53 protein-coding genes and 1 pseudogene (1 of these 54 running past the window's edge) are annotated in these 54,218 nt (G+C 74.1%); 30 read left to right on the plus strand and 24 right to left on the minus strand.

Annotated elements, in window-relative coordinates; translation table 11 throughout:
- Positions 1-342: 342 nt before the first annotated feature.
- Positions 343-759: a hypothetical protein gene (locus tag AB0O19_RS35160; RefSeq protein WP_363625445.1), complete on the plus strand. Its 417-nt coding sequence runs from the start codon at positions 343-345 to the stop codon at positions 757-759.
- 90 nt (positions 760-849) lie between these two features.
- On the opposite strand, the gene AB0O19_RS35165 is transcribed toward AB0O19_RS35160, so the two are convergent.
- From AB0O19_RS35165 to AB0O19_RS35175, 3 genes are all read right to left on the minus strand, one after another.
- The gene (locus tag AB0O19_RS35165) at positions 850-1,263 is read right to left on the minus strand and encodes an NTP pyrophosphohydrolase (protein ID WP_363584751.1); all 414 of its coding nucleotides are present in this window, start codon (positions 1,261-1,263) and stop codon (positions 850-852) included.
- An 89-nt stretch (positions 1,264-1,352) separates the two neighbouring features.
- Positions 1,353-1,763 (minus strand): PPOX class F420-dependent oxidoreductase, encoded by a 411-nt coding sequence (locus AB0O19_RS35170; protein ID WP_363625447.1) that lies wholly within the window; start codon positions 1,761-1,763, stop codon positions 1,353-1,355.
- On the minus strand, positions 1,760-2,998 hold the full coding sequence (locus tag AB0O19_RS35175) for a serine hydrolase (protein ID WP_363625525.1): 1,239 nt from the start codon (positions 2,996-2,998) through the stop codon (positions 1,760-1,762). Before AB0O19_RS35175 ends, AB0O19_RS35170 begins: the two co-directional genes overlap by 4 nt.
- Before the next feature lie 296 nt (positions 2,999-3,294).
- Between AB0O19_RS35175 and AB0O19_RS35180 the strand changes: the two genes are divergently transcribed.
- Positions 3,295-3,492, plus strand: coding sequence for a hypothetical protein (locus tag AB0O19_RS35180; protein ID WP_363373336.1), 198 nt, complete (start codon positions 3,295-3,297; stop codon positions 3,490-3,492).
- An 8-nt stretch (positions 3,493-3,500) separates the two neighbouring features.
- Here AB0O19_RS35180 and AB0O19_RS35185 read toward each other — a convergent pair whose 3' ends face one another.
- Positions 3,501-4,316 carry a TetR/AcrR family transcriptional regulator C-terminal domain-containing protein gene (locus tag AB0O19_RS35185; protein ID WP_363625449.1) on the minus strand — a complete coding sequence of 272 codons (816 nt, stop codon included), beginning with the start codon at positions 4,314-4,316 and terminating at the stop codon, positions 3,501-3,503.
- A gap of 82 nt (positions 4,317-4,398) precedes the next feature.
- On the opposite strand from AB0O19_RS35185, the gene AB0O19_RS35190 reads away from it, so the two are divergent.
- The 3 genes from AB0O19_RS35190 (at position 4,399) to AB0O19_RS35200 (ending at position 10,315) form a co-directional block, all read left to right on the plus strand.
- On the plus strand, positions 4,399-5,250 hold the full coding sequence (locus tag AB0O19_RS35190) for a siderophore-interacting protein (RefSeq protein WP_363625451.1): 852 nt from the start codon (positions 4,399-4,401) through the stop codon (positions 5,248-5,250).
- A gap of 495 nt (positions 5,251-5,745) precedes the next feature.
- Positions 5,746-9,189 carry a S8 family serine peptidase gene (locus AB0O19_RS35195; protein WP_363625453.1) on the plus strand — a complete coding sequence of 1,148 codons (3,444 nt, stop codon included), beginning with the start codon at positions 5,746-5,748 and terminating at the stop codon, positions 9,187-9,189.
- Positions 9,190-9,346: 157 nt separating this feature from the next.
- Positions 9,347-10,315, plus strand: coding sequence for an alpha/beta hydrolase (locus AB0O19_RS35200; protein ID WP_363584761.1), 969 nt, complete (start codon positions 9,347-9,349; stop codon positions 10,313-10,315).
- A 63-nt stretch (positions 10,316-10,378) separates the two neighbouring features.
- On the opposite strand, the gene AB0O19_RS35205 is transcribed toward AB0O19_RS35200, so the two are convergent.
- From AB0O19_RS35205 to AB0O19_RS35220, 4 genes and pseudogenes are all read right to left on the minus strand, one after another.
- Positions 10,379-10,579: a hypothetical protein gene (locus tag AB0O19_RS35205; RefSeq protein WP_063346158.1), complete on the minus strand. Its 201-nt coding sequence runs from the start codon at positions 10,577-10,579 to the stop codon at positions 10,379-10,381.
- 118 nt (positions 10,580-10,697) lie between these two features.
- Positions 10,698-11,279, minus strand: a complete 582-nt coding sequence (locus tag AB0O19_RS35210) for a TetR/AcrR family transcriptional regulator (RefSeq protein ID WP_363625455.1) — start codon at positions 11,277-11,279, stop codon at positions 10,698-10,700.
- A gap of 111 nt (positions 11,280-11,390) precedes the next feature.
- Positions 11,391-12,782: an amidase gene (locus AB0O19_RS35215; RefSeq protein WP_363625456.1), complete on the minus strand. Its 1,392-nt coding sequence runs from the start codon at positions 12,780-12,782 to the stop codon at positions 11,391-11,393.
- A pseudogene (locus tag AB0O19_RS35220) lies at positions 12,769-12,990 on the minus strand (hypothetical protein); the annotation flags it as partial. The gene AB0O19_RS35215 and the pseudogene AB0O19_RS35220, both read right to left, overlap by 14 nt.
- Before the next feature lie 206 nt (positions 12,991-13,196).
- On the opposite strand from AB0O19_RS35220, the gene AB0O19_RS35225 reads away from it, so the two are divergent.
- Together AB0O19_RS35225 and AB0O19_RS35230 are read left to right on the plus strand one after the other, a co-directional pair.
- Positions 13,197-14,105 (plus strand): MBL fold metallo-hydrolase, encoded by a 909-nt coding sequence (locus tag AB0O19_RS35225; protein ID WP_363625458.1) that lies wholly within the window; start codon positions 13,197-13,199, stop codon positions 14,103-14,105.
- A gap of 458 nt (positions 14,106-14,563) precedes the next feature.
- Positions 14,564-15,232 (plus strand): DUF4328 domain-containing protein, encoded by a 669-nt coding sequence (locus AB0O19_RS35230; RefSeq protein WP_363625527.1) that lies wholly within the window; start codon positions 14,564-14,566, stop codon positions 15,230-15,232.
- A 29-nt stretch (positions 15,233-15,261) separates the two neighbouring features.
- Here the strand turns inward: AB0O19_RS35230 and AB0O19_RS35235 are convergent, their stop codons facing one another.
- From AB0O19_RS35235 to AB0O19_RS35245, 3 genes are all read right to left on the minus strand, one after another.
- On the minus strand, positions 15,262-16,692 hold the full coding sequence (locus tag AB0O19_RS35235; RefSeq protein ID WP_363625460.1) for a VWA domain-containing protein: 1,431 nt from the start codon (positions 16,690-16,692) through the stop codon (positions 15,262-15,264).
- A complete protein-coding gene (locus AB0O19_RS35240) occupies positions 16,689-17,567 on the minus strand; it encodes a MoxR family ATPase (protein ID WP_363625462.1) in 879 nt (292 codons plus the stop codon). Before AB0O19_RS35240 ends, AB0O19_RS35235 begins: the two co-directional genes overlap by 4 nt.
- Positions 17,568-17,839: 272 nt before the next feature.
- Entirely contained in the window at positions 17,840-18,511 is a 672-nt protein-coding gene (locus AB0O19_RS35245) for a Tat pathway signal sequence domain protein (RefSeq protein WP_363584783.1), read from the minus strand.
- Positions 18,512-18,898: 387 nt separating this feature from the next.
- On the opposite strand from AB0O19_RS35245, the gene AB0O19_RS35250 reads away from it, so the two are divergent.
- The 3 genes from AB0O19_RS35250 to AB0O19_RS35260 all read left to right on the plus strand — a co-directional run bounded on the left by AB0O19_RS35250 (position 18,899) and on the right by AB0O19_RS35260 (position 20,962).
- Positions 18,899-19,651: a TetR/AcrR family transcriptional regulator gene (locus AB0O19_RS35250; protein ID WP_363625464.1), complete on the plus strand. Its 753-nt coding sequence runs from the start codon at positions 18,899-18,901 to the stop codon at positions 19,649-19,651.
- Between the two features lie 142 nt (positions 19,652-19,793).
- Positions 19,794-20,450 carry a DUF6230 family protein gene (locus AB0O19_RS35255; protein ID WP_363584787.1) on the plus strand — a complete coding sequence of 219 codons (657 nt, stop codon included), beginning with the start codon at positions 19,794-19,796 and terminating at the stop codon, positions 20,448-20,450.
- 2 nt (positions 20,451-20,452) lie between these two features.
- The gene (locus AB0O19_RS35260) at positions 20,453-20,962 is read left to right on the plus strand and encodes a DUF6114 domain-containing protein (protein WP_363625466.1); all 510 of its coding nucleotides are present in this window, start codon (positions 20,453-20,455) and stop codon (positions 20,960-20,962) included.
- Positions 20,963-21,059: 97 nt separating this feature from the next.
- Here the strand turns inward: AB0O19_RS35260 and AB0O19_RS35265 are convergent, their stop codons facing one another.
- Positions 21,060-22,154, minus strand: a complete 1,095-nt coding sequence (locus tag AB0O19_RS35265) for an NAD(P)-dependent alcohol dehydrogenase (RefSeq protein ID WP_363584789.1) — start codon at positions 22,152-22,154, stop codon at positions 21,060-21,062.
- Between the two features lie 158 nt (positions 22,155-22,312).
- On the opposite strand from AB0O19_RS35265, the gene AB0O19_RS35270 reads away from it, so the two are divergent.
- Together AB0O19_RS35270 and AB0O19_RS35275 are read left to right on the plus strand one after the other, a co-directional pair.
- Positions 22,313-23,200, plus strand: coding sequence for a helix-turn-helix transcriptional regulator (locus AB0O19_RS35270; RefSeq protein WP_363625468.1), 888 nt, complete (start codon positions 22,313-22,315; stop codon positions 23,198-23,200).
- Between the two features lie 139 nt (positions 23,201-23,339).
- Positions 23,340-24,614: a globin domain-containing protein gene (locus tag AB0O19_RS35275; RefSeq protein WP_363625470.1), complete on the plus strand. Its 1,275-nt coding sequence runs from the start codon at positions 23,340-23,342 to the stop codon at positions 24,612-24,614.
- 60 nt (positions 24,615-24,674) lie between these two features.
- On the opposite strand, the gene AB0O19_RS35280 is transcribed toward AB0O19_RS35275, so the two are convergent.
- Entirely contained in the window at positions 24,675-26,081 is a 1,407-nt protein-coding gene (locus tag AB0O19_RS35280) for a selenium-binding protein SBP56-related protein (protein ID WP_363584795.1), read from the minus strand.
- A 247-nt stretch (positions 26,082-26,328) separates the two neighbouring features.
- Between AB0O19_RS35280 and AB0O19_RS35285 the strand changes: the two genes are divergently transcribed.
- The 6 genes from AB0O19_RS35285 (at position 26,329) to AB0O19_RS35310 (ending at position 31,742) form a co-directional block, all read left to right on the plus strand.
- Positions 26,329-27,330 carry an alpha/beta hydrolase gene (locus AB0O19_RS35285; protein ID WP_363625472.1) on the plus strand — a complete coding sequence of 334 codons (1,002 nt, stop codon included), beginning with the start codon at positions 26,329-26,331 and terminating at the stop codon, positions 27,328-27,330.
- A gap of 53 nt (positions 27,331-27,383) precedes the next feature.
- Positions 27,384-28,178 carry a fused MFS/spermidine synthase gene (locus tag AB0O19_RS35290; RefSeq protein WP_363625528.1) on the plus strand — a complete coding sequence of 265 codons (795 nt, stop codon included), beginning with the start codon at positions 27,384-27,386 and terminating at the stop codon, positions 28,176-28,178.
- Between the two features lie 154 nt (positions 28,179-28,332).
- Positions 28,333-29,145, plus strand: a complete 813-nt coding sequence (locus tag AB0O19_RS35295) for a class I SAM-dependent methyltransferase (RefSeq protein ID WP_363625474.1) — start codon at positions 28,333-28,335, stop codon at positions 29,143-29,145.
- Between the two features lie 202 nt (positions 29,146-29,347).
- Positions 29,348-30,013: a DedA family protein gene (locus AB0O19_RS35300; protein ID WP_363584801.1), complete on the plus strand. Its 666-nt coding sequence runs from the start codon at positions 29,348-29,350 to the stop codon at positions 30,011-30,013.
- A gap of 126 nt (positions 30,014-30,139) precedes the next feature.
- Entirely contained in the window at positions 30,140-30,808 is a 669-nt protein-coding gene (locus AB0O19_RS35305; RefSeq protein ID WP_363625476.1) for an O-methyltransferase, read from the plus strand.
- Between the two features lie 34 nt (positions 30,809-30,842).
- Complete coding sequence (locus AB0O19_RS35310; protein ID WP_363625478.1) at positions 30,843-31,742, plus strand: Gfo/Idh/MocA family oxidoreductase; 900 nt, start codon at positions 30,843-30,845, stop codon at positions 31,740-31,742.
- 16 nt (positions 31,743-31,758) lie between these two features.
- Here the strand turns inward: AB0O19_RS35310 and AB0O19_RS35315 are convergent, their stop codons facing one another.
- Positions 31,759-32,868 (minus strand): hypothetical protein, encoded by a 1,110-nt coding sequence (locus tag AB0O19_RS35315; protein ID WP_363625480.1) that lies wholly within the window; start codon positions 32,866-32,868, stop codon positions 31,759-31,761.
- A gap of 347 nt (positions 32,869-33,215) precedes the next feature.
- Positions 33,216-34,055, minus strand: coding sequence for a methyltransferase domain-containing protein (locus AB0O19_RS35320; protein ID WP_363625482.1), 840 nt, complete (start codon positions 34,053-34,055; stop codon positions 33,216-33,218).
- Between the two features lie 232 nt (positions 34,056-34,287).
- Between AB0O19_RS35320 and AB0O19_RS35325 the strand changes: the two genes are divergently transcribed.
- The 3 genes from AB0O19_RS35325 (at position 34,288) to AB0O19_RS35335 (ending at position 37,958) form a co-directional block, all read left to right on the plus strand.
- A complete protein-coding gene (locus AB0O19_RS35325) occupies positions 34,288-35,316 on the plus strand; it encodes a phosphotransferase family protein (protein WP_363625484.1) in 1,029 nt (342 codons plus the stop codon).
- Between the two features lie 3 nt (positions 35,317-35,319).
- The gene (locus AB0O19_RS35330; RefSeq protein ID WP_363625485.1) at positions 35,320-36,531 is read left to right on the plus strand and encodes an acyl-CoA dehydrogenase family protein; all 1,212 of its coding nucleotides are present in this window, start codon (positions 35,320-35,322) and stop codon (positions 36,529-36,531) included.
- 137 nt (positions 36,532-36,668) lie between these two features.
- On the plus strand, positions 36,669-37,958 hold the full coding sequence (locus tag AB0O19_RS35335) for an esterase (protein WP_363625487.1): 1,290 nt from the start codon (positions 36,669-36,671) through the stop codon (positions 37,956-37,958).
- 46 nt (positions 37,959-38,004) lie between these two features.
- On the opposite strand, the gene AB0O19_RS35340 is transcribed toward AB0O19_RS35335, so the two are convergent.
- From AB0O19_RS35340 to AB0O19_RS35350, 3 genes are all read right to left on the minus strand, one after another.
- A complete protein-coding gene (locus AB0O19_RS35340; RefSeq protein WP_363625489.1) occupies positions 38,005-38,976 on the minus strand; it encodes an NADPH:quinone oxidoreductase family protein in 972 nt (323 codons plus the stop codon).
- Positions 38,973-39,731, minus strand: a complete 759-nt coding sequence (locus AB0O19_RS35345) for an SDR family oxidoreductase (RefSeq protein ID WP_363625530.1) — start codon at positions 39,729-39,731, stop codon at positions 38,973-38,975. Before AB0O19_RS35345 ends, AB0O19_RS35340 begins: the two co-directional genes overlap by 4 nt.
- A gap of 95 nt (positions 39,732-39,826) precedes the next feature.
- The gene (locus AB0O19_RS35350) at positions 39,827-40,585 is read right to left on the minus strand and encodes an SDR family oxidoreductase (protein WP_363625491.1); all 759 of its coding nucleotides are present in this window, start codon (positions 40,583-40,585) and stop codon (positions 39,827-39,829) included.
- Between the two features lie 207 nt (positions 40,586-40,792).
- Here AB0O19_RS35350 and AB0O19_RS35355 point away from each other — a divergent pair, with 207 nt between their 5' ends.
- The 5 genes from AB0O19_RS35355 (at position 40,793) to AB0O19_RS35375 (ending at position 47,255) form a co-directional block, all read left to right on the plus strand.
- A complete protein-coding gene (locus AB0O19_RS35355) occupies positions 40,793-41,422 on the plus strand; it encodes a TetR/AcrR family transcriptional regulator (RefSeq protein ID WP_363584819.1) in 630 nt (209 codons plus the stop codon).
- A gap of 98 nt (positions 41,423-41,520) precedes the next feature.
- Positions 41,521-42,150 (plus strand): maleylpyruvate isomerase N-terminal domain-containing protein, encoded by a 630-nt coding sequence (locus AB0O19_RS35360; protein WP_363625493.1) that lies wholly within the window; start codon positions 41,521-41,523, stop codon positions 42,148-42,150.
- A gap of 242 nt (positions 42,151-42,392) precedes the next feature.
- Complete coding sequence (locus AB0O19_RS35365; RefSeq protein ID WP_363625495.1) at positions 42,393-42,983, plus strand: GNAT family N-acetyltransferase; 591 nt, start codon at positions 42,393-42,395, stop codon at positions 42,981-42,983.
- 199 nt (positions 42,984-43,182) lie between these two features.
- Complete coding sequence (locus AB0O19_RS35370; protein WP_363625497.1) at positions 43,183-44,910, plus strand: cellulose synthase catalytic subunit; 1,728 nt, start codon at positions 43,183-43,185, stop codon at positions 44,908-44,910.
- 197 nt (positions 44,911-45,107) lie between these two features.
- Positions 45,108-47,255, plus strand: coding sequence for an acyltransferase family protein (locus AB0O19_RS35375; protein ID WP_363625499.1), 2,148 nt, complete (start codon positions 45,108-45,110; stop codon positions 47,253-47,255).
- A gap of 91 nt (positions 47,256-47,346) precedes the next feature.
- Here the strand turns inward: AB0O19_RS35375 and AB0O19_RS35380 are convergent, their stop codons facing one another.
- Positions 47,347-47,985 carry a hypothetical protein gene (locus AB0O19_RS35380; protein WP_363625501.1) on the minus strand — a complete coding sequence of 213 codons (639 nt, stop codon included), beginning with the start codon at positions 47,983-47,985 and terminating at the stop codon, positions 47,347-47,349.
- A 143-nt stretch (positions 47,986-48,128) separates the two neighbouring features.
- Between AB0O19_RS35380 and AB0O19_RS35385 the strand changes: the two genes are divergently transcribed.
- From AB0O19_RS35385 to AB0O19_RS35395, 3 genes are read left to right on the plus strand one after another with little or no spacing between them, the layout of a single operon-like run.
- A complete protein-coding gene (locus AB0O19_RS35385; RefSeq protein WP_363625503.1) occupies positions 48,129-48,359 on the plus strand; it encodes a hypothetical protein in 231 nt (76 codons plus the stop codon).
- A 25-nt stretch (positions 48,360-48,384) separates the two neighbouring features.
- Positions 48,385-48,891: a hypothetical protein gene (locus AB0O19_RS35390; RefSeq protein WP_363625505.1), complete on the plus strand. Its 507-nt coding sequence runs from the start codon at positions 48,385-48,387 to the stop codon at positions 48,889-48,891.
- Positions 48,888-49,574: a class I SAM-dependent methyltransferase gene (locus tag AB0O19_RS35395; protein WP_363625507.1), complete on the plus strand. Its 687-nt coding sequence runs from the start codon at positions 48,888-48,890 to the stop codon at positions 49,572-49,574. Before AB0O19_RS35390 ends, AB0O19_RS35395 begins: the two co-directional genes overlap by 4 nt.
- 43 nt (positions 49,575-49,617) lie before the next feature.
- On the opposite strand, the gene AB0O19_RS35400 is transcribed toward AB0O19_RS35395, so the two are convergent.
- Positions 49,618-50,091 carry a MarR family winged helix-turn-helix transcriptional regulator gene (locus AB0O19_RS35400; RefSeq protein WP_363625509.1) on the minus strand — a complete coding sequence of 158 codons (474 nt, stop codon included), beginning with the start codon at positions 50,089-50,091 and terminating at the stop codon, positions 49,618-49,620.
- A gap of 57 nt (positions 50,092-50,148) precedes the next feature.
- On the opposite strand from AB0O19_RS35400, the gene AB0O19_RS35405 reads away from it, so the two are divergent.
- Positions 50,149-50,979: an alpha/beta hydrolase gene (locus AB0O19_RS35405; protein ID WP_363625511.1), complete on the plus strand. Its 831-nt coding sequence runs from the start codon at positions 50,149-50,151 to the stop codon at positions 50,977-50,979.
- Positions 50,980-51,114: 135 nt separating this feature from the next.
- Here the strand turns inward: AB0O19_RS35405 and AB0O19_RS35410 are convergent, their stop codons facing one another.
- The 4 genes from AB0O19_RS35410 to AB0O19_RS35425 form a co-directional block, all read right to left on the minus strand.
- The gene (locus AB0O19_RS35410; protein ID WP_363625513.1) at positions 51,115-52,203 is read right to left on the minus strand and encodes an SDR family oxidoreductase; all 1,089 of its coding nucleotides are present in this window, start codon (positions 52,201-52,203) and stop codon (positions 51,115-51,117) included.
- 153 nt (positions 52,204-52,356) lie between these two features.
- Positions 52,357-52,950 carry a TetR/AcrR family transcriptional regulator gene (locus AB0O19_RS35415; RefSeq protein WP_363625515.1) on the minus strand — a complete coding sequence of 198 codons (594 nt, stop codon included), beginning with the start codon at positions 52,948-52,950 and terminating at the stop codon, positions 52,357-52,359.
- A 95-nt stretch (positions 52,951-53,045) separates the two neighbouring features.
- Entirely contained in the window at positions 53,046-53,729 is a 684-nt protein-coding gene (locus AB0O19_RS35420; protein WP_363625517.1) for a histidine phosphatase family protein, read from the minus strand.
- A 104-nt stretch (positions 53,730-53,833) separates the two neighbouring features.
- Positions 53,834-54,218 carry the 3' end of an aldo/keto reductase gene (locus tag AB0O19_RS35425; RefSeq protein ID WP_363625519.1) on the minus strand. The gene runs 545 nt beyond the window's last position, so the window shows 385 of its 930 coding nt (coding positions 546-930); its start codon lies off the right edge, out of view — the gene reads right to left on this strand; it ends in the stop codon at positions 53,834-53,836.

Here is a 54,218-nt window from a genome sequence, read left to right on the forward strand (position 1 = left end):
TCGACACATCCGGATCAACGCCACACGACCGGTCCGGGACACTCCCGGACCGGTCACACCATACGAATCAACGACCCGCGAAGTACGGGACTAGATGCCGGTGCCCGTGGTCGGGTTCCGGGAGGCGCCCATACGCGTTCAGCCCCGGGGTCGCTTCAGCCCGCCGCGCGGGGGCGTGGTTCGAGGGCCGGGGTTCGGGCGAATCCGCCCTCGGCGAAATCTGATCGTCATAAGATCCCTTCGTGTGCCGAGGGTCGGCACCCGGCCCGGCCGCGCGCGCTCGTGCGGCCGGACGGATGGTCAACGCAGCGGGGAGTAGCGATGACACGTACGGGGAAGCGAATGCTGGCCGCCAGCGCGGCCGCCCTGGCGGCGGTACTGGCGGTCGCCGGGACGGCCGCGGCGCAGCCGGGCCCGGCTGCGGTCCAGAGCGGTATGGGCACGGGGGAGATCCTGCCGCACCCGGGGGAGACGGGCCTGATCTGGATCCCGGACTGGATCGGCGACGGCGGCGCGGTGACGGCCTCCGTCAACCCCTCGCAGCCCTTCACCGTGACGGTGGGCTGCCAGGGCGGCGGCTCGGTCCAGGTCCACGTCGCCGGCCTGGCGCCGGCCGACTTCACGGTCCAGTGCCCGGTCGGCGCGACCGGCATCGGCTCGGTGGAGATCCCCGCCCGGCCCGGCCGGGACCTCCTGTTCACGGTGACCGCCTCCGACCAGGCGATCCACTGGGGCATGTACGCCACCCAGGCGGACTGACCCCGCCGCGGGTCCCGGAACGGGTCCCGTTCGGTCCTGCCGCGCGCGACAGGACTGAACGGGACTGAACGGGACTGAACGGGACCGGCCCTAACGCCGCACGCTGCGCGGCCCGGTGACCGCCGCGCCCAGCGCGCCGACCCGGGCCCGCAGTTCGCGGTCGGCGGTGACGACCAGGCAGTCCCGGTCCGGCTGTTCGGCTCTGGCCGCCCGGACCAGCTCGACGATCCGGTCGTCACCGCTGCCGGCCGCCGCGACCACCCGCACCTCGGGCAGCCCGTCCACACCCCGGGCCGCGCCCTCCACGACCAGCACCACCTCCAGCGGCCCGGGCCGCTCCGGCAGGCCCTGCCCGGCGACGGCGACCAGCGCGTCCCGCAGCCGCTCGGCGGCGCCCCGTCGATCCCGCCACCACCCGTCGGGCACCGACCCGACCACGTTGGCCGCGTCCACCACCAGCAGCGGCAGCCCGCCCCGGGCCCCGTCCGCGTCCCTGTCCTCCATGGCCTCTCCCACGCCCTTGCTCGTCACGCCTTTCCCCGGGCCGGCCCGGCCCGGCGAGTGACCGGGGGCCCCGCCAGCCGGGTGGCGCGTCAGGTGAGGGTGATCCGGATGCCGACGGTGCCGCGCTCGCCGCGGCGCAGGCGGCTGCCGAGCAGGGTGAGCACACCGAGCAGGCCGTACTTCTGGCGCAGCAGGGTGCGGTAGGCGGCGGTGCGTTCGGGGCTGAGGATCTCGGCGGTGGCGGGGTACTGCTCGCCGGTCGGCCGGCCCTTGACGTCGCAGGGGCCCACCAGGACGTCCGCGCGGTTGCGGATCCGCTTGACCTTCCAGGAGTCGGCGACGGTCCAGACGCCGAGCGCCTCGCCGTCGCGCACCACCCACACCGGGGTCGGCACGGTGGTGCCGTCCTTCTTGTAGGTGGTGACGAGCAGGTAGCTCCCGGAGGAGAGGCTGACGATCCGGGCGAGCCGGTCGGAGGAAACGGGGTCGGGCGTGGTCATGGCCGGAAGTCTAGGGCGTGCCTGACCAGGGCCCGGGCCCGGCGGGCCAGCCCGCGGTGGCCGTGCCCGCCGAGGGCGGTGGCGCCCGGGTCGGGGAGCGCGGCCGGGTCGGCGGCGAGTGCGGCGCGGCGGCGGGCGGCGGTGCGCCCGGCGGCCCACAGGGCGAGGACGGCGCCGAGTGCGATGGCCGTCCAGGCGGCCGGGGCGAGGCCGGGGTCGTTGCCCCGGACGGCCTGCGGGTGGGCCTGGCCGGCGATGGCGGCGGGGGCGGCGGAGGAGGCAGCGCCGGCCCGGCCGGTGATGGTGGCCGGGTGGGCGGCGGCGGTGTCCTCCACCAGTTGCCCGACCGGCTGGACCTTGCCGGCCGCCGCGAAGCCCCAGTCGAGCAGTTCGGCCGCCTCGTCGTAGACCCGGGTCTGGGTGTCCGGGTGCATCACCGTCACCAGCAGCGTGCGGCCGCCGCGCTGGGCGGCGCCGGTGAAGGTGGCGCCCGCGTTGGTGGTGTAGCCGTTCTTGACGCCGATCAGGCCCTGGTACTTGCCGAGCAGCCGGTCGGTGTTGGCGATGTCGAAGCTGGTGCGCTGCCCGGTGAGCTTGTCGAGTCCGCCGGGGAAGTGCGCGGTGCGGGTGGAGCAGTAGGAGCGGAAGTCGGCGTTGCGCAGCCCGGCGCGGGCGAACAGGGTGAGGTCGTAGGCGGAGGAGACCTGGCCGTCCATGTCGTAGCCGTCGGGGGAGACCACCTTGGTGTCGCGGGCTTGCAGGGCCTGGGCGCGGGCCTGCATCTCGGCGACGGTCTGCTGGAGGCCGCCGTTCATGTGCGCGAGGACGTGGACGGCGTCGTTGCCGGAGCTGAGGAAGACGCCCCGCCAGAGGTCCTCGACGCGGTACGGCAGGTCCTCCTTGACGCCGACGAGGCTGCTGCCGGCGCCGACGTTGGCCAGTTCGGCCGTGGTGACCTTGTGCTCCGTCGTGCGGTCGAACTTGGGCAGCACGGTGTCCGCGAAGAGCATCTTCAGGGTGCTGGCCGGGGGGAGCTGGAGGTGGGCGTTGTGGGCCGCGAGGACCTCGCCGGTGCCGGCGTCGGCGACCAGCCAGGACCGCCCGGTCAACGTGGGCGGCAGCGCGGGCGCCCCGGCCAGCGGAGCGACCTGGACGGCGGACCGGCCGAGCCGTTCGCCGCCGATCGCACCGGCGGCGTCCTGCCCGGGGGCGGTCGGGGCGCCGGCGGCGAGCATCAGGGCGGACACCGCGGCGGCCGCCGCCACTCTGCTGACATGCTGTGGCATCTGCTGCACACGGCGAACGTACCCGGGGCGCGGCCGGGCCGCCGCGCCTGCTGCTCCGTCCGGACCCCGGGCGGGTACGGCGGTCCGGACCCCGGGCGGTACGGCCCCGGGACGGCCGGGCGGCGGGCGGGCGGCGACCGGCGGCTCCGGGACGGCCGGCGGAAGCCGCCGGGACGACTTTGGTCATCCCCGGGTCGCGCCGAAAGTCGGATTCCCGGGCGCCGGGAGCTGCCTAGGCTCGGGGCATGAAGACGCTGCTCGGCTATCTCGGTTTCGTGCTGATCCTCGGCGGCGGGTCCGGCCTGGCGGCGGACTGGCTGGGGGGCTTCCGGCTGTTCGGCTTCGTCCGTTTCCTGGTCCCGGACGGCCATGAGACCGCCGGGTACGCCACCCTGCTGGTGCTCGGCATCCTGCTGGCGATCCCGGCGGCCCGCCGAGGCTGATCAGCGGCTCAACCCGAGCCCTGATCCGCGCCCCGACCGGCACCCCGACCGGCACTCTGATCAGCCCCCGCCCCCGAGGCCGCCACGCCGTCGAGCAGGACGGCGAGCCCGGTGCGGAAGGCCGCCCGGTCGCGGTCCTGCGGCGTGCCGTCGGCGGCGCCCTGGAGGGCGGTCAGCAGGGGGAAACGCTCGGTGAAGTCCGGTGCCAGTTCGGCGAGTCGGGCGGACCGGGCGGTCCACCAGTCCTCGTCGGCGATGCCGGTCGCGGCGGCGGCGCCGCGTGATTCGGCGGCCACGGCGGCCGTGCCGCGGACGAACTGCCAGAGCGCCGCGACGACGCCGTGCAGCCGCGGGGGTGCGAGGGCGGCCGGTTGCAGGGCACGCAACAGGCTTTCCATGGCGGCGAGTTCGGCCGGTCCGAGCACCGGGCGGGCCTGCGATACCTGGAGGATCCAGGGGTGGCGCAGGTAGCAGGCGTACAGTTCCTCGGCCCAGGCGGTGACGGCGGGGCGCCAGCCCTCCAAGTCCGCGACGGAAGGCCGCAGTTCGCCGAGTGCCCGGTCGTGCATCAGGTCGAGGAGTTCGGCCTTGCCCGGGACGTAGGTGTAGAGGGCCATGGCGGTGCGGCCGAGCCGTTCGCCGACGGCGCGCATCGAGAGCGCGGCCATGCCGTCCGCGTCGGCGACCGCGATGCCGGCGGAGACGATCGCGTCGACGCTGAGGCCCGGTTTGGGGCCGCTGCGCCCGGTGCGCGGTTGCGGTGGTGCGCCCCAGAGCAGGGACAGGGACCGGTGGGCGTCGCCCTGTCCGGCGTAGACGACCATGCAGCAACTCCTTATGGCGTAAAGTATCCTCGGCCACGACAACTCTTTATGTCGTAAGGTTATCAACCGAAGGGGTTTTGCGATGACACTGCCCGTCACCTTCGTCGAGGTCGTCGAGGTCCGCCGGATCACGCCGCGCACCGCCCGGGTCACCTTCGAGGCCGAGGCCCTGGCGGACTCCGTGGGCACGGCGCCCGACCAGCAGGTGAAGCTGTGCTTCCCCCGTCCCGGCCAGGCGGTGCCCGAGCTGCCCGCGCAGAGCGAGGACCCGATGAGCTGGTACCAGGCGTACCTGGCGATCCCCGAGGCGGGGCGCCCGCTGCTGCGCAGCTTCACCCTCCGGCGCCGGCGGCCCGGCACCCGCCTGGTCGAGATCGACTTCGTGCTGCACGGCGACACCGGTCCGGCCGCCGCCTGGGCGGAGCGCGCGGAGCCGGGGCAGCGGCTCGGGATGGTCGGCCCCTCGGCGCTGTACGCCCCGCCGGTCCCGCTCGCCGAGGCCGCCGCCGCTGCCGACTGGGTGCTGCTGGCGGGGGACGAGACGGCGCTGCCGGCGATCGCGACGCTGGTCGAGGCGCTGCCCGCCGGGGTGCGGGCCCTCGCGTTCGTCGAGGTCGCGGACGAGGCCGAGCGGCAGCCGCTGGAGAGCCGTGCCGAGCTGGCCGTGCACTGGTCGGTCCGGGGCGGGGCGGCCCCCGGGGTCGTGCTGGCCGGGGCCGTGCGGGCCGCCGCGCTGCCGGCCGGCGCGCCGTTCGCCTGGCTCGCGGGGGAGGCGGGCGCGGTGCGGGCGCTGCGCCGCCACCTGGTGGCGGAGCGCGGCGTGCCGAAGCGGTCGATCGACTTCGCCGGGTACTGGCGCCACCGGCTGACCCAGGACGACGCGCCCACCGCCGAGGATCTGGCGGACGCCCAGGAGCGATTGGCCGCCGGCTGATCGGGTGCTGATCGCTCGGCGGCCGGGGGATTCCGGCCACCGGGCGTCGGTGTGACCGCGCGCCCGTTCTGTCATGTCCGGTTTCAGAGTGGGTCCGGGGGGAAGGGTGTGTGGCGGTGCTGACGGTGTGTCCCAGGTGGCGGTGGTCCGCCACTGTCCAGAGTTCGCCACCGATTTTTTCCGACCGGGATCGGACAGTTCCGACCGGGTCTGGTCAGCGAAAAGGGGCGGACATGGCCCGATTTCTGCCGTGAATTTTACTTTCTGATGGTCTTTTTTACTTTCTAATGGGGATTTCCCCCCTTGTCGTGGTCGTGTCGGATGCGCTGGAATGCGACCGCTGTCGGGACGCGCGGTCCGGAGCAACCACGCGTCCGACCTGGATTCGCGTACGCTGGGCCGCGCAACCTGACGTCTCATCAGACGAAAGGATGTCCATTGATCGGCTGGCGGAAATCCCAGCTAGCAGCTGCCGTCACGGTCACCGCCGCGTCCATGGTCCTGACCTTCGGGTCCAGCGCCAACGCAGCTCCGCTCCCGGACCCGCAGAACGCCCCCGTGGCGTCCGCGGACGGGACCCCGGTGCCGGTGATCGTGATTCTCAAGGACCAGATAGCGGACGCCCCGGCCGACAACGGCCACCTCGGCGCCCGTAAGCAGAAGGCCGCGAACGCCCAGGCGCCGCTGCTGGACAAGGTCAAGGCCAACGGCGGCACCAACATCAAGAGCTTCGTGGTCGGGAACGCGTTCTCGGCCACGGTGAGCCCCGCGCTGCGTGCCGCGCTGCTGGCCGACCCGGCCGTCGCCTCGGTCGTCGCGGACGAGCAGGTCACTGTCACGCCGCCGGCCGCCGGCAAGGCCGCGGCCGCGAAGGACGCCGCGGACACCAAGTCCGGTGCCAAGTCGGCCAAGGCCGCCGCCCCGCAGGCCGTTTCGGGCAGCAACGGCCAGGGCGCCGAGCAGAACGCGACCAACACGATCTGCCCGTCCGACCCGTCCCAGCCGCTGCTGGAGCCGGAGGGCCTCTACTCGACGCACGCCGTCGGCGCCGACGGCAAGCCCGGCGCGGCCGACCTGGCCACCGGCAAGGGCGTCAAGGTCGCCTACATCGCGGACGGCCTCGACCCGAACAACCCGGACTTCATCCGGGCCGACGGCTCGCACGCGGTCGTCGACTACCAGGACTTCGCGGGCGACGGCGTGGACGCGCCGACCGGTGGCGCGGAGGCCTTCGGCGACGCCTCGGCGGTCATCGCCCAGGGCCGCCAGGTCTACGACGTCTCGAAGTTCGTGAACGCCTCCCGCGGTCTGCCGGCCGGCTGCAACATCCGCATCCGCGGCCTCGCCCCGGACGCCTCGCTGGTCGCCCTGCGGGCCGGCGGCGAGATCATGTCGAACTCGTCGATCCTGCAGTCCATCGACTACGCGGTCTCGGTCGCCAAGGTCGACGTGCTGAACGAGTCCTTCGGCGGCAACGTCACCCCGGACAGCGGCGCGCACGACACCATCTCGCTCTTCAACGACCAGGCCGTCAAGGCCGGTGTCACCGTCTCCGTCTCCACCGGCGACGCGGGCATCAGCGGCACCATCGGCACCCCGGCCACCGACCCGAACGTGATCGCGGTCGGCGCCTCGACGGACAACCAGAACTACCAGCAGACCGGCTACGCGGCCGCCCAGTTCTCCAACAAGGCCTGGAGCAACAACCGCATCTCCGCGCTCTCCTCGGGCGGCTTCACCCAGGCCGGCCGCACGGTCGACCTGGTCGCGCCGGGCGAGTCGGACTGGGCGCTCTGCTCGCCCGACACCAGCAAGTACACCGACTGCACCGGCTACAGCGGCCAGGGTTCGCCGATCCAGTCGTTCGGCGGCACCAGCCAGGCCGCGCCGTTCGTCACCGGCGCCGCGGCCCTGGTCATCCAGGCCTACCGCGACACCCACAACGGCCAGTCGCCCGCCCCGGCGCTGGTGAAGAAGTTCATCACCGGCACCGCCCAGGACCTCGGCGTCCCGGCCGAGGAGCAGGGCGCCGGCCTGCTGAACGTCCGCGCCGCCGTCGAGGCCGCCCGCGGCTACCACGCCGGCTCCGGCGCGTCGGACAGCAAGACCGTCGTCGTCACCACCGGTCAGGTCGACATCGCCGGCAACCCCGGCTCGACCCACACCGCCGACGTGACCGTCACCAACACCAGCTCCGCCCCGCAGACGGTCAGCGGCGCGACCCGTACCTTCGTGCCGCAGTCGAGCAACCAGCAGACCGTCCAGCTGGACACGGCCTCCACCGACACCTTCAAGTACGCCACCAACGGCGCCACCTGGGTGCAGAAGCAGGTCAAGTTCACCGTCCCGGCCGGCGCCGACCGCCTCGCGGCGTCGATCGCCTGGCAGGGTGCGGCCAGCCCGGTCACCAACGGCTCCGTGGTCCGCATGACGCTGCTCGACCCGTCGGGCCGCTTCGAGACCAACACCCGTCCGCAGGGCGGCGCCACCCCGGCCGACTTCGGCCTGGTGGACGTCCCGCACCCGGTGGCCGGCGAGTGGACCGCCGTCCTGTACACCCCGGCGGGCAAGGCCGGCTACAACGGCCCGGTCCAGCTGGGCACCGCCACCCAGCGCGCGGTGCCGGCCGGCGCCGTCAGCCCGAGCGTCGCGGACCTGAAGCCGGGTGAGACCAAGACCCTCAAGGTCCAGCTCACCACCCCGGGCACCAGCGGCGACTCCAGCCAGGCGATCACCGTCGCCAGCTCCAACGGCACCGCCACCAGCGTTCCGGTCGTGCTGCGCAGCCTCGTTCCGGTCAACCAGGGCAAGGGCGCCTTCACCGGCACCATCACCGGTGGCAACGGCCGCAACGCCTCGCCGACGCAGAGCTTCGCGTACGCCTTCGACGTCCCGAAGGGCCAGAAGGACCTGCGGGTCGGCGTCACCGTCGCCAAGGACCCGAAGCTGCTCATGCAGGGCGCGCTGATCAGCCCGAACGGCACCCCGATCGACATCGAGGGCAACGGCCTGCTCGACGCGCAGGGCAACCTGACCGGCACCACCGCCGGCGTCTCGGCCACCACCGTCAACCCGGCCGCCGGCCGCTGGCGGTTCGTCCTGAACGTGCTCGGCCCGGTCAGCGGCCAGGAGCTCGCCCAGGACTTCGCCGGCACCGTCGCGTTCAACCAGAACGTCGCCACCGCCGCCGGCCTGCCGAACGACCCGCACGCCAAGCTGGCGGCCGGCAAGCCGGTCACCGTCCAGGTGAACTACACCAACAACACCGTCGCCACCCAGAAGATCTCGGCCGACGGCCGCCTGGACCGCCGCACCGACATCCCGCTGGTGCCGCAGGGCGCCTCCGCGACGGTCACCCTGCCGCTGAGCCTCACCTCCGCGGTGCCGTCCTTCCTCGTCCCGCCGGGCACCGACCAGCTGAAGGCGGTGGCGGCCTCCTCGACGCCGGCCCACCTGGAGCTGTCCGGCACCACCGGCTCGCCGGACCTCTTCGGCGACCTGAAGAAGGCCCAGGACGGTTCGACCATCTCGGTCGTGACCGACAACGGCAGCGCGTCGCAGCCGGTCCTCCCCGGCGTGTGGGGCACCTTCCTGCAGCAGGTCGGCCCGTTCGGCACCGCCGGCGCCCCGGCCGGCACCGCCACCATCACCGCGACCGCGCACACCCAGGCGTTCGACCCGGCGCTGACCTCCAGCACCGGTGACCCGTACGCCCTGGCGGTCAACGCCTCGGCCCCGGCCGCCAACCCGGTGACCGTCCAGCCGGGCGCCAGCGGCTCGCTCCAGGTCACCGTGACCCCGACCGGTGCGAAGGGCAGCACCGTCCACGGTGTGCTGTACCTGGTGTCCGCCCCCAGCTCGGTGGCGACCGCCAACAACACCCTGGGCACCACCGGTTCGGTGCTCGCGGCGATCCCCTACAGCTACACGGTGAACTGACCTTCCATCACCACGCCGAGGCCGTCCCGGAGTTCCGGGGCGGCCTCGGCCGTTCTCCCCGGGGCGGCGGGAATGCCCCGCGCCCCGGCGGTGTTGCGCCGGGAAGGGCCGGGGCGAAACGGATGCCCCGGCCCTTCCACCGGACCGGGAGCGGGACTTGAACGACGCGATCAAGCACAGCCACGTCGAGGTGAACGGTGTCCGTCTGCACGTCGCGGAACAGGGCGAGGGCCCGCTGGTCCTGCTGCTGCACGGCTTCCCGGAGAGCTGGTACTCCTGGCGCCACCAGTTCGCCCCGCTCGCCGCGGCCGGCTACCGGGTCGTCGCCCCCGACCAGCGCGGCTACGCCCGCAGCGAGCAGCCCGAGCGGGTGGACGCGTACTCCCTGCTGCACCTGGTCGGCGACGTCACGGCGCTGATCCGCGCGCTCGGCGAGGAGCGGGCCGTCGTGGTCGGGCACGACTGGGGCGCGCCGGTCGCCTGGGCCACCGCCGCGCTGCGGCCGGACCTGGTGCGCGGGGTCGCCGGGCTGAGCGTGCCGCCGCTGCCCAGCGGGCCGCGGCCGCTGCGGGAGTCCCGGGAGAACTTCGGCGAGGGCTTCTACCAGAACTACTTCCAGGAGCCGGGCCGCGCCGACGCCGAACTGGCGGCCGACGTGAAGTCCAGCTTCCGCCGCATCCTGGGCGGTGGCCCGCGCGGTGGGGGGAAGCCGCAGCCGTGGGTCGTCCCCGAGGGCAAGGTCCTGCTGGACACCATCCCGGAGCCGGCGCAGCTGCCGGCCTGGCTCACCGAGGCGGACATCGACGCCCTCGCGGCCGACTACGCCCTGCACGGCGAGCACGCCTTCACGGGCGGGCTCAACTGGTACCGGAACATCGACCGCAACGCCGAACTGATGGCCGCCTTCGACGGCGTGACGATCGACGTGCCGGCGTTGTACGTGGCCGGCGAACAGGACATGGTGAACGCGCTCGTCCCACCGGAGGTGCTGGCCCACCTGCTGAGCCGGGTGCCCAAGCTGCACCGCCACGTCCGGCTGCCGGACACCGGGCACTGGACGCAGCAGGAGCGCCCGGCGGAGGTCAACGAGGCGCTGCTCGACTTCCTCAAGCACCTGGACGCCTGACGCCCGCCCGGCTCCGGCCCGGATGCCGGGTCGGAGCCGGGTTGCGGAGGTCCGGCGGCGCGATCAGTGGTGGTGGTGGCTGCCCATGGGGTGGTCGCAGGCGCGGCACCTCCGGATGAAGAGGAGGCTCAGGCCGACGGTGACCACCGCGCCGAGCGCCACCCCGGTGCCCCGCACCGTCTTGCGGGCCGCGTTGCCGCCGATCGAGCCGGTGCACCGCGAGCAGTTCTGGCATCCGGTCCGCACCGGGATCTTCTTCCCCACGACGCTTCCTCCCAGGCGAGGTCCCGACCAGCGGCCGGGCTCGTGAACGTCCCGCAGAAGCTTATAACTTGAGCTGCCCGTCGATAACGTGAGCTGCCCGTCCTCGCCCGGTGAACGATCATCCGCCCGAAGGACCGGCCCCGTACGGGTCGAGGAGTTCGGCCACGAGCCGGCGCGCGTACGCGGGGTCGAGGCCGGCCGGGCGGAAGAGGATGCGGTACATCAGGGGGGCGACGACGCCGTCCATGACCGCCTCGACGCCGGGCGTGTCCTCCCCGCGGCCGCCCGCCCGGCTCAGCACGGCGCCGACCTGTTCGGCCGCGTAGTCCGAGCACTGGCCGGCGTTGCCGCCGTCCGGGTCGCCGAGCAGGGCGTCGCGGATGTAGGCGCGGCCCGAGGGGGAGGCCATCTCGTCGAGGAACTGTTCGGCCCAGGCCGTCAGGTCGGACCGCAGGTCGCCCAGGTCCTCCGGCGCCGTGTCGGGCCGCAGGCGCTCCACCGCGACGTCGGACAGCAGCTCCTGGAGATCACCCCAGCGGCGGTAGACCGTCGACGGGGTGACGCCCGCGCGCTGCGCGACCAGCGGCACCGTCAGCGCGTCGCGGCCCACCTCGGCGAGGAGTTCACGCACAGCGGTGTGCACCGATGCCTGGACCCGGGCGCTGCGCCCGCCGGGGCGCACCATCTGTTTGCGACTCATGATAAACACCTTAAAGCACAATCCTTGCGTTTACGGGGTGCCGGGGTGCCGGGGCCCGCCTCGGAGCCGGACGGCGGGCCGGCGCCGTCCGGCCCGGCCCGCCTGCTGTTCTCAGGCCGCCGGCGCGAGCGCCCGGGCGGGCTGCGTCCGCTCGTAGGCGTGGCCGACCCGCAGCAGTGTGCGCTCTCCGAGCGGCCGGCCGAGCAGCTGCATGCCGATCGGCAGGCCCGCCGCGTCCCGGCCGACCGGGACGGACAGGGCGGGCACCCCGGTGATGTTGGCGGGGGCGGACAGGCGCACGTAGGCGTCGGGGACGCTCTCGACCGTGCCGTCGGGCCAGGTGACGGCCTCCTGGTCGGTCCGTACCGCGGTGACCGGGACGGTCGGGGCGGCGATCACGTCGACCTCCTCCAGCATCCGGGCCCACTCCTGCCGCATGAGCGTCCGGGAGCGCTGGGCGCGCAGGTAGTCCCCGGCGGTCATCAGCTCGCCGGCCTCCAGGAGGGCGCGGACGTCCGCCTGGTACAGCTCGGGCACCGCCCGCAGGGAGCGCTCGTGGTAGGCGGTGGCCTCCGGTGCCACCAGCCCCCACAGAGTCGCCTGGAGGTAGCGGGTCATCGGGATGTCGACGTCGACGAGCCGTGCGCCGAGTGCCTCCAGGTGCTCGATGGCGCGCCGGACGGCGGCCTCCACCTCCACGTCGACGCGGTCGAAGTAGTAGCTGCGCGGCACGCCGACGCGCAGCCCCGCCAGGTCCGTGTCCGCGCCCGGCCGGTGGCCGACGGCGGGGGTGGCCAGCGAGGCGGGGTCGCGCGGGTCGTGCCCGGCGAGGGCGTCCAGGACGAGGGCCGTGTCCTCGACGGTCCGGGCGATCGGGCCGACGTGGTCCAGCGACCAGGACAGGGACGCGACGCCGTGGCGGGGGACGAGGCCGTAGGTCGGCTTGAGGCCGACGACCCCGTTGAGCGCGGCGGGCACCCGGATCGAGCCGCCGGTGTCGGTGCCCAGCGCGAAGGTCGCGGCGCCCGCGGCGACGGCGACGGCGGATCCGCCGCTGGAGCCGCCGGCGACCCGGCCGCGGTCCCAGGCGTTGCCGGTCTGCGGGGTGGTCAGGCCGTAGGCGAACTCGTGGGTGTGCGTCTTGCCGACCAGGATCGCGCCGGCCGCGGCCAGGCGGGCGGCGACCGTGCTGTCGGCCTGCGCGCGGTGGTCGGCGCGGACCCGGGAGCTGGCCGTGGTGGCCAGCCCGGCGACGTCGATCAGGTCCTTGAGCCCCATCGGCACGCCGTGCAGCGGCCCCCGGTGCAGGCCGCGCGCCGCTTCCTGCTCGGCCTCGCGGGCCGCCCGGCGCGCCCGCTCCGCGGTGACCGCGACGTAGGCGCCGAGGTGCGGTTCGACCAGCTCGATGCGGTCGAGGACCGAGTCCGCCAGTTCGACGGGGGACAGTCGCCGGGCCCGGATCTCCTCCGCGGCGGCGGCGAGGGAGAGCTCATACGGCTGCATCGTGCGTCTCCTCATCCGTGTAGTGGGCGCTTTCCGCGCGGTAGGCGCTCGCGGGCGGGGTGTCCCCGAAGTCCAGCTCCCGCAGGACCGCGACGACGGAGAGCAGCTGGTTGGCGGTGGCCGCGACCGGGTCGTGGCGGTCGGCGGGCAGGGGGAGCCCGGCCCGGGCGGCCCAGCGGGCGGCCTCGGGCGGCGTGAGGTCGGTGGCGGGCCGTTCGGTGGCGGACGGACCGGTGGGAGGTTCGGCGGAGGGGCGTTCGGTGGTGGGCGGTTCGGCGGAGGACATGGGCGTTCTCTCCTGATCGGGGCTGGAGCGAGATGGCACCCGCACCAAAAGCTAACCGTTTGCGTTAGCCAGACTGTAGGTCCTACGATGGCTTAACGCAAACAGATTGCGTTTACGGGAGGAGTTCCATGTCCGGCGCCACGTCCGAAGCCCCCGCCCCCATCCCCGCCTGGACGGTGGGAGGCGTCACCGTCCATCGCATCGACGAGACCCTCCTGCCGCCCGCGACCGGGCCGTGGCTGCTGCCCGAGGCCACCCCCGAGGTGGTGACCGGCCACGACTGGCTGCACCCCCACTTCGCCGACCACGAGGGCGTCCTGCACCTCGACAGCCACAGCTTCGCGTTCGCCGTGGGCGGGCTGCGCGTCCTCGTCGACACCGGCATAGGCAACGGCAAGGAGCGGGCCAACCCGGCCTGGCACCACCTGCGGACCGACTACCTGGAGCGCCTCGCCACCGCCGGCTTCCCCCCGGACTCCGTCGACCTGGTGGTCCTCACCCACCTGCACGCCGACCACGTCGGCTGGAACACCCGGGAGGTGAACGGCGAGTGGGTCCCCACCTTCCCCCGCGCCCGCTACCTCACCTCCCGCGCCGAGCGGGAGTTCTGGGCCGGGTACGACCTGGAGGAGGCGCGCAGGCAGATGTTCCTCGACTCCGTGATCCCGGTCGAGCGGGCCGGTTTGCTGGACCTCGTCGACGTCCCGGCCGAGGGCGTCGAGATCACCCCGGGCCTGCGCCTGATCCCCACCCCCGGTCACACCCCCGGCCACGTCGCCGTCGAACTGACCAATCGGGGCGAGACGGCGCTGATCACCGGTGACTGCGTCCACCACCCGGTCCAGCTCGCCCACCCCGCCATCGGCGCCTGCGTCGACATCGACCCGTGGCAGTCCGAGGCCTCGCGCCGCAAGCTCCTCGGCTCCCTCGCCGACACGGACACCCTGCTGCTCGGCACCCACTTCGCGCCGCCCACCGCCGGTCGCGTGCGCACGGAGGGGGACGCCTACCGGCTGCTGCCCGTGCCCTCGGCCTGACGCCGCGTTCGACCTCCCCGGGACGCTCGCACCCCTTCACCAGTCCTGCGCCCGGGGTCCGTCGACCGCACACCCGGATCGAGCGGGACGGGTGCGCCGGGTCGGGGTGGTGACCCGGGGTCGGTTCCCCGGCGTTCGATTACCGCGCGATCTGTCGTTTATCCGGCGATACCGCCGCTGAGCTGCGAAATCTCGCTGGCAGCGGACGTCGATGATCCCCTAGAGTCGGCGCGCCCGCCCCGGTCGGGGCGCTGGCGGCACCGGCGTGCGAGTCCGAGCACGCGGCGATTCCAGGAGTTGACGATCTGATGGTGTGTGTGGCGTGTGGGGCGCGTCCCGCGGGGACCGAGAGCCGACGCTGCTTCGGCTGCGCGGAGGCGGCGCCGGGTTGGGCGGCGGCGCTCCGACCGGCGAACAGCCTTGCCATCGCGGTCTACGTCCTGCTGGGGGTGAACGCGATGCTGGCGGCGGGGGCGGTCGTGGCCGGCCTCTGGTCCGATGTCCTGCTGGGCCAGTTGGCGGACGGGTCGGCTGACCTCGACGACTTCGATGCCGTGGACTCCCTGGTGAAAGGGCTGAACGGGGTCTTCCTTCCGTTGGCGCTGGCCACCGCCGTGGTGTTCATCATCTGGTTCTACCGCATCCGCCAGAACGCCGACCTGCTGCTGCCGCACGGGCACCGGCGCGGACGCGGCTGGACCATCGGGGCCTGGGTCACCCCGTTCGTCCTGCTCTGGTTCCCCTGGCAGCTGATGGTGGACTGCTGGCGGGCGAGCGCTCCGCTGGACGCGGAGGGACGGCGCCGCACGGTGTCGGAGAAGGTCCTGGTCCTGTGGTGGTCCACCTGGATCGGCGCGCTGGTCGTCAACCGGATCGCCAACTCGATGATGAAGTACGTGAACCTGACGGTGCTCGACAGCCTGGAGGACCTGCGCGAGACCATCCGGGTGGAGACCGCCGGCTCGGCGCTGCGCCTGGTCGCGGCCGTCGCCGCGATCGTGGTGGTCCAGCGGCTGACGGCCATGCAGTGGGCGCGCCGGGCCGACATCAACCCGCTGGCCGCCAGGGCCGCCCAGGTGGCGGCCGAGGAAGCTCGGGCGCAGGCCCAAGCCCAGGCCCAGGCTTAGGCCGCCACGGTGGCGGACTCGGACACTCCCTACACCGGCAGCAGGCGGGCGATCAGTTCGCCGAGGCGGCGGGCGTTGCGGCAGGAGTGCATCTCCACGACGCCCGCGTAGGCGGCTGCGGCGGAGTCGCCGGTCCGCCAGAGGGCGGGCTGCTCGGGGTTGAGCCAGTGGACCCGCCGGGCCCGGTCGGCGATCCGGCGCAGTGCGTCCAGGTTCGGGTCGCGGTGGTTGTTGCGGGCGTCGCCGAGGATCAGCACGCTGGTGCGCGGGCCGACCGCGTCCAGGTGCCGTTCGGCGAACTCGCCCAGGGCGGAGCCGTAGTCGCTGTTGCCGTGGTGGCCCATCACCTTGGCCTCGGTGAGGATCCGGGCGGCGAGCCGGGCCGGGTCGGCGTCGCCGCGCGCCAGCAGGGCGGTGACCTCGGCGGTGCGGTTCACGAAGGCGAACACCCGTACCTTGCTGAACTGTTCGCTCATCGCCCGCACCAGCAGCATGGTGAAGTCGGCGAATCCGGCCACCGAGCCGGAGACGTCGCACAGCAGCACCAGTTCCGGCCGGGCCGGGCGGCGCAGCCGGTGGGCAGGGCGCAGCGGCACCCCGCCGGTGGACAGCGAGCGACGCAGGGTGCGGCGCAGGTCGATCCGTCCGCGTGCGGCGCGGCGGCGCCGGGCGGCCAGCCTGGTGGCCAGCTTGCGGGCCAACGGGTGGACGGTGCGGCGCAGTTCGGCGAGCTGGTCGCGGCCAGCGGCGAGGAAGTCGATCCGGTCGGCGGTGGGTGCGACGGCGCGTTCGGCGATCCGCTCGGCGCCGCGCAGTTCGGCGACCCGGCGGCGGGCCTCGGTGGCGACCAAGGCGCGGAAGTCCTGGATGCGGCGGCGGATCTCGTCGGCGAGGACGCGGTCGGACAGGTCCGGGGCGGTGGCCCGCTCGCGCAGGGCGGCGAGGATCCGGGCGAGCAGGGTCTCGGGGGCGAGTCGGCCGAGCGCCTGGTGGGCCGACCAGCCGTCCGAGGCCGGCGTGGCACCGGCGCCGTACCGGCCGAAGGCCTCCACCACCTCGCCGGCCAGCCGGGCCTGGGCGGCCCGGTCGTCGGCGGTCAGGGCGGCGGCGAGGCGCTCGCGCAGGTCGTCGCGCAGCGGGTCGGGGTGGCCGGGGCGCGGTGGCCGGGGGTCGTCCGGGAGTGCGGGCGGGTCGGCGCGGACGGCCTCGGGGGTGCCGACGCCGAGCGGGAAGAACAGGTCGAACGTGGCGTCGAAGACGGCCCGTTGGGTGTCCGAGCGCAGCAGCGCGGCGGCCAGGCCGGCCCGCATCTGCTCGCGGTCGGCGAATCCGAGGACGTCGAGGACGGCGGCCGCGTCGACCGTCTCGGCGGGGCCGATCCGCAGGCCGTGCCCGCGCAGCGCGCGGACCAGGCCGGTGAGCCGGGCGGCGGAATCGGCCGGGGGCGGGGCGGTGGTCATGCGGGGGTGAGCTTCTGCGCGGCCTTCCGGATGTCGTCCTGGTGCTTGAGGATCACCCCGAGGGTGTCCTGGACGACCGCCTCGTCGAGGGTGTCCGCGCCGAGCGCCAGCAGGGTGTGGGCCCAGTCGATGGTCTCGGCGACGGACGGCGCCTTGCGCAGGTCCATCGCGCGCAGCGCGCCGACCACCCGGACCAGCGAGGCGGCCAGCGTGTCGTCCAGGCCGGGCACCTTGAGCCGGACGATCTTCCGCTCCAACTCGGCGTCCGGGTAGTCGAGGTGGAGGAAGAGACAGCGTCGACGCAGTGCCTCGGACAGTTCACGGGTGGCGTTGGAGGTGAGCAGCACGAAGGGGCGGCGGCTCGCGGCGATGGTGCCGAGTTCGGGCACGGTGACCTGGAAGTCGCTGAGCACCTCCAGCAGCAGCGCCTCCACCTCGACGTCGGCCTTGTCCATCTCGTCGATCAGCAGCACGGTGGGCTCGTCGCCGCGGATGGCGGTGAGCAGCGGGCGGGTGAGCAGGAACTCCTCGCCGAAGATGTCGGTGCGGGCCTGGTCCCAGCCCTCGTCGCGGCCGGCGGTGATCCGCAGCAACTGCTTGGCGTGGTTCCACTCGTAGAGCGCGCGGGCCTCGTCGATGCCCTCGTAGCACTGGAGCCGGACCAGCCGGGCCCGGCCGATCGCGGCCACCGCCTTGGCGAGTTCGGTCTTGCCGACCCCGGCCGGGCCCTCGACCAGCAGCGGCTTGCCGAGCCGGTCGGCGAGGAAGACGGTGGTGGCCACGGCGGTGGAGGCCAGGTAGCCGGTGGCGGCCAGCTGGTCGGCGGTGTCCGCCACCGATGCGAAGAACCCCGTGCCGTCGCTGCTGCCGCTCATCTGCCCGCCCCGTTCCTGTCGGCCGTGTCCGTGCGGCAGCACCCTACCGGCCGGTCACTTCGCCGTCTCGGGGGTTCGGCGGGTGGCGAAGGCTGAGCCGGGCCGGCGGCGGGGCGTGCTTCTGGATCACCTGGCGGGCGTGCGGGCGTGCGGGCGCGCCGGAGCGGCGTACGGCGACCGCGGTCGCCGTACGCCGCTCGTCTGTTCCCGCCGGTCGGCCGTCAGTTGACGACGTCTGACCGAACGTCAGTCGGCGAAGGCCCCTCGGGTCGTCAGTTGACGAAGATGAGCGGGCTGCCCGCCACCGAGGTGTCGGTGACCGGGCCGTAGGTGGCGCTGAAGTAGCCGGTCGAGAAGCACAGGCCCGAGCCGGAGACCAGGTTGAACGGCTGGGAGGTGAAGCCGATGGTGTTGCCGGTGTTCGAGGTGGTGCCGGAGATGCCGGTGGTGGTCTGGTAGACGCAGTTGACGCTGCCGAGGATGGTGCTGAGCACGACCGTGGTCTTCATCGCGCCGGCCGCGCCGGGGGTGAGGGCGACCGGGTTGCCGGGGCCGTCGCCGACGGTGTTGGTGAACGGCAGGTTGTTGACGGTGATGCTCTTGACGCCGGTGACGCCGAGGACGTTGGAGGAGCAGGAGCCGAAGGTCTGGGTGTTGAGCTGCTCGACCGCGCTGCCGGGGGCGGCCGGGTTGGCCGTCACGGTGGCGGAGAAGGCCGAGTTGGCACAGCTGATGCCGCTCGTTCCGCTGGCGCTGCTGTAGAAGGTGGCGGTGGTGCCCGAGACCAGACTGGCGGTGAGGACGTCGCCGACGGCGACGTCCGGGCCGCTGCTGCTGCCGGTGGTCAGCACCGCGGAGCCGTCGGCCTGGGCGGGTGCGACGGCGGCGCAGGTGAAGGCGAGGGCGGCGAGGGCCGCGGTACCGAGCGTGCGGCGAAAGCGCATGAGGGTGACCTCTCTCCGTGCGGAGACGGGTGGGGGTGGCCCGCGGTGCGGGTGTGGTGGCGTGCACGGCGGGGGAGGTGCGTGGGCATGGCGTGCCGGGGGCTTCGCGGGGCCGTGGTGCGGCGGGCCCGGCGCCACGGGCCCGCTCGTACGGCACAGCGGTGTGAAGGTGCGGACGTGCGCTGCGAGTGCAGGAGTGCACGTCGGCGGCTGCCACCGCCGCGGGCCTGCGTCCGCTCGTGGTCCCGTGGCCCGGGCTGCTCGCCCGGGGCCGCCGGAGCCCCTGGAGGTCGTCCGGTGGTGACAGGGTCGCCCACCGGTTGGAAACCTGTCAGTGTTGTAAACCCGATGTTACGTCAATGTCAATACAGGTAACAGGAGTTGGTGATGGAACGGAAACACCTCCGAAGTGCCGACGTGATCCTGCTGCCGGGCGCGCGGGCCGGTCGTGACCCAGCCCGGTCCATCAAGCGCGGCCCGAGCCGGCTGCCCCCGGGCGTGGTGGCCGCGACCCAGCGCGAGCGGCTGCTCGACGGACTGGTCCAGACGGTGGCCGCGCGCGGCTACCAGCACGCCACGGTCAGCGACATCTGCCGCGCGGCCGGGGTGACCAGGCCGGTCTTCTACGAGCTGTTCAGCGGCAAGGAGGACGCCTTCCTGGCCGCGCACCGGCACGGCACCGGGGTGGTGCTCCGGCGGATGGCGGCGGCCTTCGCGGCGGAGTCCGACTGGTGCGCCGGGATCCGGCAGGCGCTCGGCGCGATGCTCCATCTGCTGGCGGGGACACCGGCCTTCGCGACCATGGCGGTGATCGAGATCGAGGCGGTCGGACCGGCCGGCCGCCGTGAGCGGGACCAACTCCTCACCCGGTTCCGGGCGTTCTTCGCCGAGGTGCCCCAACCACTGGGCGGTGTGCGGGTTGTGGAGCTGGTGGATGCCGTGGTGGGCGGGGTCTACAGCGCGCTCTACCGGCGGATCGACTCCGGTCGGACGGTTCAACTTCCGGAACTCCTGCCGGTGTTGAGCATGTTCTGTCTCGCGCCCTTCCTCGGCCCGGCGGAGGCGGCCGTCCGGCTCGGGTTGCCGATCGGTGAAGATCCTTCGTGCACCCGTATTGACCCGGCCACTACCGGGCAGTAGCTTCCCAGTTACTCAAAGCGCGGCCTGACCGTGCCCGCCCCGCTGCCGAGGGGCGGGCGGCCCGGTCGGGCCGTGGAACGCTGTCCGCGCCAGGGCACCGTGCCAGTGCCTGCACATCCCACCCACCCAACAGGGAGCACACATGGCCATGTCCGAGGACGCCGCCGCCGCGGCCGAGACCCCGGAGACGCCGACCGGCACCAGGAGAGGGCGGGTACGGCTCAAGCGCAGCGCCTGGATGGCCGTTCCGGCCGTCGCGGCGGGCGCCGTCCTGATGGCCCTCACCGCCCAGGGCGTACTCGCCGCCCAGTTCTCCATCAGCGGCATGCCGTTCACGATCACCGCGGACAAGCTCGACGGCAAGGGCTTCGCCCAGTTCGGCAGCCTGGACTCGATGATCCCCGACAGCCCCAACCAGGGCTCCACCGGCGGTCAGGTGCTGGTCGCGGTCTCGGCGATCAAGAAGGCCGAGATCACCAACCTGTGCCAGAGCGTGGACCTCGGTGGCGTCAACCTGGTGATCCACGCCGGCGACGCCGGCACCCCCGTCTCCGCCACCGACCTCACCACCGACTCCGACATGCTGTCCGGTGACGCGGAGTTCACCAACATCGAGATCGGCGGCGACGCCAGCACCTACACCAAGGCCGGCAACGCGGGCAAGGGCAACCCGGGCGTCTTCGGGCAGCAGGCCGACACCGTCGTGCTGACGCACCTCAAGCAGCACAACTACGCGAGCACCGCCGTCGGTTTCAAACTGCCCAACCTGCGGCTGAGCTTCAGCTCCCAGGGCTGCTGACCATGACGGAGTCCGTACCGGAGCCGGCCGGTTCCGGCGAGGGCGTCGCGGAGGGGGCCGTGGGGACGGCTCCCGCCCCCGCCCCCGCCACCACCCGACCGGTCAAACGCGACTGGCGGGGCCAGCGGCCGTTCTGGGGCGGGCTGCTGGTGCTGTTCGGCGGCGCCGAGATCCTGTTCACCCTGCGTGCCCCGCTGCCCGTCGTCCTGCACATCGGGATGCAGGGGCTGGCGGGCTACCTGGTGCCGGCGGTGATGGTGCTGTGCGGCCTGCTGATCCTGTTCAACCCGGCCCAGCGGCTGTTCTACTCCGTCCTCGCCGTGCTCGCCGCGCTGGCGAGCTGGCTCACCTCCAACCTGGGCGGCTTCGTGATCGGGATGCTGCTCGGACTGGTGGGCGCCTGCCTCACCTTCGGCTGGCTGCCCGATCAGCCGCTGCGCCGGGGGCGGCAGCGGCGGGAGGACCGGCGCCAGGAACGCCGGTCGTCCCGAGCGGGCACGGCCGGGGTCTAGCCCGAGGCGCCCCGACGGCGCCCGCCCCCTGGTGATGGGAGAGCACCAGGGGGCGGGGCGTCGGGGCACGGGGGAGTGCGGGGTCGGGCCGTGACGGTCAGATCGTCGCGGCGTCGATCACGAAGCGGAACCGGACGTCGCCGGCCAGCACCCGCTGGTAGGCCTCGTTGACCTGCTCGGCGCGGATCAGCTCGATCTCCGCGGTGATGCCGTGCTCGCCGCAGAAGTCCAGCATCTCCTGGGTGGCCGGCAGCCCGCCGATCATCGAACCGGCCAGCGAACGGCGGCCGGAGAGCAGCGCGTGCGCGTTCACCGTGACCGGCTTCTCCGGCGCGCCGACCTGCACCATGGTGCCGTCGGTGCGCAGCAGGCCGAGGTAGGCGCTCAGGTCGAGGTCGGCGGAGACCGTGTTGACGATCAGGTCGAAGGTGCCCGCGAGCTCGGTGAAGGTGGCCGGGTCGGAGGTGGCCCGGTAGTGGTCGGCGCCGAGCTTCAGCCCGTCCTCGCGCTTGCGCAGCGACTGGCTGAGCACGGTGACCTCCGCGCCCATGGCGTGGGCGAGCTTCACGCCCATGTGGCCGAGCCCGCCGAGGCCCACGATCGCGACCTTCCTGCCCGGCCCGGCGCCCCAGTGCGCGAGCGGCGAGTACAGCGTGATGCCGGCGCACAGCAGCGGCGCGGCGGCGTCCAGCGGCAGGTTGTCGGGGATGCGCAGCGCGTACGCCTCGTCGACGACCAGCTTCGAGGAGTAGCCGCCGTAGGTCGGCAGGCCGTCGTGGCCGACGCTGTTGTAGGTGAAGACGGTGCCGCCCTGGCCGGTGCAGTACTGCTGGAGGCCGGCCCGGCAGTTGTCGCACTCCCGGCAGGAGTCGACGATGCAGCCGACTCCGACCCGGTCGCCGGCCTGCCAGCGGGTGACGCCCGGGCCGACCTCGGTGACCACGCCCGCGATCTCGTGGCCCGGGACCATCGGGAAGATGCCGGTGCCCCAGTCCTCGCCGACCTGGTGGATGTCGGAGTGGCAGATGCCGCAGAACTTGATGTCGATCACGATGTCGTGCTCGCCCACCGCCCTGCGGGTGACGGTGGTCTTCTCCAGCGGGGAGTCGGGCCGCGCCGCGGCGTAGGCGGCGACCGTGCGGGTGGTGCCCTCGGTGGTGCTCGTCGTCGTTGCGTTCGTCGAGTTCGTCATGTTTCCAGCCTGCGCCGGTGCGGCGCGACCAGCCAGACCAGAGCCTTTCGTACGTACGCCACGCCTAGGGACCCCGGACGTACGACCACGGAACGTACGCACGGCGGTATCACCCTTCCCCCCGCCCCCGCCGCCCGGATTCCCCGCATACTGCAGACATGGACCAGCGCACCGAACTCAGCGAGTTCCTCCGATCCCGCCGCGCCCGGCTGCGGCCCGAGGACGTGGGCCTGCCGGACAGCACCACCCGGCGGCGGGTGCCCGGCCTGCGCCGCGAGGAGCTGGCCCTGCTCGCCGGAGTCAGCACCGCCTACTACACCCGGCTCGAACAGGGCCACGGCGAGAGCGTCTCCGCCGCCGTCCTGGACGCCATCGCCCGCGTGCTGCGGCTCAGCCCCGCTGAGCGCGAGCACCTCGGCCGGCTCACCGGGCCCGTCCGCCGTCGCCCCGGCCGGGCCGCCGCCCGCCCGCAGCGGGTCCGGCCCGCGCTCCAGCAGCTCCTGGACGCGATGGACTGCGTGCCCGCGTACGTCCTCGGCAGGCGCCTGGACATCATCGGCTGGAACCGGCTCGGCACCGCCCTGCTCGGCGACTTCGCCGCGATGCAGCCCGAGCAGCGCAACATGGCCTGGCAGCTCTTCCTCGAACCGGCCTCCCGCGAGCTCTACGAGGACTGGGACGGCAAGGCGACCGACGTCGTCGGCATGCTGCGGCTGGACGCCGGACGGGATCCGGACGACCCCAGGCTCGCCTCGCTGATCGGTGAACTCTCCCTCAAGAGCGCCGACTTCCGCCGCCTCTGGGCCACCCACAGCATCCAGGACAAGGGCCACGGCACCAAGCGGCTGCACCACCCGGTGGTCGGCCGGCTCAACCTCCAGTACGAGACGCTGCGCCCGGCCGGGGACGTCGACCAGGTGCTCGTCACCTACCACGCCGAGCCCGGCTCCAGCTCCGCCGAATCCCTGCGCCTGCTGGCCAGTTGGGCGGCCACCGAGTTCCGCCCCGAGCCCGCCGAGGCGACCCCGGCCGATCCCGCCCGGTAGCGACGCGGGGCCTCCCTGCCCGGCCTTCCCGTCGGGCCTTCCCGTCGGGTCTTCCCGTCAAGGGGTCGATGGTCCCGGGTCCGATCGGGGCCATCGGCCCTTCTCGCCGGTAACCGGGCGGCGATTGACTGGACGGGTCATGGACACCACCACCAGCGGAAACACCACCAGCGGCACCACCGCCGAGTACGACCGGCTGATCGCCCGCCACCACGCGATGCGGCTACGCCGCCAACTCCTCACCCCGGCCTCGCCGTTCGGGCCCGATTCGGCCGGCGCCGGCGCCGGCGCCGGCGGCACCGGTGGCACCGGCGGGCCAGGCGGCTACGACGGCGCCGCCGACCAACGGCTGATCCGGCGCGACCTCGGCCTGCTCGAACCGCTCTCCGAACTGATCGACCACCTCTACGCGGTGATGTTCCGCCGCCGCCCCTACCTGCGTCCGCTCTTCCCCGCCTCGATGGAGTTCCAGCAGGCCCACCTGGAGCGGATCCTCCGCCATCTGGTGGACCACCTCCACCACCCGGCCGAACTGGCCTCGACCCTGCGCCAACTCGGGCGCGACCACCGCAAACTGGGCGTCCGGCCGGTCCACTACGAGGCCTTCGAGGAGGCCCTGTGCGCGGCGATCCGGCACCGGGCGGCCGCCCGGTGGACCGGGGAGATGGAAGCGGCCTGGGTCCGGATGCTGCGCTTCGCCGTCGCGGCGATGACGGCCGGCGCCGACTCCGCGCTCACCGAACCCCCGTACTGGCACGCCGTGGTGACCGGCCACGAGCGCCGCCGCCCCGACCTCGCCGTCCTGCGCGTGCGCACCGGCGAGCCCTACCCGTACCGGGCCGGACAGTACGGCACGGTCGAGCACCCGACGCTCCCGCACACCTGGCGGCAGTACTCGATGGGCTGCGCGCCGCGCGCCGACAACGAGTTGGAGTTCCACGTCCGGCGCACCGGGCCGGACGGGGTCAGCGCGGCCCTCGTCGAACGCACCGCCGTCGGCGACCGGCTGCGCCTCGGCCCGCCGCGCGGCGGGCTGCTGCCCGAGGACGACACCCGCGACCTGCTGCTGGTCGCCGGCGGCACCGGCCTGGCCCCGATGAAGGCCATCGTCGAGCAGCAGGCCGCCCGGCGCCCGCGCGGCCGCCGCGTCCACCTGTTCGTCGGCGCCCGGGACCGCGGCGACCTCTACGACTGGTCCGCGCTCTCCGAACTCGGCCTGCACAAGCCCTGGCTGGCGCTCACCCCGGTCACCGCAGGCCGGCTCGCCGACGCCGTCGCGGGCGCCGGGGACTGGCGCGAGCACCTCGCCTGCGTCAGCGGCCCGGCCGGCATGGTCGCCTCCGTCCGCTCCGAACTGCTCGCCGCCGGGCTGCCCCTGGCCCAGGTCCGCTACGACCAGGCGCTCGCCCGCTAGCCGTACGGCCTACCGGTAGTGGTACGTCCTACCGGTAGGCCGTACGGGCCGCTGGACGTCCTACCGGTAGCAGTAGGAGTCCGAGGAGGCGTCGCCGCCCGCGAGGTGGGTCTGGTGTACCCGTAGGCCCCGGAAGTCGGCGCCGTGCGGGAAGAAGCGCTCGTCGACGCTCAACCCGCCCGCCTCGGTGTCGGCGTCCAGCTTGACGATCCACGGCTCGATGCCGTCCGGGTAGAACTGGTCGTCCCAGGCGCCGTAGAGGGAGTTGGTGAGGTAGAGACGGCGCCCGTCCCGGCTGATCTCGACCATCTGCGGGGCGCCGCTCAGCGGGCGTCCCGGCGCGGCCGGGTGCGGGGTGCGGGCGACGACCCCGCCCAGCCGCACCGAGTCGGCGAGTCTGGGGTGGAACGGATCCGACACGTCGTACTGGAACAGCTCGCCGGTGCCCCACGCGGACACGTACAGCCAGCGGTCGTCCACCGACAGGTTGATGTCCGTGATCAGCGGCGGCACCGCGCCGAACGGTTGCAGCGCGGGCGGCAGGTCCTCCGTCTTGGCGGGCTCGGCGGGGATCTCGATCACCTTGCGCGCGGTGAACGCCGGGCCCTCCCGGTACCAGAGCCAGACCGAGGCGGACAGGTCCTCGACGTTGGTCACCACCCCGGCGAAGCCCCACTCCGCCTGCGGATCGTGCGCCGGGCGCAGCTCCAGCACCATCTGGTACTGGTCGCCGAGGTCGACCCGTTGCAGGTGCCGCCCCGAGTCCAGCTCCCAGAAGTGCAGCGCGTGCCCGTACTTGCGGCCCAGCAGCAGCTCCGGGACGACCCCGCCCTCCACCATCCAGGGCGTGCCCCACTCGCTGGTCACCCCCACGTTCGTCCCCAGGTGCCACCAGACGTCGTACGCGAAGTGCTGCGGCCCGCGCTCCGTCTCCCAGGCGCGCAGCACCTCGAAGGTGGTGTGGTCCAGCAGCGCCACCCCGCCGGGCCCGTCGTTCCCGTCCCCGCTGCCCAGGCAGGACAGGAACACCCCGTCCGGCCCGCAGTGCAGGGTGTGCGGGCGCGAGTAGCCGGCCTTGGCGGCGAGTTCCGCCGCCTCGACGGTCTTGACGAGGCGCGGCCGGACGGGGTCGGGCCGGGTGTCCATCACGTGCAGCCGCGAGGAGCGCAGGCCCGGGAGGAGGAGGTAGCGCCGCTCGGGGTTCTCGTGGCAGGCGTGCGCCAGTGCGCTGGAGCAGGCGTTCCAGCCGAAGTGGTGCAACTCGTCGCCCAGCGTCGGCAGTTCGGCGAAGTTGAGGACCTTCCCGTAGCTCGCCGAGGCCGGATCGGTGTCCACGGTGAGCAGCGCGTCCGGCCGCTCCCCGGCCCGGTCGAACCCGGCGACGTACGCCAGCGTCTCCGGTGGCGCGGCGATCGCCTCGGCGGCCGAACGGTACAGCGACGGATCGGTGTGGCCGGCCTGCGGCATGTGTTCTCCTCAACTCGCCTGCGTGATAACCGGAGTTGGATCTGTCCGGGTAGCGTTCCACATGACCACCGGCGCACAGCAGGCGCACGGGGAGCGATCAGGAGGCGCGGACGGCCGGGTCACACCGGTGCCCCGCAGAGCGCCGCCCGACAGGCAGCCCCGGGCTACCGGCCGGTATTGTCGGGGTCCTGGATCAAGAACACCTGCGACGGACGGCAGGTCGAGCATGAGGACGGGTGCGGCGCAGATGGAGTTTCGGGAAGACATCCTGGGTGCCCCCTACGAGACGGCCGAGCTGACGCTGCGGCCGGACGCCGAGGGGGAGGTCTGCGCGACGCTGGTGCGCCGTCTGGTGCCGGGGGCGGAGCGGGCCGTGCTGTACATCCACGGGTACAACGACTACTTCTTCCAGACCAACCTCGCCGACCACTTCGCCGCGCTCGGGTTCTCCTTCTACGCCCTGGACCTGCGCAAGTACGGCCGCTCCCTGCGCCCGCACCAGTCGCCGAACTTCGTGCGCGACCTCGCCGAGTACGACGAGGAGATCGACGAGGCGGTGCGGATCATCCGCGAGGTGGACGGGCACCGGAGGCTGCTGCTGAACGGGCACTCCACCGGCGGGCTGATCGGCGCGCTGTGGGCGGGGCGGCGCTCGGGGCGCGGCCTGGTGGAGGGGCTGTTCCTGAACAGCCCGTTCCTGTCGATGCCGGCCGCGCCCGCCGTGCGGACCGTCGGCGGCCCGGCCGTCACCGCGATCGGCCGGCTGGCGCCCACCCGCGTGCTGCCGTCGACGCTCAACCCGCACTACACGCACAGCCTGCACAAGGACCACCGGGGTGAGTGGGACTTCGACCTCGCCCTCAAGCCCGCCGAGGGCTTCCCGCTGTACGCGGGCTGGCTGGCCGCCATCCACCAGGGCCACCGGCAGCTGCGGCACGGGCTCGGGATCGACGTGCCGGTGCTGCTGATGGCGTCGACCAGGTCGATCGCGACCACCAAGTGGCACAACGCCCTGCACCACGCGGACGCCGTGCTGCGCGCCGACGACATCGCCGGCCAGGGCCCGCGACTGGGCCGGCACGTCACCATCGTCCGGATCGAGGGCGGCATGCACGACCTGGTGCTCTCGGGCGAGGCCGCCCGCACCCAGGCCTTCGCCGAACTGGACCGCTGGCTCGCCGCCTACCTCGACGTCCGACTGGCGGACGTCCGGCCGGTGGACGCCCAGGCCGTGGGGGAGAGCGCGTGACGGACGAGCCGGTGCCGGTCGGGCGCCACACCGACCTCGGCTTCGCCAAGCTCATGCCGGACCTCGACCGGGACGGCGGCTGGCTGCTCACCCTGGACGGCACCCCGCAGTCCTACGTCGACCTCGCCGACCCGACCCACCTGGAGTTCGAGTACACCCAGCGGCTCGGCCACCTCGCCGACGCCCTCGCCCCCGCCGGGCAGCCGCTGGACGCGCTGCACCTCGGCGGCGGCGCGCTCACCCTGCCCCGCTACCTCGCCGCCACCCGCCCCGGCTCGCGCCAGCGGGTGGTCGAGGTGGACGGGCCGCTGCTCGACCTGGTCGCCGAGCACCTGCCCTGGCAGGGGCCCGGCGCGGACATCACCGCGACCGTCGGCGACGCCCGCGCCGCCCTCGCCGAGACCCCGCCCGGCAGCCGGGACCTGGTCATCGCGGACGTCTTCCACGGCTCGCGCACCCCCGCCCACCTCACCTCGGTGGAGTTCCTGCGGCTGGCCGCCGCCGCCCTGCGCCCCGGCGGCTGCTACGCCGCCAACCTGGCCGACGGCCCGCCGCTGGCCTTCGCCCGGGCCCAGGCCGCGACGGTCGGCGCGGTGTTCCCGTACACCTGCCTGGTCGCCGAGGCCCCGGTGCTGCGGGGCCGCCGGTACGGCAACATCCTGCTCGCCGGTTCGACGGCGCCGCTCCCGGCCGCCGAGCTCACCCGGCTGCTGGCCGGCGACATCTTCCCGGCCCGCCTCACCGACGGCGCCGACCTGGCCGCCCTGGTCGGCCGCACCGCCCCGGTCACGGACGCCGACGCCACCGACTCCCCGCCCCCGCCGGACGGCGCGTTCAGCATCGGCTGAGCGGCGCGGCGGCCCGAGCGTCCCCGCGTCCGGGGTGTCAGAATCGGCGGGTTCGGGCCGGAGCGTGGAGCACGTCGAGCGTGGAGCACGCCGAGCGCGGAACACGTCCGGCGCGGAGCAGGTCCAGCGCGGAGCACATCCGAAGGAGTGAGCGATGAGCGGCGGGGAGCGGCCGGAGTTGGCGGAGGTGCCGGAGACGGCGTTGTGGACGCTGTGGCACCGCGCGGTGGAGGCGCGTCGGCCGGACACGGTGCTGGAGGACCCGAAGGCGGTCGAGCTGGTCGATCGGATCGACTTCCCGTTCGCGGAGCGCTTCGGGGAGGGCGCGCTGGTCAGCCAGTTGCAGGCGCTGCGGGCGGCCTGCTTCGACCGTGAGGTGGCGGACTTCCTGACCCGCTGCCCGCGCGGCACCGTGGTCGGTCTCGGGGACGGCCTGGAGACCCAGGCGTGGCGGGTCGACAACGGCCGGGCGGACTGGCTGTCGGTGGACCTGCCGGAGACGGCCGCGCTGCGGGAGCGGCTGCTGCCGCCGGACGAGCGGCGCCGGATCCTCGCCTGCCCGGTCACCGACCCGGGCTGGATGGACGAGGTGGATCCGGCACACGGGGTGATGATCTGCGCCGAGGGCCTGCTGATGTACCTGCGGCCGGAGGAGGTGCGGGCACTGGTCGCGGCCTGCGCCGAGCGGTTCCCCGGCGGGTCGATGGTGCTGGACGCGGTGCCGCGCTGGTTCAGCGCCCGGACCGTCCAGGGCAAGATGCGGACCCGGCACTACCAGGCCCCGCCGATGCCGTTCGGCATGGACGCGGACGAGCGCGGCAAGCTGGCCACCGCGCACCCGGCGGTGACCGACGTGCGCGAGGTGTACCCGGAGGGCGGGCGGGGCCTGCTCCGCGCCCTGCTGCCGCTCGTGCGCCGGGTGAACGCGCGGCCGTCCGTGGTCGCACTTCGCTTTGCCGGATCTTGAAGAACGGCTGGTCACGCGGGAACCATGGGGCACCACCGCACGTCGTAACCACGGGTGATCGGCCGGGGGGACAGGCCGCCCGGCACGTTAGGCTGCCCTTATGGGGAAGCGGCCGCGTTGCCGCCATCGGACAACTGCCGGAACCGGCGTGCGGCACCGCTGAGGGCCGCGCCGGCTCCGACCTGCCACGGAGGTACTGGCCTTGCACATCGACGCCTGGATCGAGAGCGTCCCACCGACCGCGGTGTACGCCCTGGTCGGCCTGATCATCGGGCTGGAGTCGCTGGGCATCCCACTGCCCGGCGAGATCGCGCTGGTCACGGCCACCCTGATGGCGGTCAAGGGTGTGGTGAGCCCGGAGTGGATCGCGGTGGTCGCGATCCTCGGGGCGATCATCGGCGACTCGATCGGCTACTCGATCGGCCGCAAGGGCGGCAAGCCGCTGTTCGAGAAGCTCGGACGGAAGTTCCCCAAGCACTTCGGGCCGTCCCACCTGGCCACCGCCGAGCGCTCCTTCCAGAAGTGGGGGATGTGGGCGGTCTTCTTCGGCCGCTTCATCGCCCTGCTGCGCATCTTCGCCGGGCCGCTCGCCGGCGCGCTGAAGATGCCGTACTGGAAGTTCCTGATCGCCAACGTGCTGGGCGGCATCGTCTGGGCCGGCGGCACGACACTGCTGGTCTACAAGGTCGGCAAGAGCATCGAGCCCTGGCTGTCCCGGTTCTCCTGGGCGGGCCTGGCCGCGGCGGTGCTGATCGGCGGCGCCTCGGCCTGGTTCATGAAGCGCCGGGCCGCCAAGACCCACGCCAAGATCGAGGCGGAGGAGGCGGCCGCCGCGGCGACCGCCGCCAAGGCGCCCGTCGCGGAGTGAGCGGAGTGAGCGGAGTGAGCGGCGTAAGCGGAGTGACGAGGCGTCTGCACTGAGCACGGCGGGGCTGTCGGGCCCCCGGAGTAGCATCGGCGGGTACCTGCCGATCATGCACAACTGGAGGGCCCGATGACCCAGTCGACGTGGGATGCCGTGGACGCGTACTTCTCCGAGCAGCTGGTGGGGCACGACCCGGCGCTGGCCGCCGCGGCCGCCGCCGCCGACGCGGCCGGGCTGCCGAAGATCGCCGTCGCCCCCAACCAGGGCAAGCTGCTGCACCTGCTGGCGCTGACCCAGGGCGCGCGGCGGATCCTGGAGGTCGGCACGCTCGGCGGGTACAGCGCGATCTGGCTCGCCCGGGCGCTGCCCGCGGACGGCACCCTGATCACCCTGGAGATCGACCCGAAGCACGCCGAGGTCGCCCGGGGAAACATCGCGCGCGCAGGGCTGGAGAAGGTCGCCGAGGTGCGGCTCGGCCGGGCCGCCGACTCGCTGGCCGCGTTGGTGGAGCAGGGCGTGGAGCCCTTCGACCTGGTCTTCATCGACGCGGACAAGCCCAGCAACCCCGAGTACTTCCGGCGGGCGCTCCAGCTGACCAGGCCGGGCTCGCTGATCATCGTCGACAACGTGGTGCGCGGCGGCGCCGTCGCCGACGCGGACAGCACCGACCCGGCCGTGGTCGGCACCCGGGCCCTGCACGACCTGATCGCCGCCGAGCCGAGGGTCACCGCCACGTCGGTGCAGACGGTCGGCAGCAAGGGCTACGACGGCTTCACGCTGGCCCGCGTACAGGGCTGAACCTTTTCAAGTACCACGGAGGAACGGAGACATCGTGCGGATCGGACTGTTGGGCGCCGGCCCCTGGGCGGAGCGGGTGCACGCACCCGTCCTCGCCGAGCACCCCGGGCTGGAGTTCACCGGCGTCTGGGCCCGCCGGCCCGAGGCGGCCACGGCCCTCGGCGGGGCGTACGGCGTCCCCGGCTACGCGGACCTCGACCAGTTGCTCGCCGAGGTGGACGCGGTCTCGATCGCGCTGCCGCCGACCGTGCAGGCGGGCCTCGCGGTTCGGGCCGCCGAGGCGGGCTGCCACCTGCTGCTGGACAAGCCGGTCGCGCTGACCGTGCCGGACGCGCAGGCCGTGGCCGAGGCCGTCCGGGCCCACGGGGTCGCCTCCGTGGTCTTCTTCACCGTCCGCTTCGGCGGGGAGCAGATCCCGTGGATCGAGCAGCAGGCGGCGCTGGGCGGCTGGTTCACCGGCCGCTCGGACTGGCTCGGTTCGGTGTTCGCCCCCGGCAGCACCAGCCCGTACGCGGCCTCGCCGTGGCGCGAGGAGAAGGGCGCGCTGTGGGACGTCGGCCCGCACGCGCTGTCGGTGCTGCTGCCGGTGCTCGGCGACGCGACGCAGGTCACGGCGGTGGCCGGCCCGCTGGACACCGTCCACCTGGTGCTGCGGCACGCCGACGGCGCCTCCAGCACCCTGGCACTGAGCCTGACCGCGCCGGTCGGCGCCGGCGGCGCCGGCCTGGAACTGCGCGGCGAGCACGGCATCGCCCACCTGCCCGAGCGCGTCGAGGGCCCGGCCGCCGCCCTGCACCGCGCCCTGGACGCCCTCCAGGCCTCGGCCGCCACCGGCCAACCGCACCCCTGCGACGCGGAGTTCGGCCTGCGCGTGGTCGAAATCCTGGCCGGCGCCGACCACTCCCTGGCCACGGGCGCACCGGTGGCGGTCTGACGCCCGTCGACGGAGGTCAGACCGGCGGCAGGGTGGGGTTGGTCGGGCCCGGGCGGCGGTCGGTGGGGCGGGCCGGAGGGATGACGGGGGCGTGGAAGTCGCGCGGCCCGGTCCACAGGGCGGGGACGGCGTCGCCGCGGCGGGCGAGTTCGTAGGCCAGCGCCTCGTAGTTGACGCGCCAGCCGTGGAAGTGCTGCCAGGCCTCGTCGACCGGGCGCTCGCGGGGGAAACCGGCGGACGTGATCATGGCGACGGCGCCGATGTACTCGGTGTAGGTCAGGCGGATCGGGACGTCCGGGTCCGGGTCCGGGTCGAAGTCGATCCGCACGGAGCGACCGATGTCGCGCAGCGCGGTGAAGCCCGCGCGCAGCACCAGGCGGGCCTCGGGCGGGGCCGAGCGCGGGCAGAGCGCCAGGTGGAGGGCGGCCGCGTCGAGCACCGCGATCAGGCCGACCACCCAGCTGCGGTTCGGCTGCGGGGAGCGGAAGGACAGCAGCACCGGGTAGTTGGAGTGGCTCTCGCCGATGTCGGCGGCCAGCCGTTCCCAGTCCCGGTAGAGCTGGGGGAGGGCGGTCTCGGTGTCGACGAGGGACTGCCGGGCCAGCAGCTCCGGGCCCCAGGCGGGCTCGCCGGCCCGGGACTGGAGGAGCGTCACCTCGGTCTCCCGCCGCTGGTAGGCGGCGTAGAGGGTGGGCAGGTAGGCGATCTGGAGGGCGATCACCAGCGGCCCGCTGGCGGCGGCCATGAAGTCGATCGCCGAGAGTTGCAGGCGCTCGCCGCTGGCGTAGCCGAGGGTGAAGAGGCTGGATCCGGCCTCCCGGATGGACACCGACCAGCTGAGCTCGGACGTGCCGTGCAGCAGCAGGGTGTAGGCGACCAGCATGCCGCTGAGCCACACCCCGAGCATGCCGAGCAGGATCAGCGGTGCCAGCCAGGTCAGCGCCCGGTCCTGCGCGTAGTAGGAGCGGAACGGCGTCGCGTAGAGCCGGAGCACGGTCCGCAGCACCCGCCAGAGCCGGCTGACCAGTGCCGAGTACAGCCCGCGCGGGACGACCAGCGTGCGCAGGATGCTGCCGACGATGAGCAGGAGCAGCAGGGCGCCGGCCAGGGTGTGGATCATCCTCATGGCGACATTGTGGCGGTCCGGCGGAGCAGTCGCGGCGCGGGGCGCTGGGTTGTGGGGCGGCGGAGGCCAGGTGCCGCTGGAATGCCTCGGCGGCCGCGATGGTGCAGAAGCGCCTGATCCGGTCCGAGGAGCCGGGCGCGCGGATGTGTTCGTGGCGCTCGTGGTGCTCGTGGCCCCAGAGGCCCCAGCGCTCCAGGAGGAGGAAGTGCGGACTCGTGGAGTCGATCAGGCGGATCTCGGACCCTGCGCCCCCGGGGGCCGTCACGAGCGCCGTGGGCCGAGCGTGGGGGGCTCGTTGCACGGCCGAGTGCGTCACCGCCTACGCGGACACCAGGGTTCGCCCCTTGTCAGGCGCGGCAGTGGAAGATGCCCCAGCGCAGCTCCTCGCGACGGGCGGCAGCCACCCACAGGGGCAGATTGGCCAGCAGGCTGTCGACGTAGGCGGGGCTGATGATGCGGCGTAGTTCCTGTTCGCGCCGGCGCGTCTCCTCGGTGATGTGCTCGTAGTGGCTGAGCAGTTGGTCGCTGCGGTCGTCGAAGTCGGTGTGGGAGAGCCCCAGGCCGGCAAGTGTGCGGCGGTAGAAGTGTGGCGTGGCCAGGGCGTCCACGCCCAGTCGGGAGACGGCGGCGCGCAGGGCGGCGGCGGGGGTGTCTTCGGCGGCCATCACGTCGGTGAAGACCAGGGCCCCCTCCGGCTTGAGGACGCGGACGGCTTCGCTGAGCAGGCGGGGGCGGTCGCCGCTGTGGCAGAAGGCTTCCTGGGACCAGACGACGTCGAAGCTGCGGTCGGGGTAGGGGATGTCGTGGAAGGACCCGGTGACGACCTCGATGAGGTGGTCGAGACCGCGCTCGGCGTTCGTGGCACGGTGGCGCTGGTTCTGGGTGTCGCTGAGGTTGAGGGCGATGACTCGGCATCCGAAGCGTTCGGCGAGGTAGCGGGTCGGGCCGCCGTAGCCGGAACCGAGGTCCAGGACCGAGCTGCCCGTGCGGACCAGGTCGCCGACCTTGTCCGCGGCCTGCTCGACGGTGTGACGAGAGGCGTCCGCGACGGATGCGTCCGCCCGGGCGTAGATCCCGGTGTGGATGTTCTCACCGCCCCACACCGCGTCGTAGAAAGCGTCGACGTCCGCGGTGCCGTAGTAGCCGCGGGTCGCTTCCTCGGAGCTCGCTGCACTGCCGTGAGGCATGGGTTTCTCCTCGCCCTGTCGTCCCGGTCGTGGTCCACCTACCAGCACACCCGACCCCCCGCCGCTCTGCCAGGCGGGAAACCGGCCAACCGGAGGCAGGCGAACTCCGGCAGGGCGCTTTCCAGGGCTCGTGGCGTGCGGGGTGGCATTGACAGCGGGCGGCGTCCGGCTGAATGCTAAGCAAGCGCTTAGTCAACGAGGCCACACCCCGAGGACCCCGAGGAGCTGCCCGATGCCCGAGACCCCCGCCGAGCCGCCCGGGCTGGACCTCGCCCGCCTCCGCGCCCACCTGGACCGCGAGCTGCCCGGGCTCGTCCAGGGCCCGCTGCGGGCCGACCTCATCGAGGGCGGCCGCTCCAACCTCACGTACGCCCTCACCGACGGCACCGGCCGCTGGGTGCTGCGCCGCCCGCCGCTCGGACACGTCCTGGCCACCGCGCACGACATGGGCCGCGAGTACCGCGTCATGACCGCACTGCGCGACACCGACGTGCCCGTCCCGCGCACCCTGCTGCTCGATCCCGGCACGGAGGTGCTCGGCGCCCCCTGGTACCTGATGGAGTTCGTCCCCGGCCTCGCGCACCGGGCCCGCGCCCCGTTCGCCGCCCTCGGCCAGCAGCGCGTCCACGCGCTCGGGCGGCGACTGGTCGACACCCTCGCCGCCCTGCACCGGATCGACCCGGCCGACGTCGGCCTCGCGGACTTCGGCCGCCCCGACGGCTACCTGGAGCGCCAGCTGAGGCGCTGGTCCACCCAGCTCGCCAACTCCCGCAGTCGCGAACTGCCCGACGTGGAGCGGCTGCACGCCCTGCTCGCCGAGCGGCGGCCGATCTCCCCGGCGCCCGCCCTGGTGCACGGCGACTACCGGCTGGACAACGTGCTGGTCGGCGACGGTGACGCGATCACCGCCGTGCTGGACTGGGAGATGTCCACCCTCGGCGACCCGCTCACCGATGTCGGCCTGCTGGTGATGTACACCGAGGTCGCCGGCGTCGGCGGCGGCATCATCCCGTCCGCAGCGACCGCCCCCGGCTTCCCGAAGCCGGACGAACTGGTCGCGTACTACGCCGAGTTGACCGGCCGCCAGGCCGCCGACCTGGACTGGTACGTCGCCTTCGCCTCCTTCAAGCTCGCCGTCGTCGCCGAGGGCATCCACTACCGCTACCAGCAGGGCCGCACCCTCGGCGCGGGCTTCGAGCGGGCCGGCGAGATGGCCCCGATCCTCGCCCGGTACGGCCTGAGCACCCTCAAGGAGCACTGACCGATGGACTTCGCCTACGACGCCCGCACGAACGAACTCCGCGAGCAGCTGCTGGCCTTCATGGACCAGTACGTGCACCCGGCGGAGGCGGCCCTCGCGCAGCAGCTCGCCGACCCGGCCCGCGAGGCCTGGAGCATCCCGCCCGTGGTCGCCGAACTCCAGGCCGAGGCGCGCAAACAGGGCCTGTGGAACCTCTTCCTCCCCGGGGAGGGCGGCGCAGGCCTGACCAACCTCCAGTACGCACCGCTCGCCGAAATCACCGGCCGCAGCCCTCACTTGGCCCCGCCCGCGCTCAACTGCGCGGCCCCCGACACCGGCAACATGGAACTGCTCGCCCAGTTCGGCACCGCCGAGCAGCGCGAGCGCTGGCTGCGCCCGCTGCTGGACGCCGAGATCCGCTCCGCCTTCGCGATGACCGAGCCCGAGGTCGCCTCCTCGGACGCCACCAACATCGCCACCCGGATCGAGCGCGACGGCGACGAGTACGTCGTCAACGGCCGCAAGTGGTACATCACCGGGGCGATGAACCCGCAGTGCCGGATCCTCATCGTGATGGGCAAGACCGACCCGGCCGCCGAACCGCACCGCCGGCAGAGCATGGTGCTCGTCCCGCGCGACACCCCCGGCGTCACCGTCAGGCGCGGCATGACGGTCTTCGGCTACGACGACGCGGACCACGGCGGCCACGCCGAGGTGTTGTTCGAGGACGTCCGCGTCCCGGTCGGGAACCTGATCGGGGAGGAGGGCGCGGGCTTCGCCATCGCGCAGGCCCGGCTCGGACCCGGCCGGATCCACCACTGCATGCGCGCGATCGGCATCGCCGAGCGCGCCCTGGAGCTGATGTGCCGCCGGGTGAACGGGCGGGTCGCCTTCGGCCGGCCGCTCGCCGAGCAGGGCGTGGTGCAGGACTGGATCGCCGAATCCCGGGTCAGGATCGAGCAGTTGAGGTTGCTCGTACTCAAGACCGCCTGGCTGATGGACACCGTCGGCAACCGGGGCGCGCACACCGAGATCCAGGCGATCAAGATCGCCACCCCGCGCACCGTCGAGTGGATCCTCGACAAGGCCGTCCAGGCGCACGGCGCCGCGGGCGTCAGCCAGGACACCCCGCTCGCGCAGCTCTGGGCCGGCAACCGCACCCTGCGGCTTGCCGACGGCCCGGACGAGGTGCACAAGCGCTCGCTGGCCCGGCGGGAGCTGCGGCGGCACCCGTAGGGGTGTCATACCGGAGTACTCAGGGGCGGGTTGGCTCCTGGGTATGACGGCCGCGGCCCGCCCCCGCCCGTACTGTCCTGATCAGCAGGCCGGCAGATCAGAAGGCCGGCAGGTCGACGGGGACGAGGAGAGACATCATGGGCGGGCGGGGACGGGCCGCGGCGGCGGTACTGCTGGCGGCGACGGCGGTGCTCGGAGTGGTCGGCGCCCCCGGGGCGGTGGCGGCAGCACCGGCGCCCGGGGCGGACGGCGGCGGCGAGCGGCAGGCCCGGGCCTGGCTGCCGGAGCCCACCGGGCCGTACCCGATCGGCACCACCACGCTGCACCTGACCGACACCGGGCGGGAGGACCCCTGGAAGCCCGGGCAGCGCCGCGAGCTGATGATCAGCCTCTGGTACCCGACCGCCCGCCCGGCCACCGGCGCCGACCGCGCCCGGTACATGGACCCCGCCGCCGGCGAACACTTCGGCACCGAGGGCAGCATCGGCCAGGCGAACCACGGCGCCACGCCCGGCCGCACCGACTGGGCGGGCATCCGCACCCACGCCCGGCCCGACGCCCCCGCCCTGCCCGGCGGCCCGCGCCCGGTGGTGCTGTACTCGGCCGGCCTCGGCGACCCGCGCACCTGGGGCACCGGGCTGGTCGAGGACCTGGCCTCGCGCGGCTACGTCGTGGTCACGCTGGACCACACCTACGAGGCCTCCGAAGTCGCCTTCCCCGGCGGGGAGCTGGCCACCTCCGTGTTCCCCGCGCTGGTCGGACAGCCCGGCCTGGACATCGGCGCGGTGCTGCGCGAGTCGATGCGGACCAGGGTCGACGACACCCGCTTCGTACTGGACGAACTCGGCGGCCTGCGCCTGGACCCACGGCTGCCGGCCGGTCTCGCCGCCTCGCTGGACCTCGACCGGATCGGCATGGTCGGCCACTCGGCGGGCGGCTTCACCGCCCTCCAGACCATGCACGACGACCCGCGCATCGCGGCCGGCGTCAACCTGGACGGCCAACTGCACTTCCCGGGCCCCGACGGTCACACCGGGGTGTACCTGCCCAGCGTCGCCCAGGACGGCCTGGACCGCCCGTTCCTGCTGATGGGCACCCGCAACGAGGACTCCGGGGACCACCACCGGCAGCCCGGCTGGGACGCCCTCTGGCAGCACAGCACCGGCTGGCACGCCGACGTCACGCTGAACGGCTCCCGGCACGGCTCCTACACCGACGCGCAGTCCCTGCTGCCCCAGCTCGCCCGGCAGGGCGCGATCACCCCGGAGCGGCTGAGCGCCGACGTCGGCGACGTCCGCCCCGACCGGGCGGTGCTCGCCACCCGCTCCTACGTCGCGTCCTTCCTCGACCGCTGGCTGCGCGGACACGACGACCACCTGCTGGACGGGCCCTCGGCGCGCTTCCCGGAGATGGAGTACACGCGGTAGGGCAACATCCGCCGACCACCGCACCGCGTTCCCGTCGAGCCTGCCGTCAGTCCCCGAGGACGGCGATCCGGCCGGTGCTGCGCCCGTCGGCGACGAGCTGGACGGCGTCGGCGGCCCCGGTGAGCGGCACCCGGGCGCTCACCAGGGGGCGGACCACCCCTTGGGCGGCGAGGCGGGTCAGCTCGTCGTGGGCGGCGCGGACGGCCTGCGGGTCATGGGTGTTGTAGAGGCCCCAGTGCAGGCCGAGGATGGCGTAGTTCTTCACCAGTGCGTGGTTGAGCGCCGGTGCCGGGATCCGGCCGGCGGCGAAGCCGACCACCACGATCCGGCCCTCGAAGGCGACGCACTTGGCGGAGCCGGTGTAGGCGTCCCCGCCGACCGGGTCGAAGACCACGTCCGCGCCGCGCCCGCCGGTGAACTCCTTGACGGCGGCGACGAAGTCCCCGGCCGTCCGGTCCACCACCAGGTCGGCGCCGAGCGCCCGGGCCGCCTGCGCCTTGGCGGGGCCGCCGACCACGGCGACCACCCGGGCCCCGGCGGCCCGGCCCAGTTGGACCGCCGCGCTGCCCACGCCGCCCGCCGCCGCGTGCACCAGCAGCGTCTCGCCGGTCGCCAGCCGGGCCCGGCGGTGCAGGGCGAACCACGCGGTCTGGTAGCCGATGTGCAGCGAGGCCGCCTCGGCGTCGTCCAGCGCCCCGGGCGCGGGGAAGGCGGCGGCCGCGTCCAGCAGCGCGTACTCGGCGAAGGCGCCGTGCGGCAGCACCGGGTTGCCGATCAGCCGCTCGCCCCGCCGCGCGCCGTCCGCCACCTCGCCGCACAGCTCCACGCCGGGCGTGAACGGCAGCGGCGGGCGGACCTGGTACTGGCCGCGCACCATCAGCGCGTCCGGGAAGTTGACCGCCGCGGCCCGCACCCGGACCAGCAGCTGCCCCGGCCCGGCCACCGGCCGCGGCACCTCCTCGGCCAGCCGCATCGCCTCGCCCGGCTCGCCGAGCCGCTCCACCTGCCAGGCCCTCACAGCGCCTCGCTCCTCTCCAGCCCCTGCTGGAGCCGGTTCATCCCGTTGATCCAGCGGTCCGGTTCGGTGGCCCGGACCCGGTAGTACTCGGCGACCTGGGGGTGCGGCAGGATCAGGAAGCGGCCCTCGCGCAGCCCGGCCAGCGCCGTCTCGGCGACGTCCTCCGGGTCCAGCGCGGTGGGCGCGAGCAGGGCCTCGCCGACCGCGCCGGTCGAGGCGAGCATGTCGGTGCGCACGCCCTGCGGGCAGAGCGCGTGCACCCGGACGCCGCGGTGGCGGTACGTCGCGGAGAGCCATTCGGCGAAGGCGAGCGCGCCGTGCTTCGTGACCGCGTACGGGGCCGATCCCAACATGGTGAGCAGCCCGGCGGCGGAGACCGTGGCGAGGAAGCGGCCGCCGCCGCGCTCCAGCCAGCGGGGGAGCAGCAGGTCGGCGGCCCGGACGTGGGCGAGGACGTTGACCTCCCAGGCGCTCGCCCAGGCCGCGGCGGGCGCGTCGGCCCCGCCGACCGGGGCGACGCCCGCGTTGGCGCACCACACGTCGATCTCGCCGAGCGCGGCCCGGGCCTGCCCGACCAGGGCGGCCAGCCCCTCGGGGGAGGCGGCGTCCCCGGGGGCGGCGGTGCCGCCGCAGTCCCCGGCGACGGCGCGGGCGGCGTCGGCGTCCAGGTCGTTGACCACCACCCGGGCGCCGGCCGCGGCGAAGGCCCGGGCCAGGGCGGCGCCGATGCCGCGCCCGCCGCCGGTCACGACCACGCCCTGGCCGGCGAAGTCCGTCGCCGGAGCGTCCGTGTCCGCGGTGTCCGTTGCCGGGGCCTCCTGGTCCGCTGCCGCCGTGTCCGCCGCGCCGCTCACAGGCCGCCGCCGAGGGTGACTCCGCCGTCGACGACCAGGGTCTGGCCGGTGATCCAGGCGGCGTCCGCGGAGAGCAGGAAGGCGACCGCGCCCGCGACGTCCTCGGGCACGCCGAGCCGGCCGAGCGGGTAGGCGGCGGCGACCTGCTCCTCCCGGCCCTCGTACAGGGCCTCGGCGAACCTGGTCTTGACCACGGCGGGGGCGACGGCGTTGACCCGGATGCCCTGGCCGCCCAGCTCGGCGGCGAGTTCGGTGGTGAGCCGGATCAGTGCGGCCTTGCTGACCCCGTACATGCCGATCCCGAGCGAGGAGCGGATGCCCGCGACGGAGGCCACGTTGACCACCGAGCCGCCGTGCTCGCCCATCCAGGCGGCGTGCGCGCGGCGGGTCCAGGCCAGCGGGGCCAGCACGTTGACGGCGAGGATCTTGGCGGCGGCGGCCTCGTCGGTGTCGAGGACCGGGCCGTAGAGGGGGTTGATGCCGGTGTTGTTGACCAGGTGGTCGAGCCGGCCGAAGGCCTCCAGGGTGCGGGCGACGGCCTCCTCCTGGTGGACCGGGTCGTCGGTCTTCCCGGCGACGGCGATGGCGTTCTCCGGCCCGCCCAGGTCGTGGACGGCCTCGGCGAGCGGCTCGGGGTTGCGGGCGGTCAGGCAGACCTTGGCGCCGCGGGCGACCAGCTCGCGTGCGATGCCGAGGCCGATGCCCCGGCTCGATCCGGTGACGACGGCCACCCGGCCCTTGAAGGAGTGCGCCACGGAGGGTCCTGCCTTTCGCACGGAACGTTCGACGGGGGTGCCGGGTGGACGGAGACGCCGGTTCGGCGGGGGTGCCTGGCCGGCGGGTGTGCCGGACCACCGGCTGACTAAGCGCTTGCTCAGCATGGTGTCGGTGCGGGAGCCTGTCAACAGTCCGTCGACCGGGCGGCGGGAATGCGTGTACGAGTTCTCTGGGAGGATGGCGCCATGACCAGCACGCCCATCGCCGACCTCTGGCGCACCCTGCCCGGCGGCGCCGACTCCCGCCCCGAGGCGGCGTACCGGCTGCTCCAGGCGGCCGTCGAATCCTTCGCGGAGCGCGGTTTCCACGCCACCACCACCCGGGACATCGCCACCGCCGCCGGGATGAGCCCGGCGGCGCTGTACATCCACTACCAGTCCAAGGCCGCGCTGCTGGCGGAGATCAGCCAGGCCGGGCACGCGGCCACGCTGGAGCTGGTCCGGGCGGCGGCGTCCGGCGAGGGCGGCCCGGTGGACCGGATGCGCCGGCTGGTCGAGGAGTTCACCGCCTGGCACGCCCGGGCCCGTACGGTCGGCCGGGTGGTCAACTACGAGCTGCACGCGCTGCCCGAGGACGCCTACGCGGTGGTCGCGGCGCTGCGGCTGGACATCGAGCGCGAGGTCAGCGCGCTGATCGAGGCGGGCGTGAGGGCCGGTGTCTTCCAGGTGTCCGAGGTTCGGACGGCGGCCCGCGCGGTCACCTCGCTGGGCATCGACGTCTCCCGCTGGTTCACCGACCGCTCCACCGAGACGCCGGATGAACTCGGCGGTCGCTACGGCGAGTTGGTGCTGAGGATGCTCGGCGCCCGGATCTGATCCGCCGGGCCGACCGGCCAGTCCTCGGCTTTCCGGACGTCCTCGGCCGGCGGCCGGTAGGATGACAACTCAGTTGCCATGTGTTCCGAGGAGGACCGATGACGCGTCAGACCGGCGATGTGCCCGCCCTGCTGGCCGAGGCCTGGGCCTCCTGGGCGGAACGCGGCGCGGCCCTGGACGAGGCGTCGTGGGGGCTCGCCACCCGGTTGCCCGGCTGGACCGTCCGGGATCTGTACGCGCACGTGGCGCCGGTGCCGGAGATGTTCGCCGGGCTGCGCGGGGCCCTGGTGGACGGCCCAGCCGAGGTGACCACCGGGGTCGGCATCCTGCGGGCCTACAACCGGCCGGGCGGGATCGCGCACACCGCCGCCGAGCAGGTCGCCGAGACGGCGAAGCAGACCGCCGCGGCGGCCGAACCGGCCGAGCTGGTCGCCCGGTTCGGGGCCGAGGGCCCGGCGGCCCTGGCCGGCATCGCCGACCTGGCGCCCACCGCCGCGGTGGCCCACCCGCTGCTCGGCTCGGTGACGGTCGGCGCGCTCGGCGAGGTGGCGCTGATGGAGGCGACCGTCCACCTGCTCGACCTGATCGCGGCGATCGGCGGCCCGCCGCCGTCCGACGGCGCCCTGCACTTCACCCGCGCCCTGCTCGCCGAGGTCGCCGACCCGGTGGCCTTCATCGAGGCGGCGGCCGGTCGAGGCACCACGGCGGTCCTGCCCGTCATCCGCTGACGCCGGGGCGCGGCGCGTAGGCCGCGACGGCGGAGCCGGCGGAGCTGTGCCCGGGGTGGACGTCGGCCGGGCCCGCGCCCCGTCGGCCGGGCCCGTGGGGGCCGTCGCCGCAGGTCCCGGGTCTCGGGGCCGGTTCGCGGGCTGTGGCACGATGCCCGCAGGCCGGTCACCAGGGACGGCCCGCGCCACGCCGCAGGCACGAGCGGCGGGCGGTTCCACCGCACGCAGAATGAGGACCCGCCATGTCCGAGACCATCCCCAGCCACGCCCGGCCCACCGGGCAGCCCGCCTTCCGCCCCGCCACCCTCGCCGACGTACCGGCGTTGGTCGAACTGGTCGAGTCCGCCTACCGCGGCGACGCCAGCCGGGCCGGCTGGACCACCGAGGCGGACCTGCTGGAGGGTCAGCGCACCGACGCCGAGGGCGTCGCCGAGGTCATCGGCCGCTCCGACGGGGTGCTGCTGGTCGCCGAGCGGGACGGCCGGCTGGTCGCCTGCTGCCAGCTGGAGCACCGCGGGGACCGTGCGTACTTCGGCATGTTCTCGGTGCGCCCCGGGCTCCAGGGCGGCGGCCTCGGCCGGGCCGTGCTCGCCGAGGCCGAGCGGCTGGCCGGCCAGGAGTGGGGCGTGGGCGAGCTGGAGATGACCGTGATCGAGCAGCGCGCCGACCTGATCGCGTGGTACGAGCGGCGAGGCTTCCGCCGGACCGGGGTCTTCACCCCGTTCCCGTACGGCGACGAGCGTTTCGGTGTCCCGCTGCGCCCTGATCTGCGGTTCGAGAAGCTGACGAAGGAGCTGACGAAGGCGCTGAACGGGTCGCTGGAGAAGGCCTGACCGACGGGGCGCGGGCCGGCGGTGCTCGGGGTCGAATCCATGATCGCTTGACGGTTCGTCGGTACGTGATGCCATGTCAAGTCACTGACCAGGGGCGATGCGGAGATGTCATACCTCGTTCATGATTGGTCTAGGCCAATGTGAGAGGCTGAGGGCGAACGGCCACGTTCCGTCCCATGCCCAGGGGGGCCACTTCCGCATGCCCGTACTCCATGGCACCGCCATGCCCGCGCCCGACGCCGGCCCGCGCCGGATCCCCGCGGACCCCGACCTCCGCCTGCCCAGCCCGCCCGACGACGAGGAGCTCTACTGGTACTTCGGCCCGCAGCGCCGCTGGGTGCTGCTCTGCGCCACCCTCTCCTACGCGGGAGCCACCGCCACCCTCGGCCTGTTCGCCCTCAGCCGGCCGCTGCTCTGGCCCTTCCTGGTGCTCACCGTGCTCAACGCGGCCACCTGGCTGCTCTCGCTCACCGACGGCCAGCGCGCCCGCCGCTACACCCGCGACTCGCACGACCTGCTGATGCGTGCCTGGCAGCCCGCCCGCCACCCGAGCGTCGACCTGCTGCTGCCGACCGCCGGCGAGCCGCTGGCCGTCCTGGAGAACGCCTACCGCCACACCGCCGCCGTCCAGTGGGCCGGCGCGCTGACCGTCATCGTCCTCGACGACGCGGCCCGCCCCGAGGTGCGCGAACTCGCCGAGTCCTACGGCTTCCAGTACCGGGCCCGCCCCGACCGCGGCCGGTTCAAGAAGGCCGGCAACCTCAACCACGGCCTGGCCGAGGGCAACGGCGAGATCGTCGCCGTCCTGGACGCCGACTTCTGCCCCCGCCCCGACTTCCTGCACCACCTGGTGCCCTACCTCGACAACCCCGAGGTCGGCATCGTGCAGAGCCCGCAGTGCTTCGACACGGACGCCGACATGTCCTGGCTCGAACGCGCCGCGGGAGCCACCCAGGAGATCTTCTACCGCTGGATCCAGCCCTCCCGGGACGCGCAGGACGGCACCGTCTGCTGCGGCACCAACGCCCTCTACCGCCGCGCCGCACTCATGCGCGTCGGCGGCTTCGCCGAGATCGACCACAGCGAGGACCTCTACACCGGCCTCTCGCTCGCCCGCGCCGGGTGGACCACCCGGTACGTGCCCGCCCTGGTCGCCAAGGGCATGTCGCCCACCGGCCTCCCGGCCTTCATCAGCCAGCAGTACCGCTGGTGCCTCGGCTCCCTGGCGCTCGTCCGCGACCCGGACTTCCGCCGCGGACCGCTCCCTCGCTCCGCCCGGCTCTGCTTCTGGAACGGCATCCTCGGCTACGTCACCAGCGCGGTGAACGTCTTCGCCGTCCCGCTGCCGGCCCTGATCATGCTGTTCTTCGCCCCCGGTGAGATCCAGCCGTGGCAGGTGCTGCCGTTCCTGCCGCCGATCTGGGTCTCGCTCGTCCTGCTGCCCGCGATGTCCCGCACCCGCTGGCGCTTCGAGGTCACCCGGGTCCAACTCCTCGGCGGACTCTGCCACGTGGTCGCCATCGCGCACGCGCTGCGCCGCCGCAGTGCCGACTGGGTGCCCACCGGCGCCGTGTCGGGCGGCAGTTCACTGGCCAAGGCGGTCGCCCGGATCGGCGTCGGCTGGCTGGGGTTCGTCGTCCTCGCGGGCATCGCCGGACTCGTGCGCGCGGCCGTGCTGTACGGCTGGCAGCCCTACTGGGCGCTCACCGCGCTGCTCGCGCTCACCGCGTACACCATGATCCCGCTGATCCGGTCCCTGTGGCCGCTCCTGCGCGGTGGCAACGGGGCCGCCGTCGGAGAGGTCGCCCCGCCCGTGCGGCGCCGGTCCGACCTGGGATTCGGCCACGCGGAGGCCGTCGCCGTCACCGCCGTGCTGCTGCTCTGCGGGCTGCTGGCCTCCGGCTGGGCCGATCCGCTGATCTTCTGACGCCCCATCAATTCTGCTCGTCGATTCCGCTCCATCAACTCCTGACGTCAAAGTCGATGTCTGACGACCCATCAACTTCGTTCGGATCCACCGCGTTTCCCAGCGCGTCGCCCCACCGGCGCGGATGCGCCGCCCGGCCGCCCCATCGGCCCGGCGGTCCCGACCACCCGCTGCCTGCCCCTGCGAGGAGCACCGCCGTGTCAACGGCCGTACCACCACCGTCGTCGTCCCCTTCCTCCCCTGCCGCCACCGCCTCGGCCGAGCTGCTGCCCGGCGTCGTCCGAATGGACCGGCAGGCCGCGCCCGAGCGGCGCCCCTCCGCAGAAGCCGTCGCACCGCCGCAGGCCCAGCGGCGCACCGGCTTCCGCCCCGACATCGAGGGCCTGCGCGGCGTCGCCGTCCTCTCCGTCCTCGCCTACCACGCCGCCGTTCCCGGCTTCGCCGGCGGCTACGTCGGCGTCGACGTCTTCTTCGTCATCTCCGGCTTCCTCATCACCGGACTGCTGCTCGGCCGCCCGATCGGCCTGTGGGACTTCGCCGCCCGCCGCGCCCGCCGCATCCTGCCCGCCGCCGCCACCGTCCTGGTCGCCACCGCCGTCGCCGGTGGCGCGCTGCTCGACCCGCTGCGCGGCACCGACCTCGCCCGCGACCTGATGGCCTCCGCCGGACAGTTCGTCAACTGGCGCTTCGTCGGCCAGCAGACCGACTACCTGGCCGCCGAACACGCCCCGAGCCCGCTCCAGCACTTCTGGTCGCTCGGCGTGGAGAACCAGTTCTACCTGCTGTGGGGCGTTCTGCTGCTCGGCCTCGCCCGCTTCCTGCACGGTCGCCGCCGCACCGTCGCGATCACCTTGGCCACCACGGCCATCGGCGCGGTCTCGTTGCTGCTGTGCGTCCGGTGGACGGCGACCTCGGCGCCGCTCGCCTACTTCTCCACCGGCAGCCGGCTCTGGGAGTTCGCGGCCGGCGCGTGCGCGGCGCTGCTCGCCGGCGCGCTGGCCGGCCGCACGCAGCGGCGCGGGACGGCCTGGTCGCTGCGACTGCTCGGCTGGGCCGGCGCCGCCGCCGTCCTCGCGTCGATCCTGCTCTACGACCGGAACACCCCCTTCCCCGGCACCGCCGCGCTGGTGCCCGTCCTCGGCGCCGCCGCCGTCCTGCTCGCCGGCCCCGCCCACCGCGCGCTCGGCGCCACCGACGCCGGGCGCCTCCTCGACAGCCGCCCGCTGCGCGCCGCCGGACGCCTGTCGTACGCCTGGTACCTCTGGCACTGGCCGGTGCTGACCATCGCCCAGGCCCGCTACGGCGCCCTGCCCTGGACCACCCTGGCCGCCCTCGCCGCAGCCAGCGCGCTGCCCGCCTGGCTCACCATGCGGCTCGTCGAACAGCCGCTGCGCTACGGCAGCAGCCCGGCGCCGCGCCGGGGCCTCGCGGTCGGCGCCAGCGCGCTCGTCATCCCGCTGATCGCCGCCCTCGCCCTCGGCGGCGGCACGGTCCGCGCCCTCGGTGGCACCGCCGACACCCCCTCCGCCGCCCCGGCCGGGGCCCCGACCGGCCCCACCCTGCTCGCCCCCGGCGCTCGGGTGCTCGGCCTGACCCCCTCGCTGGCCCGCGCCCGGGAGGACTTCCCGCCCGGCAAGGGCTGCGAGATCCCGCTGAACGCCGACAGCAGCCCGCGCTGCCTGTTCGGCGCCGAGGACAGCCCCGACCGGATCGTGCTGCTCGGCGACTCGCACGCCGGCCAGTGGATATCCTCCGCACTCGCGATGGCCGAGCAGCGACACTGGGCCCTGGAGGTCCTGGTCAAGCCCGGCTGCCCGCTCGCCACCCTCACCGTGCGCAACAACGTCCTCGGCCGCACCTTCGAGGAGTGCGACCGCTGGCGCGAGAACACCCTCACCCGGCTCACCTCCGGGCCCAGGCCGCGCCTCGTCCTGATGGCCGGCCTCAACCGCTACGGCAGCCAGGAGGAACGCACCCAGGGCTGGACCCGCACCCTGGACCGCCTCGCCGCCGTCGGCGCCCCGCTCGCCTACCTCGGCGACACCCCGATGCCCGGCAAGGACATCCCGACCTGCCTCGCCGCATCCGACGGCCGCTCGGACGCCTGCTTCTTCCCGCGCGACACCGCCTTCGAGCCGGACCCGATGCTCGACGGCGGCCTCGCCGCCCGCTACGGCGTCCGCACCCTGGACCTGGGCCCGCTGCTGTGCCCCGGCAGCGGACCGGACTGCCCGGCGGTGCTGGAAGGTGTGGTGCTGTACCGCGACACCGGCCACATCACCGACACCCTGGCCCGCGTCCTGGCGCCGCGCCTGGACAAGGGAATCCTGGAGGCGGCCGGGTAGCGCGGCTCCACCGCCTGGGGCGCCCCGCCGGATCGGTCCGGCGGGGCGCCCTCGTCGTGCGGGTACGGGTGCGGCCGCCGCAGGCGTTTTTTCAGCCGTAGATGCTGTGGCAGAGGCGGGCCTGCTCCGAGCCCGCGGGCCAGCGGCCGACGCGTTCGGCCTGGTCGCAGATGCCGCCCGGGCCGAGGGTGGGCAGCGCCGCGCCGGGGGCCGGAGCCGCCGGGGTGGCGCCGGCGGGGGCGGTGCCGGTGGGGGCGGTGCCGTGGGCCGACGGCGAGGGGTGCGCGGTGCGGCCGGGCTTCGGGTGCGCGGTCGCCGCGTGCTGCGCGTCGGCCGGCTCGTCCTCGTTCGGCGCGGCCGCCGCGGCGGCCGTGGCCAGGGCCGGTCCGGCGCCCTGTGGCGTGGGCGGCGGCAGCGGGGACGGCGCGGGCGTGGTGGGGAGCGGGGAGAACGCGGGCGGGTCCGGCGCCGCGGGGTCGGACGCGGAGGGGGAGGCGTGCGGCAGGGCCACCACGTCCAGCTCGTCTCCCGACCCCGGCCCGCACATCGCCAGGACGGCGGCGAGGACGGCGACGGTCCCGACGGTCGCGGCGGCCCACACCTTCCGCGACCGCCGCGACGCCGGTGCGGGCGCCGGAACGGGGGCCGGCGCGAACCCGGTGGGTACCGGGGGTGGCTGCCACGCGTCCTTCGGCCACTGCCACTGTCCTCCGGTGGGCTGCCCAGTCATCTTGTCGTCCTTCCAGCGCCGAACCCCCCACCGAATCCCCCGTCATGCCTTCCCCGTGCTCAACGAGCGCGCCGACGCCGGGACATGACCCGGAAGAGGGGTCTGGAGGGGCGCCGATTGCCGCCGCGCCACATGCTGGGGGCATGGAGACCAACAGCACGTCCAAGCACCTGGTCGAGGTGGCCGACTTCCGGACCGACAGCCGCTACCGCCTGGTCCACTTCGCGGGCCACGGCTGGGAGCCGCTCGCCCCCGAGGAGTTCGAGCCCCGGATCCACCAGCTCTTCCCGGACCTCGACCCGCGAGATCCGGTCCGCGTCCACTGGGCGGATCGCCCCTGGGAGTGGCCCCTCTGGCACCCCGGCGAGGCGTGAGCCGCGCTTTCGTTACGCTGTCCGGGTGAGCGTGGATCATTTCTGGCGCCGCCTGCCCGGCCAGGAGGTCGACACCTGCTCGCCGACGGAACTCGGCGAGCTCGTCCCCGACCGGCAGGACGTCCGCTACGACCAGCTGGCCTCCGCCGGGCTCCTCCTGGGCGTGCGGAGCACCGCCCGGCTGATGGAACTGGCCCTCACCGAGAACGGCCTGCACCCCGACCCGGCCGCCCGCCTGCCCGTGTACGGCGGCGAGCGCCGTGAACCCGACGCCGCGCAGACCGATCCGCTGGTGCTGAGCCCCGCGCAGGTCGCGGCCGCCTTCACCTTCCTGCGCGACTCGGCGCTCGGCGAACTCGTGCGCCAGCAGGACACCGTGCTGGCCCGGACGGTCGCGCGCCTCGGGTACCCGACGCCGTGGTCCGAGACCTGGGCGTCCCTGGTGGTCGCCGACCTGCGGGAGCTGCGGGACTTCTTCGCCCACGCGGCGGCGGCCGGTGACGCGGTGGTCGTCCGGGACCGGAAGGCATGATCGGGGTGGACGAGTTGGACGAGTTGGACGAGTTGGGCGGGGCGGACGGGGTGGACGAGTTGGACGGGGTGGAGGACGTGAAAGGGGTGGGCGGGCTTTCGAGCACCGCCGGTTACGCCGAGGCGGCGGAGGAACTCGCCGTCCAGTACGAGAGCGTGACCTTCGCCGAGGTCCACGCGGACCTGCTGCACAGCTACCCGCCCCCGCCCGCCGCCGTCCTCGACGTGGGGGCCGGCACCGGGCGCGACGCGGCCGCCCTCGCCGCCCTCGGCCATCCGGTGGTGGCCGTCGAGCCGACCGCCGAACTCCGTTCCGTCGCCGAGCGGTTGCACGCGGGCTCCGGCGTGCGCTGGGTCGCCGACGCGCTGCCCGAGCTGCCGCGGCTGAGCGCCGGCGCCGAACGCTTCGACCTGGTCCTGCTGACCGCCGTCTGGATGCATCTCGCCCCCGCCGAGCGGCCGTTGGCGATGGCCGCCCTCGGTCGGCTGCTGGCCCCGGGCGGGCGCCTCGCCCTGACCCTGCGCCACGGCCCCGTCCCGCCGGGCCGCCGGATGTTCGACGTCCCGCCCGAGGAGACCGTCGCGCTCGCCGCCGCCCGGGGCCTGCGACTGCTCCACCGCGCCGAACGCGGCGACCTGCACGGCCGGTCCGGCGTCCGCTGGACGAGCCTGGTCTTCGGGTAGGCCGCTCTCCTGCCGTCCGGGCCGCGCCTGCGCGGTACGGGGGTCAGTTCACGTCGACGTTGTCGAAGAGTTCGAGCATCTGCGTGAGGACGTGCACGCAGGCGGTCAGGTCGGCGTCGGTCAGCTCGCCGCCGACCTGGCGGAGCAGGGCGTGCTCGCGGGCGCTCGCGGCGGAGACGGCGGCCCTGCCGCGGTCGGTCAGCCGGATCAGCGAGGACCGCTGGTGGGCGGGGTTCGGGGTGATCTCGACCAGGTCCAGGGCTACCGCGTCGTTGACCATGCGTTGCACGAACTGCCTGCTCAGCGCTTGTGCGCGGCCCATCTGGGGGACGGTCATGGGCCCGTGCTCCGCGAGCAGGAGCAGCACGGCGCGCACGCCGACGGACAGCCCCTCGATGGGAGCCGCGAGTTCCACCTTGCGGAGCACCCGCCGGTACAGCGGGCCGACCAGGTCGAACACGTCCATGAGCCGGTGGGCGAGGACGTCGGGCGGGAGCGGGGCATCGGTATCGGTCACCCCGCCATCATGGCACCTGGGTTGCCAATCCTCGCGGTGGATGACAACTTGGTTGTCATGACTGACGCATCTGACGTGTTCTCGTTCGACGACGGCCGCAGCCACCTCGCCTACCGTGACACCGGGTCGGGCCGACCCCTGGTACTGGTGCACGGCGGCCTGCTCGACCACCGCATGTGGAGCGACCAGATCGCCGCCTTCGCGGCCGACTACCGGGTGATCGCGCCGGACGCCCGCGGCCACGGCGGATCCTCCAACGCGACCGGCCCGTTCCGGCACACCGACGACCTCGCGGCCCTGCTGCGCCACCTCGGCACCGGCCCCGCGATCCTCGTCGGGCTGTCGATGGGTGGCGCCATCGCCGTCGACACCGCGCTCGAACACCCGGACGTGGTCGAGGCGTTGGTCGTCAGCGGCGTCGGCACCAGCGAACCCGAGTTCAAGGACCCGTGGCTCGGCGAGATCGAGGCCGAGGAGGCCCGCGCCATGGCCGCGGGCGACCTCGAAGGCTGGATCACGGCGTTCACCCGGCTCGCGGCCGGCCCGCACCGCACCCTCGACGACGTCGACCCGGACATCGTGCGTACGTTGAAGGACATGACCCGGCGAACCCTCGCCAAGCACACCCCCACCGAACCCGACCACCAGGTGCCCGTCACCGACACCTGGGCGCGGGCGGCGAAGATCGGCGTCCCGGTGCTGGCCATCAACGGCGGCATCGACTCCGACGACCACCTCGGCATGGCCGAACGCCTCGTCCGCAGCGTCGCCGACGGCCGTACGGCGACGGTCGACGGCACCGGCCACTACCCCAACATGGAACGCCCGGACGCCTTCAACGAGCTCCTCGACGACTTCCTCCGGACCCTGCCGGTGCACGGGGGCTGACGGTGGATCCTGCTCACGGGCGCCTTCCGGATGGAGTCTCACCCCAAGGCTGACAGCGGCAGTTCGCCACCGGCTGGCCGGCCGGCTAGCCGGGCCGCTTCGCGCTCGTCATGGACCCGCACGGCGCGCCGTGGTTCACCGGGGCGGGGCGCCGAAGTCCTCGGCGACCAGCCGGTCGGCCCAGCGCCGGAGGGCCGGGGCGAGGGGCGGGTGGACGAGGCCGGCGGCGGTGGCGAGGCGGTCGGCGGAGGTGGTGTCGTAGCGGTCCTCGGAGAGGAAGCCGAGGGTCTCCGGGTCGGCGCCGGTGAGGGCGCGGGGGAGGCGGCGGACGATGGCGACGGGGACCAGGCCGCGGGGCGGGCGGACGCCGAGGTGGGCGGCGATGAGCGCGATCAGGTCCGGGAGCGCGGGGGTGGCGGGGTCGAGGACGGTGTGGGCCATCAGGGCGGAGCCGTCGGGTGCGGGGGTGGTGGCGCTGTCGTGCGCGGGGACGGCGGCGAGGAAGCGGGCCAGGTGGTCGACGGTGACCACGGGCAGGAAGGTGCGGCGGGTGCCGGGCAGCAGCGGCAGGCGGCCGCGGTGCAACTGGCGGACGAGCTGGGCCGGGCCGAAGTACTGGCCGGCCTCGCCGGTCCGTGAGTGGCCGATGACGCTGCTGGGGTTGACGGTGGTGAGCGGGACGCCGAGTCGGGGTGCGGTGACCCGGACGGCGGCGTCGCCGAGCAGCTTGGAGGCCTCGTACGCGCCGAGGCGCGCGTAGGCGGCGGTGGTGGCGCGGGGGCTGGGCGGGTACTGCGGCCGCGGGTCGCGGCCGACGCGGTAGCCGGAGAGGTGGACCAGGCGGCGCAGCCGGGGCCGGGTGGCGGACCAGTGGAGGGCGTGCAGGGCGCCGTGGACGTTGGCGGGTTCGGCCTGGGCGCGGGTGAGGCCGAACTGGTAGCGGGCGGCGAGGTTGTGGACGTCGCGGACCTCGGTGAGCCGGGCGTCGTCCTCGGGGGAGAGGCCGAGGCCGGGGCGGGTGAGGTCGGCGGCGACGGTGGTCAGCGCGGTGTCGTCGGCGCCGTGGGTGCGCAGCCAGCGGCGTAGTTCGGTGTCGCGGCCGAGGCCGCGCACGGCGGCGGCCACGGGCTCGTCGCGGGTGAGGAGTTCGAGGACGAGCCAGCGGCCGAGGAAGCCGGTGGCGCCGAGGACGAGGGTGCGGGGCGATGGCGGGAGGGGCGGCATGGGGCAACTCCTGACGCTGGAATCTGTAGACCGGTCTGCATATTTTTCGGGCGCGAGGAAACTTCGGGCACGGGAGATTCGGGCACAAGGGATCGGGAGGGTCGGAAGGGCGGAGCCGCGCACCGGTCGGCGGCGGCTCCGCCCCGCGACGCCCTACGCGGTGCGGGCGGCCGGCTTGGCGCCGAGCAGGTGGCGGACGGCGTGCAGCGCGTGGTCCAGCGGCTCGCGGCTGCGCCGGACCGACGCGAGCAGGACCGCGCCCTCCATCAGCGCCAGTGCCTGCCCGGCCGCGGTCGCGGCCTCGGCCGGCTGGAAGCCCTCGGCCTCCAGCCGGCCGGCCAGCACGCGCTGCCAGCTCTCGTACACCTCCGCGCAGACGGCGCGCAGCGGCTCGTTGGTGCCGGCGACCTCCAGGGCGACGGTCGCGATCGGGCAGCCCTTGGTGTAGTCGGAGCCCGCCAGTCGCTCGGCGAAGACCTCGGTGAGCCGCTCGGTGAGCGCTCCGCTGCCGGCGCCCTCGGCGACCAGCGCGGCGAGCAGGTCCTCGACCTCCTGCCCGGCCTGGACGAGGGAGGCGGCGACCAGTTGGTCCTTGCCCTCGGGGAAGTGGAAGTAGAGCGAGCCGCGCGGTGCACCCGTCGCGGCCACGATCTGGTTGAGGCCGGTCCCGAAGTAGCCCTGTGCCTCGATCAGCGTCCGGGTGCCGGCGATCAGCCGGGCCCGGGTTTCCTCACCCTTGACTCCCATGCGGAAAACAATAGACCGGTCTGCATATTCCCGTCGACGGGCCTCAGCGCCTGGCCTCGGTACCGGGCCTCAGTACCGTGTCTCAAAGCCGGGCCTCAGCACCGGGCCTCGGACGGGAAGCCGGTCCAGCACAGCTCGTCGGGCAGGTGGCGCATGTCGTTGTGGAACAGCACGTAGGAGGGGCGGCCGGGTGTGTAGCGGATGACGGTCAGCGCCGCGTTGCAGGAGTTGAGGCCGAGCCAGCGCCAGGCAGGGGCGCTGAGGGCGTGCCGGACCAGCCAGCCGATCAGGAACGCGTGGGTGACGACCAGTTCGTGCCGGTCCTCGCCGCCCGCCACCGGACCGGTGAACCGCTGGACGGCCCGGCGCGCCAGCTCCGGGCCGCGGGCGCGCTCCTCCGCCGTGGACTGCGCGAGGAAGTCCAGCAGGTAGTCGGCGCTGTCGGCGGGCAGTTCGTGCCGCTCCGGGACGTACGGCACGTAGTCGCCGGCCTCCTCGCAGACCGTCGGGACCGCGCCGGCCTGCCAGCCGCCGCCCAACTGCCCGCCGCCCAACGGCTCGTTGCCCGGCCGCCCGCCGCCCAACTGCTCGGCGATCAGCCGGGCGCTCTGCGCGGCCCGGGGAAGCGGTCCGTGGTGCACGGCTGCGATGGGGCGGTCCGCCAGCCGCCGTCCGAGCAGGACGGCCTGCCGGCGTCCGTCGGCCGTGAGCCCGCTGCCGTCCGGCGCGGCCTCGCCGTGGCGGGTCAGGTAGAGGTAGCGGGTGGCGGACTCGGCCATGCTCCGGGACTCCTTCGTTCGTGTCGGCGTGCGTGCTCTCGTGCTCGCCGGTGATCCTGGGCTCGTCCCGGAGCGACGCCGTCGCGGCCCCGCCCGGTTCCGGATCAGCCCGTGTGCGCCTGCTGGAGCAGCGCCAACTCCTCCGGGGAGAGGCGCAGCGCCCCGGCGGCGATGTTGTCCTCCAGGTGCGCCAGGTCGCCGGTGCCGGGGATGGCCAGGACGTGCGGGCCCTGGTGGAGCGTCCAGGCGAGGCGGACCTGGGCCGGGCCGACCCCGCGCGCCTGCGCCACCGCCCGGACCTGGGCGGGTTCGGCGCCGCCCGTGCCGGACTCCCGCCCGGCTCCGGCGATCGCGTAGAACGGGACGAAGGCGATGCCCTGCTCGCCGCAGAGCCGCAGCACGGCGTCCTGTTCGGGCGAGGCGCCGATGCCGTACGGGTTCTGCACGCACACGACGGGCGCCACGGCCTGCGCCTCGGCGAGCTGGTGC

This window comes from Kitasatospora sp. NPDC091276 (assembly GCF_040684355.1).
Taxonomy (GTDB): domain Bacteria; phylum Actinomycetota; class Actinomycetes; order Streptomycetales; family Streptomycetaceae; genus Kitasatospora.

What these genes read in the sequence shown, in the direction of transcription:
- AB0O19_RS35160 (WP_363625445.1), top strand. Translation starts at nt 343, where the DNA reads ATGCTGGCCGCCAGCGCGGCCGCCCTGGCGGCGGTACTGGCGGTCGCC.
- AB0O19_RS35165 (WP_363584751.1), bottom strand. Translation starts at nt 1,263, where the DNA reads ATGGAGGACAGGGACGCGGACGGGGCCCGGGGCGGGCTGCCGCTGCTG.
- AB0O19_RS35170 (WP_363625447.1), bottom strand. Translation starts at nt 1,763, where the DNA reads ATGACCACGCCCGACCCCGTTTCCTCCGACCGGCTCGCCCGGATCGTC.
- AB0O19_RS35175 (WP_363625525.1), bottom strand. Translation starts at nt 2,998, where the DNA reads ATGCTCGCCGCCGGCGCCCCGACCGCCCCCGGGCAGGACGCCGCCGGT.
- AB0O19_RS35180 (WP_363373336.1), top strand. Translation starts at nt 3,295, where the DNA reads ATGAAGACGCTGCTCGGCTATCTCGGTTTCGTGCTGATCCTCGGCGGC.
- AB0O19_RS35185 (WP_363625449.1), bottom strand. Translation starts at nt 4,316, where the DNA reads ATGGTCGTCTACGCCGGACAGGGCGACGCCCACCGGTCCCTGTCCCTG.
- AB0O19_RS35190 (WP_363625451.1), top strand. Translation starts at nt 4,399, where the DNA reads ATGACACTGCCCGTCACCTTCGTCGAGGTCGTCGAGGTCCGCCGGATC.
- AB0O19_RS35195 (WP_363625453.1), top strand. Translation starts at nt 5,746, where the DNA reads ATGGTCCTGACCTTCGGGTCCAGCGCCAACGCAGCTCCGCTCCCGGAC.
- AB0O19_RS35210 (WP_363625455.1), bottom strand. Translation starts at nt 11,279, where the DNA reads ATGAGTCGCAAACAGATGGTGCGCCCCGGCGGGCGCAGCGCCCGGGTC.
- AB0O19_RS35215 (WP_363625456.1), bottom strand. Translation starts at nt 12,782, where the DNA reads ATGCAGCCGTATGAGCTCTCCCTCGCCGCCGCCGCGGAGGAGATCCGG.
- AB0O19_RS35225 (WP_363625458.1), top strand. Translation starts at nt 13,197, where the DNA reads ATGTCCGGCGCCACGTCCGAAGCCCCCGCCCCCATCCCCGCCTGGACG.
- AB0O19_RS35230 (WP_363625527.1), top strand. Translation starts at nt 14,564, where the DNA reads ATGCTGGCGGCGGGGGCGGTCGTGGCCGGCCTCTGGTCCGATGTCCTG.
- AB0O19_RS35235 (WP_363625460.1), bottom strand. Translation starts at nt 16,692, where the DNA reads ATGACCACCGCCCCGCCCCCGGCCGATTCCGCCGCCCGGCTCACCGGC.
- AB0O19_RS35240 (WP_363625462.1), bottom strand. Translation starts at nt 17,567, where the DNA reads ATGAGCGGCAGCAGCGACGGCACGGGGTTCTTCGCATCGGTGGCGGAC.
- AB0O19_RS35245 (WP_363584783.1), bottom strand. Translation starts at nt 18,511, where the DNA reads ATGCGCTTTCGCCGCACGCTCGGTACCGCGGCCCTCGCCGCCCTCGCC.
- AB0O19_RS35250 (WP_363625464.1), top strand. Translation starts at nt 18,899, where the DNA reads ATGGAACGGAAACACCTCCGAAGTGCCGACGTGATCCTGCTGCCGGGC.
- AB0O19_RS35255 (WP_363584787.1), top strand. Translation starts at nt 19,794, where the DNA reads ATGGCCATGTCCGAGGACGCCGCCGCCGCGGCCGAGACCCCGGAGACG.
- AB0O19_RS35260 (WP_363625466.1), top strand. Translation starts at nt 20,453, where the DNA reads ATGACGGAGTCCGTACCGGAGCCGGCCGGTTCCGGCGAGGGCGTCGCG.
- AB0O19_RS35265 (WP_363584789.1), bottom strand. Translation starts at nt 22,154, where the DNA reads ATGACGAACTCGACGAACGCAACGACGACGAGCACCACCGAGGGCACC.
- AB0O19_RS35270 (WP_363625468.1), top strand. Translation starts at nt 22,313, where the DNA reads ATGGACCAGCGCACCGAACTCAGCGAGTTCCTCCGATCCCGCCGCGCC.
- AB0O19_RS35275 (WP_363625470.1), top strand. Translation starts at nt 23,340, where the DNA reads ATGGACACCACCACCAGCGGAAACACCACCAGCGGCACCACCGCCGAG.
- AB0O19_RS35280 (WP_363584795.1), bottom strand. Translation starts at nt 26,081, where the DNA reads ATGCCGCAGGCCGGCCACACCGATCCGTCGCTGTACCGTTCGGCCGCC.
- AB0O19_RS35285 (WP_363625472.1), top strand. Translation starts at nt 26,329, where the DNA reads ATGGAGTTTCGGGAAGACATCCTGGGTGCCCCCTACGAGACGGCCGAG.
- AB0O19_RS35290 (WP_363625528.1), top strand. Translation starts at nt 27,384, where the DNA reads ATGCCGGACCTCGACCGGGACGGCGGCTGGCTGCTCACCCTGGACGGC.
- AB0O19_RS35295 (WP_363625474.1), top strand. Translation starts at nt 28,333, where the DNA reads ATGAGCGGCGGGGAGCGGCCGGAGTTGGCGGAGGTGCCGGAGACGGCG.
- AB0O19_RS35305 (WP_363625476.1), top strand. Translation starts at nt 30,140, where the DNA reads ATGACCCAGTCGACGTGGGATGCCGTGGACGCGTACTTCTCCGAGCAG.
- AB0O19_RS35315 (WP_363625480.1), bottom strand. Translation starts at nt 32,868, where the DNA reads ATGAGGATGATCCACACCCTGGCCGGCGCCCTGCTGCTCCTGCTCATC.
- AB0O19_RS35320 (WP_363625482.1), bottom strand. Translation starts at nt 34,055, where the DNA reads ATGCCTCACGGCAGTGCAGCGAGCTCCGAGGAAGCGACCCGCGGCTAC.
- AB0O19_RS35325 (WP_363625484.1), top strand. Translation starts at nt 34,288, where the DNA reads ATGCCCGAGACCCCCGCCGAGCCGCCCGGGCTGGACCTCGCCCGCCTC.
- AB0O19_RS35330 (WP_363625485.1), top strand. Translation starts at nt 35,320, where the DNA reads ATGGACTTCGCCTACGACGCCCGCACGAACGAACTCCGCGAGCAGCTG.
- AB0O19_RS35335 (WP_363625487.1), top strand. Translation starts at nt 36,669, where the DNA reads ATGGGCGGGCGGGGACGGGCCGCGGCGGCGGTACTGCTGGCGGCGACG.
- AB0O19_RS35355 (WP_363584819.1), top strand. Translation starts at nt 40,793, where the DNA reads ATGACCAGCACGCCCATCGCCGACCTCTGGCGCACCCTGCCCGGCGGC.
- AB0O19_RS35360 (WP_363625493.1), top strand. Translation starts at nt 41,521, where the DNA reads ATGACGCGTCAGACCGGCGATGTGCCCGCCCTGCTGGCCGAGGCCTGG.
- AB0O19_RS35365 (WP_363625495.1), top strand. Translation starts at nt 42,393, where the DNA reads ATGTCCGAGACCATCCCCAGCCACGCCCGGCCCACCGGGCAGCCCGCC.
- AB0O19_RS35370 (WP_363625497.1), top strand. Translation starts at nt 43,183, where the DNA reads ATGCCCGTACTCCATGGCACCGCCATGCCCGCGCCCGACGCCGGCCCG.
- AB0O19_RS35380 (WP_363625501.1), bottom strand. Translation starts at nt 47,985, where the DNA reads ATGACTGGGCAGCCCACCGGAGGACAGTGGCAGTGGCCGAAGGACGCG.
- AB0O19_RS35385 (WP_363625503.1), top strand. Translation starts at nt 48,129, where the DNA reads ATGGAGACCAACAGCACGTCCAAGCACCTGGTCGAGGTGGCCGACTTC.
- AB0O19_RS35395 (WP_363625507.1), top strand. Translation starts at nt 48,888, where the DNA reads ATGATCGGGGTGGACGAGTTGGACGAGTTGGACGAGTTGGGCGGGGCG.
- AB0O19_RS35405 (WP_363625511.1), top strand. Translation starts at nt 50,149, where the DNA reads ATGACTGACGCATCTGACGTGTTCTCGTTCGACGACGGCCGCAGCCAC.
- AB0O19_RS35410 (WP_363625513.1), bottom strand. Translation starts at nt 52,203, where the DNA reads ATGCCGCCCCTCCCGCCATCGCCCCGCACCCTCGTCCTCGGCGCCACC.
- AB0O19_RS35415 (WP_363625515.1), bottom strand. Translation starts at nt 52,950, where the DNA reads ATGGGAGTCAAGGGTGAGGAAACCCGGGCCCGGCTGATCGCCGGCACC.
- AB0O19_RS35420 (WP_363625517.1), bottom strand. Translation starts at nt 53,729, where the DNA reads ATGGCCGAGTCCGCCACCCGCTACCTCTACCTGACCCGCCACGGCGAG.